This window comes from Nitrospinaceae bacterium (assembly GCA_018669005.1).
Lineage (GTDB): Bacteria > UBA8248 > UBA8248 > UBA8248 > UBA8248 > UBA8248.
In genome coordinates this window covers 55,794-108,414 of sequence record JABJAL010000097.1, presented here as the reverse complement: position 1 = coordinate 108,414, position 52,621 = coordinate 55,794, and the positions used below count along the sequence as shown (strand labels likewise).

36 protein-coding genes and 2 tRNA genes are annotated in these 52,621 nt (G+C 51.7%); 23 read left to right on the top strand and 15 right to left on the bottom strand.

The window, feature by feature from the left end; genetic code table 11:
- Positions 1-55 precede the first annotated feature (55 nt).
- From HOJ95_15860 to HOJ95_15840, 5 genes are all read left to right on the top strand, one after another.
- Positions 56-132: transfer RNA gene (locus HOJ95_15860), tRNA-Lys, on the top strand.
- 465 nt (positions 133-597) lie between these two features.
- On the top strand, positions 598-1,209 hold the full coding sequence (locus tag HOJ95_15855) for a hypothetical protein (protein ID MBT6396173.1): 612 nt from the start codon (positions 598-600) through the stop codon (positions 1,207-1,209).
- Between the two features lie 8 nt (positions 1,210-1,217).
- Positions 1,218-1,580 (top strand): PAS domain S-box protein, encoded by a 363-nt coding sequence (locus HOJ95_15850; protein ID MBT6396172.1) that lies wholly within the window; start codon positions 1,218-1,220, stop codon positions 1,578-1,580.
- Positions 1,581-1,765: 185 nt separating this feature from the next.
- Positions 1,766-1,848, top strand: a tRNA-Lys gene (locus tag HOJ95_15845).
- 177 nt (positions 1,849-2,025) lie between these two features.
- Positions 2,026-3,636 (top strand): PAS domain-containing protein, encoded by a 1,611-nt coding sequence (locus HOJ95_15840; protein ID MBT6396171.1) that lies wholly within the window; start codon positions 2,026-2,028, stop codon positions 3,634-3,636.
- A gap of 77 nt (positions 3,637-3,713) precedes the next feature.
- Here the strand turns inward: HOJ95_15840 and HOJ95_15835 are convergent, their stop codons facing one another.
- The 3 genes from HOJ95_15835 to HOJ95_15825 form a co-directional block, all read right to left on the bottom strand.
- Positions 3,714-4,913 (bottom strand): aminopeptidase P family protein, encoded by a 1,200-nt coding sequence (locus tag HOJ95_15835; protein MBT6396170.1) that lies wholly within the window; start codon positions 4,911-4,913, stop codon positions 3,714-3,716.
- A 59-nt stretch (positions 4,914-4,972) separates the two neighbouring features.
- The gene (locus tag HOJ95_15830) at positions 4,973-5,938 is read right to left on the bottom strand and encodes an NADPH:quinone reductase (protein ID MBT6396169.1); all 966 of its coding nucleotides are present in this window, start codon (positions 5,936-5,938) and stop codon (positions 4,973-4,975) included.
- A 258-nt stretch (positions 5,939-6,196) separates the two neighbouring features.
- Entirely contained in the window at positions 6,197-12,316 is a 6,120-nt protein-coding gene (locus HOJ95_15825) for a PAS domain S-box protein (GenBank protein MBT6396168.1), read from the bottom strand.
- Positions 12,317-12,821: 505 nt separating this feature from the next.
- Between HOJ95_15825 and HOJ95_15820 the strand changes: the two genes are divergently transcribed.
- From HOJ95_15820 to HOJ95_15780, 9 genes are all read left to right on the top strand, one after another.
- Positions 12,822-14,741 (top strand): hypothetical protein, encoded by a 1,920-nt coding sequence (locus tag HOJ95_15820; GenBank protein ID MBT6396167.1) that lies wholly within the window; start codon positions 12,822-12,824, stop codon positions 14,739-14,741.
- 75 nt (positions 14,742-14,816) lie between these two features.
- Positions 14,817-16,253: a hypothetical protein gene (locus HOJ95_15815; GenBank protein ID MBT6396166.1), complete on the top strand. Its 1,437-nt coding sequence runs from the start codon at positions 14,817-14,819 to the stop codon at positions 16,251-16,253.
- A gap of 110 nt (positions 16,254-16,363) precedes the next feature.
- Entirely contained in the window at positions 16,364-17,647 is a 1,284-nt protein-coding gene (locus HOJ95_15810; protein MBT6396165.1) for a 2Fe-2S iron-sulfur cluster binding domain-containing protein, read from the top strand.
- Positions 17,648-17,775: 128 nt separating this feature from the next.
- Positions 17,776-18,801, top strand: coding sequence for a hypothetical protein (locus tag HOJ95_15805; GenBank protein ID MBT6396164.1), 1,026 nt, complete (start codon positions 17,776-17,778; stop codon positions 18,799-18,801).
- Between the two features lie 34 nt (positions 18,802-18,835).
- Positions 18,836-20,554 carry a cyclic nucleotide-binding domain-containing protein gene (locus HOJ95_15800; GenBank protein ID MBT6396163.1) on the top strand — a complete coding sequence of 573 codons (1,719 nt, stop codon included), beginning with the start codon at positions 18,836-18,838 and terminating at the stop codon, positions 20,552-20,554.
- Complete coding sequence (locus HOJ95_15795; protein ID MBT6396162.1) at positions 20,551-21,420, top strand: hypothetical protein; 870 nt, start codon at positions 20,551-20,553, stop codon at positions 21,418-21,420. The genes HOJ95_15800 and HOJ95_15795 overlap by 4 nt, the downstream gene beginning before the upstream one ends.
- Positions 21,417-23,537, top strand: a complete 2,121-nt coding sequence (locus HOJ95_15790) for a hypothetical protein (GenBank protein ID MBT6396161.1) — start codon at positions 21,417-21,419, stop codon at positions 23,535-23,537. Before HOJ95_15795 ends, HOJ95_15790 begins: the two co-directional genes overlap by 4 nt.
- A 74-nt stretch (positions 23,538-23,611) precedes the next feature.
- On the top strand, positions 23,612-24,976 hold the full coding sequence (gdhA, locus tag HOJ95_15785) for an NADP-specific glutamate dehydrogenase (protein ID MBT6396160.1): 1,365 nt from the start codon (positions 23,612-23,614) through the stop codon (positions 24,974-24,976).
- A 92-nt stretch (positions 24,977-25,068) separates the two neighbouring features.
- On the top strand, positions 25,069-26,274 hold the full coding sequence (locus HOJ95_15780) for an MFS transporter (GenBank protein ID MBT6396159.1): 1,206 nt from the start codon (positions 25,069-25,071) through the stop codon (positions 26,272-26,274).
- Between the two features lie 85 nt (positions 26,275-26,359).
- On the opposite strand, the gene HOJ95_15775 is transcribed toward HOJ95_15780, so the two are convergent.
- The 4 genes from HOJ95_15775 to HOJ95_15760 form a co-directional block, all read right to left on the bottom strand.
- The gene (locus HOJ95_15775; GenBank protein ID MBT6396158.1) at positions 26,360-27,391 is read right to left on the bottom strand and encodes an OmpA family protein; all 1,032 of its coding nucleotides are present in this window, start codon (positions 27,389-27,391) and stop codon (positions 26,360-26,362) included.
- A 136-nt stretch (positions 27,392-27,527) separates the two neighbouring features.
- Complete coding sequence (locus tag HOJ95_15770; GenBank protein ID MBT6396157.1) at positions 27,528-28,715, bottom strand: aminopeptidase P family protein; 1,188 nt, start codon at positions 28,713-28,715, stop codon at positions 27,528-27,530.
- A gap of 115 nt (positions 28,716-28,830) precedes the next feature.
- Positions 28,831-29,583 (bottom strand): sulfite exporter TauE/SafE family protein, encoded by a 753-nt coding sequence (locus HOJ95_15765; GenBank protein ID MBT6396156.1) that lies wholly within the window; start codon positions 29,581-29,583, stop codon positions 28,831-28,833.
- A gap of 23 nt (positions 29,584-29,606) precedes the next feature.
- A complete protein-coding gene (locus HOJ95_15760; protein MBT6396155.1) occupies positions 29,607-30,080 on the bottom strand; it encodes an MOSC domain-containing protein in 474 nt (157 codons plus the stop codon).
- 493 nt (positions 30,081-30,573) lie between these two features.
- On the opposite strand from HOJ95_15760, the gene HOJ95_15755 reads away from it, so the two are divergent.
- The 3 genes from HOJ95_15755 (at position 30,574) to HOJ95_15745 (ending at position 33,301) form a co-directional block, all read left to right on the top strand.
- Entirely contained in the window at positions 30,574-31,605 is a 1,032-nt protein-coding gene (locus tag HOJ95_15755; GenBank protein ID MBT6396154.1) for a radical SAM protein, read from the top strand.
- 24 nt (positions 31,606-31,629) lie between these two features.
- Positions 31,630-32,211 (top strand): hypothetical protein, encoded by a 582-nt coding sequence (locus HOJ95_15750; GenBank protein MBT6396153.1) that lies wholly within the window; start codon positions 31,630-31,632, stop codon positions 32,209-32,211.
- Positions 32,212-32,776: 565 nt separating this feature from the next.
- Entirely contained in the window at positions 32,777-33,301 is a 525-nt protein-coding gene (locus HOJ95_15745) for a carboxymuconolactone decarboxylase family protein (GenBank protein MBT6396152.1), read from the top strand.
- Positions 33,302-33,352: 51 nt separating this feature from the next.
- On the opposite strand, the gene HOJ95_15740 is transcribed toward HOJ95_15745, so the two are convergent.
- Positions 33,353-36,229 (bottom strand): FAD-binding protein, encoded by a 2,877-nt coding sequence (locus HOJ95_15740; GenBank protein ID MBT6396151.1) that lies wholly within the window; start codon positions 36,227-36,229, stop codon positions 33,353-33,355.
- A 249-nt stretch (positions 36,230-36,478) separates the two neighbouring features.
- Here HOJ95_15740 and bioB point away from each other — a divergent pair, with 249 nt between their 5' ends.
- Both bioB and HOJ95_15730 read left to right on the top strand, forming a co-directional pair.
- Positions 36,479-37,534 carry a biotin synthase BioB gene (bioB, locus tag HOJ95_15735; protein ID MBT6396150.1) on the top strand — a complete coding sequence of 352 codons (1,056 nt, stop codon included), beginning with the start codon at positions 36,479-36,481 and terminating at the stop codon, positions 37,532-37,534.
- Positions 37,535-37,548: 14 nt separating this feature from the next.
- Positions 37,549-38,244: a WbqC family protein gene (locus HOJ95_15730; GenBank protein MBT6396149.1), complete on the top strand. Its 696-nt coding sequence runs from the start codon at positions 37,549-37,551 to the stop codon at positions 38,242-38,244.
- 7 nt (positions 38,245-38,251) lie between these two features.
- On the opposite strand, the gene HOJ95_15725 is transcribed toward HOJ95_15730, so the two are convergent.
- Positions 38,252-39,433: an acyl-CoA/acyl-ACP dehydrogenase gene (locus HOJ95_15725; protein MBT6396148.1), complete on the bottom strand. Its 1,182-nt coding sequence runs from the start codon at positions 39,431-39,433 to the stop codon at positions 38,252-38,254.
- 92 nt (positions 39,434-39,525) lie between these two features.
- The gene (locus tag HOJ95_15720; GenBank protein MBT6396147.1) at positions 39,526-40,635 is read right to left on the bottom strand and encodes an LLM class flavin-dependent oxidoreductase; all 1,110 of its coding nucleotides are present in this window, start codon (positions 40,633-40,635) and stop codon (positions 39,526-39,528) included.
- A gap of 271 nt (positions 40,636-40,906) precedes the next feature.
- Between HOJ95_15720 and HOJ95_15715 the strand changes: the two genes are divergently transcribed.
- Positions 40,907-41,659, top strand: coding sequence for a GntR family transcriptional regulator (locus tag HOJ95_15715; protein MBT6396146.1), 753 nt, complete (start codon positions 40,907-40,909; stop codon positions 41,657-41,659).
- Positions 41,660-41,727: 68 nt separating this feature from the next.
- The gene (locus HOJ95_15710) at positions 41,728-42,516 is read left to right on the top strand and encodes an SDR family oxidoreductase (GenBank protein MBT6396145.1); all 789 of its coding nucleotides are present in this window, start codon (positions 41,728-41,730) and stop codon (positions 42,514-42,516) included.
- On the opposite strand, the gene HOJ95_15705 is transcribed toward HOJ95_15710, so the two are convergent.
- The 3 genes from HOJ95_15705 to HOJ95_15695 all read right to left on the bottom strand — a co-directional run bounded on the left by HOJ95_15705 (position 42,508) and on the right by HOJ95_15695 (position 45,893).
- On the bottom strand, positions 42,508-43,632 hold the full coding sequence (locus HOJ95_15705) for an FAD-binding oxidoreductase (protein ID MBT6396144.1): 1,125 nt from the start codon (positions 43,630-43,632) through the stop codon (positions 42,508-42,510). The two genes, HOJ95_15710 and HOJ95_15705, sit on opposite strands and share 9 nt — an antisense overlap.
- Positions 43,633-43,997: 365 nt before the next feature.
- On the bottom strand, positions 43,998-45,026 hold the full coding sequence (locus HOJ95_15700) for an NAD-dependent epimerase/dehydratase family protein (GenBank protein MBT6396143.1): 1,029 nt from the start codon (positions 45,024-45,026) through the stop codon (positions 43,998-44,000).
- Between the two features lie 30 nt (positions 45,027-45,056).
- Positions 45,057-45,893: a glycosyltransferase gene (locus HOJ95_15695; protein MBT6396142.1), complete on the bottom strand. Its 837-nt coding sequence runs from the start codon at positions 45,891-45,893 to the stop codon at positions 45,057-45,059.
- Positions 45,894-46,112: 219 nt separating this feature from the next.
- Here HOJ95_15695 and HOJ95_15690 point away from each other — a divergent pair, with 219 nt between their 5' ends.
- Together HOJ95_15690 and HOJ95_15685 are read left to right on the top strand one after the other, a co-directional pair.
- Entirely contained in the window at positions 46,113-47,891 is a 1,779-nt protein-coding gene (locus HOJ95_15690; GenBank protein ID MBT6396141.1) for a hypothetical protein, read from the top strand.
- 113 nt (positions 47,892-48,004) lie between these two features.
- On the top strand, positions 48,005-48,766 hold the full coding sequence (locus HOJ95_15685; protein ID MBT6396140.1) for a glycosyltransferase: 762 nt from the start codon (positions 48,005-48,007) through the stop codon (positions 48,764-48,766).
- On the opposite strand, the gene HOJ95_15680 is transcribed toward HOJ95_15685, so the two are convergent.
- Positions 48,744-50,543, bottom strand: coding sequence for a hypothetical protein (locus HOJ95_15680; GenBank protein MBT6396139.1), 1,800 nt, complete (start codon positions 50,541-50,543; stop codon positions 48,744-48,746). The genes HOJ95_15685 and HOJ95_15680 overlap by 23 nt on opposite strands.
- A 432-nt stretch (positions 50,544-50,975) precedes the next feature.
- Entirely contained in the window at positions 50,976-52,514 is a 1,539-nt protein-coding gene (locus HOJ95_15675; GenBank protein ID MBT6396138.1) for a YifB family Mg chelatase-like AAA ATPase, read from the bottom strand.
- Positions 52,515-52,621 lie beyond the last annotated feature (107 nt).

The following is a 52,621-nucleotide window of genomic DNA, read 5'->3' as shown; positions in this document are numbered from 1 at the left end:
TCGGAAAGAGAAGCTGAGTTTTAATTGGAAAGGGATTTCCTTTCCGAACGGTTTCGGATCGCTAGCTCAACCAGGTAGAGCAACGGACTCTTAATCCGTAGGTTCGGGGTTCGATTCCCCGGCGGTCCACCAGATTATGTTTAGGAAACCCGGGACTTTCCCGGGTTTCCTTTTTTGGGGAAGGAGAGGGATTTTCCTCGACTGCGACATCCTCCAGCAAAATTAGCCCCACCCCAGCCAACTAGGGCCAAGGTGGGGTTTATGCTAACTGAATGATATCTCTCCTAATCCATCCAATTATCGGGTTGTGAACACCTAACTGCTAAGGTTTCCGAGCCCAGGGTGATATTGGTAGCGGGTTTGAAAGTGGGCGGTTCCGCTCCTATTTTTCACTTTCAAGAATTTGCCTGACACACCCGTAAAATATCCAATTCAAGTCAATATGACCAAAAAATGACTTTTCCTTGACAAGTCTAAGACAACAAGAAAAATCCAACGGATTAGATTTAAGTTAGGAATTTTGAACTTGTTTGAATTGTACCCCGTAGAAACTTAAGGGGGTGCCAATGAAGTTTGGGTTTTTCGGAGATAGGTTCGATGTCTGCAGATTTAATCGATTTTTGGGCTTCAGGATCCATACCATGGGTCGAATTTATTTTGCTACTCGTTGTGGTCAACGCTCTCTTGCTTTCAGGAGGCGGAAGCAAAAAGGGATTGCTCCGCTGGGTGTCGAAAATCACGACAGGCATGTCCAAGAAGAGTAGGTCTGCCAATGCTAAAGCCGCCACCGTGAGCGCGAAAAGGAAGCGTTCATCCGAGAACAAGGGCTGGGATGTTAACCTGCCGGTGGCTACTCCAACTTTCAAAGTGAATTCGAAAAGGAAGCGCTCGCCCAATCGCGAGAGTTGGTCATCAAGTGAAATCCCGATGGCGCAATCATCGTTCAGCGTGAGCGAACTCAGAATTCAATCGTCAAAAAGGTTGAACAAGGAATGGGCGTTTGATGAGGTTGTGTCGAGCGGCGTGAAACAGACCGTTAAGCCAAGCCGGTCAGCCGCGACGATAAAGGACGCTCCCCGTGTCAGGAACGCCGTCTCTAAATTTGCTCCAGCTGAATCGAAAGTGCTTAATTTCCCTCTTCAGAAAATGCTATCTCCCATCCGCATCGGGCGGCGCAGTTGTACTCGTGAAATTCCTGAAATGGAATAGGAGTTAATATGCTTGAAAAAGAATCCTTTAATGAATTACTGTTTCGGGATGTTTTGGATTTTGTTAATGAAGTTGTGATTGTTGTTGAAAAAGATACCGGTAATGTCCTGCTCTGGAATTTGGCTGCGGAAGATATGTACGGCTATACCAAGGATGAAATCTTGGGGAAAAGTATTAACACGATAATTCCAGACGGTTATACAGCAGCCCCACGCCGAGAAGATGTTTTTGAATCTGATATTTCTGAATCTTTCAAATCTGTACGGCAAGGGAAGAATGGTGATTTGCAAGTAGTGGAAATTGAACTTCATCCTCTACGAAATAAAATTGGTAAACTCGCAGCCGTTTTGGGAATTCATTGTTTCGCCTGATTGTTATGTATCAAGTAGGAATGGGTAGACTGTAGTCCGGGATGATAAAGCACGTATAAGACACTGTTACTCGACTGAATCTGAATTTCGACATGCTTGGTTAAATTCAGTCCCACCCCAGCCAACCCGAGTTTAGGTGGGGCGTTCGATAACTATTTGATATGTTTTCTAAACTCTTCAAATAGAGAGAGTTGCTCATTCTTCCCATTTTCCTCTTCGTCGACTCTTAATCCGTAGGTTCGGGGTTCGATTCCCCGGCGGTCCACCATAATTTCACTAGGAAACCCGGGGCTTTCCCGGATTTTCTCTTTTTTTGCGATTTTTTTACACATTCATAACAATTTTTCGGCCCATGTATATATATTGTTAGTGGATGTTTTTGTCTTATTTGGCAATATGCTCGATTCTATTGCGCCAAAGTGAACAGTCAACGGAGATACAAAAGATGCTAACAATTACTGAGAAGATAGGCGGCAAGGAGTATGTTCAGGCGATTTTGGACATCACTTATGAAAAAATTCTCCTCGACTCAAGAGTTTCTCGCTTCATCGACAGCATGGGCGTTAACGGACAGGCGGGAAAACGAATTCCGTTTCTGGCGTATGCCCTTGAGGGAGCGGATGAAATGTCGGGCAATGACATGCGTCGGGCTCATGCGACTCTGGTCGAGGAGGGTTTGGATGACGTCCATTTCGATGCAATTGCGGAACATCTGAAATCCACGTTGACCGGGTCGGAGGTGTCTCCTGAACTCATCGAAGAAATCATGGCCATGATTGAATCAACCCGCAAGAAGGTGCTTGGGAAAGATTCCGATGAAAAATCCGAGGAAGGTGGAATTCAAGATTTCAACGACGAGGCCCTGAGAAACGAGCTTATTGGGCTTGCTGGAAACGAGTTGGAATTCATCGCCAAGAATACCGGCGAGTCCGTAGGAAAACAATTAACCACCATAAGGCACAGCATAGATGATTTCGGCAACATTCAAAAGAAAATCGAGGAAGTTAACAAAGAGGCCACGGAAATTCATTCGCATATGGATACGGTCGCTCGTGAGTCCATAGACAGTGCGACTCAGTTGGAAGAAGTTTCCAACAAAATGTTAAATCTCGAGCAACGTTTTGGCTCCATCAACAATTTATTGAAGACCATTAATACAATCGCAGATCAAACCAACCTCTTGGCTTTAAATGCCACGATAGAGGCGGCCAGGGCTGGGGAAAGCGGCAGGGGCTTTGTTGTGGTTGCCAATGAGGTCAAGGAACTTTCAAAAACGACCAAAACGGCAAATGAGGAGATTCAAACCAATCTTTCTCAAATAGGCCAAGCCATACAAGGTCTGTCTAAAGATATCGAATCTGCCAAGGGGAAAATGAATTCTTCTCTTGAGAAAGTGGATTTAACTCAAAAAAAGATCGTTAACATTGACACTCAAACCTCAGAATTTCATAACATAGTCCTTGAATCAATGAGTAATTTTCAAGCACTGAATGAAAATTCAGGTACGATGGAAAATGATATTTCCGAGCTCAATACCATCGGCAAGACATTTTCATATCTTTTGGAGATGATGAAAAATCAAGGTGTTTTCCAGGAATCCCTTGATCCGCTGGAAAGGTTGGGTCCCATTGTGGCGGCAAGTAATTTCAATGCCCCAGAGCGATTTACTAAAAAGGAAGAAGAATACGTACTGAAAGAAGATGACATTCTCATTTCGGCGACCGACACACGGGGAATCATTACTTTCGCCAATGGGTGTTTTTACGACTTAGCCCAGTACGAGCAGGGGTCTTTGATGGGGAAACCCCATAATATTATCCGCCATCCGGATATGCCCAAAACCGCATTTGCAGATTTATGGAACGTCATAAAAGCGGGAAAACTTTGGCAAGGTTATGTGAAAAATCGTGGGAAACTAGGAAGAATTTACTGGGTAAAAGCTACAGTATTTCCTTGCTTTGATAACGGAAAATGCACTGGATATCTGTCTGTTAGAAGTAAACCCTCGCCAGAGGCGATCAAAACGGCCATTGGAGCCTATAGGCTAGTGCCGTAACGATGTTGCGATCCACCCAAGAAACCCGGGGTTATTCCCGGGTTTCTTTTTTTTGTTCAGCGCACGTGAATATGTTCCTACCGTGTTCGGCCCGTTGATGTGTCCAGTGGATGAACGTCTGTGACAAGTCTCTCATCGAAGGGGAAGGGTGTGTAGATATCCGGGTCGCTTTCGGTGACGACGAGATTGTTCTCCAGTCGGAAACCACCGATTCCCTTCTTGCCGGCATAAGGCTCAAGGTTGAAAGTCATCCCCGCCTCAAGGGGTTTTGGAGAGTCGTAGACGGTGCGGCTGAAGTAGGGAGGCTCCCAAGGGTTAGTGCCTGAGCCGTGGCCCAAGCTGTTAAGCACATAAGGCTCGGCCGCCTTGTACACATCCAGCGTTGTGTTGCCGGGCCTGGCGGCGGCGCACGCGTTCCATACCGAGTTGTAACTCTTCATGTGCCATTCGATTTGCTCGCTTGTCGGTTTAATGTCGCCGCAGATAACAGTGCGTGTGAAGTCGCCCCAATAGCCATTGTAGCAGGCCCCGATGTCGATAATCACCGGGTCGCCCTTTCTGATGTAGCGATCCGAGGTAAAGCGGCGGTAGGGGGCTGTGTACGGGCCCGAGCAAACGATATTGGCGCATTGGGTCCATTCGCTCCCCATGGCGGTCATTGTCTGCCAGGCGACCGAAAGCACTTCGCATTCCTTTACGCCGGGGCGAAGAAAATCTTGCGCTGCGTCCATCGCGGCCTCGGTCATGACTGTAGCGGCTTTTAGGCAGGCGATCTCGTCTGGGGTCTTGGTAATCTTTGCTTTACTCAGCACCGGATAGCCGTTGACGAAGCGGGTTTTCGGGAACGCTTCTTTTAGGCATTCCTCCATAAGCGGATCCCATACATCGATGCCTACGGTTTTATTATCAAGGCTGCCGATGAGGCCAGCTAAAAGGTCTGCCCATTTCTTCACTCCTTCAGGCTCGTTTAGAATGGCACGCTCCTGGATCTGCTCGGGGGCCATCCAGGTCATCGATTCACGGCAATATTCATCGTCCATGGTGAACAGGATCGGCTCTTTTCCCTCGGCCAGGACGGTGGTGAGCTTGTTTGAATATGTTGGGCCAAGATGGGATCTTGCGCTGGTCAGATAGCGTGAATCCTCGGTGGCAAACACGAAGAGCGCATCGACATTGGACTCGGCGAGGGCGTCCTTTGCTTTTTGAAGGCGCTCGCGTTTCATGCGAGGAAAATCGATTCTCTCTTCCCAGTCTACGCTCATGAAACCTTTGGACATGTCGAATCTCCCTCTTTTTCAGTTTTAGGTCTGCCCCTCCGCAAGATAGGAGGCGGCATTTAAATAGACAAAATCACTTTTCCAAGGACTTTTCCGCTCTGAACTCTCTCGTGCGCCTGGTTTGCCTCTTCCAATGAAAACTTTTGGTCGATGTTGATCTTGAACATGCCCTCGCGGAGTAGCGGTGTGAAATGGCGTATCAGCTCCGGCACTCTGGAAAATAAATTCGCAAATACCATGCCGTGGACGCAGGCGTCCTTCCCCATGAGCGCCGGAATTCGGAAGCTCGCTCGGGGCTCTTTTCCAATGCCAATGCCGACTACGACGATGCGGCCCCTCACACGGATGGCATCCATATCTTTGTCAAAATTATCCACACCGGCAACGTCTATGATGGCGTCGACACCTCGCCCGCCGGTAAGCGTCTTGCAACGCTCGGCAAAATCTTCTTCCCGGTAGTTGATCGTTTCATCTGCGCCCATTGAGCGGCAAAACGCCTCTTTCTCGTCTGAGCTTACCGTTGTCAGCACGCGGCATCCGAAGCGTTTAGCTAGCTGTATCGCCGCCATGCCGACACCACCGGCGCCGCCGTGAACAAGGATGGTCTCGCCTGGCCCGACTTCAGCCTTGAAAACCAGGGCATTCCAGGCTGTGAAAAACGGCGATGTGATTCCAGCTCCCTCATCGAAACTATAGGCATCGGGTAGCTCGGCGGCCATCTCTGCGTCAATCCGGACGAGCTCGGCATAACTTTTAAACGCCAGGCCGTAAATGCGCTGGCCAATCTTGAACCCGGTGACGCCCTTGCCGATGGCGGCTACTTCGCCCGAAGTGTTGTGCCCTGGAATGTAGGGAAGTTGCGTCTCATCGCCTCTGCCGCCGAGTCGGATGATAACATCGACTGGATTCACGCCAGCCGCCTCCGCTCTGACAAGAAGTTCGCCTGGTGCGGGCGTTGGGTCTTCAACTTCATCCACCCGCATGGGATTGTTAAGGCCATACTTGTGAACTTGTATCGCTTTCATTCTCGCCTCCGCAGTGTCAGGGCTCACGATAGGAATTTTAGAGGTGTACTAACTATAGGGCATTTTCTCTGATTTTTCCTGCTAAAAACCTTTGTCCCACAAAGATCAGACGTGAAGGACCATTTTGGAGTTAGTAGGCATTCGGGGAATTGTTTTAACTTCTCTGAAAATATCTTTTTTTGAAAACGGGGTCGGATCTGACCTGAATAGAGTTGGGGAGGCATTAATTGAGCAAGGGGTCGACCTGGAAGGTGGGGTTTATTTGGCTGTGGAAAATATCCAGTTGATTTCTTTTTTCAGGGAGTCGATGTCGATGGGTTTTGATATAAAACCGTTTGCCCCTACCTGGATGGCCCTATCTTTATCCTCGTCCGTCACTTGGGCGGATACGGCGATAATGGGAATGTTCTGTGTGGCCGGGTTGGATTTAATTTTTTTGATGGCCTCGAAGCCGTTCATGAACGGCATTCTCAAGTCCATTAGAATGAGATCGGGGTGCGAGCGTTTCACGGCTGCTATCGCTTCCTTGCCGTTGTTGGCCGAGATAATTTCACTCGCACCCGACATGAGTAGCTTGATATAGACATGGTAGTGCTCGACATCGTCCACGATAAGAATAGATTTGTGCTCCCAGGGATCAGAGTTGGCGGGAAGGTGTTTCTCCGACAATGCTGATTTATTAGTGCCTGGAGAACTCTCCTTCGGTTTTGGCAATGCGAAGGTGAATATGCTCCCCTTGTCTATTTCGCTTTCTACCCAGATACGCCCGTTGTGGAGCTGGACCAGCTGGCGGATGAGGCTCAAACCTATACCGAGCCCCCCAGATCTTCTCTGGTAGCCACTTTCGAGTTGGTGAAAGCGCTCGAAGATGGAATCTATTTCATGTGGCGCGATGCCCAGCCCATTGTCATCCACGCTCACCCAGATTTCTCCCCCCTTGTAAAGAGTACGTACGTGAATTGTTCCTCCGTTGGGAGAATATTTTACTGCGTTGTCGAGTAGGTTGATGATTACCTGGTTGATTCTTGTCGGATCGCAAAGAACGGTTCCGCACGAAGGGTCGAGGTGGAGTTCCATGGAATGGCCTTCGGTGAGTTGAGGCGTCTGGGTTTCCACCAACTTTGTCACAAGTTCATTGATCGGGGTGGTTTCCATTTCGAGCTTCACGTTGCCAGATTCTATTCGGTCGAAGTCGAGGATATCCTCGATCAGACTAGTCAAATAATGCCCCGAATCTTTTATCTTGGGTGCTAGCATTTGTGTCATCTCATCGCCGCTATCTCGGATCAAAAGATCGCTAAATCCAACGATTGAGTTGAGGGGGGAGCGTAGCTCGTGGCTCATGTTGGAGAGAAAATCGCTTTTAGCTTGGCTTGCTGCTTCGGCCTCGGCCATGGCTAGCAGTAGTTTCGATTCGGCCTCCTTGCGCTCACGGATGTCACGGGCAATTGCCATGACATAATCTCGATCTTCAATCTGGAACAAGGAAAAAGAGACTTCGACCGGTATTTTTTTGTTATCCCTTGTTGTGCAAAAAAGCTCGCTAGAAAGAGACTCGTTCTCAGTTTCAAGAGTTCTGAAAATCTCCCTCATATTCGACATTTCGTTGGGATGGATTTTGCTGATCGGGAGTCCGTACATCTCTTTCTCGCTATAACCCAGAAGCACAGCAGCCTTTGGATTGGTCTCGACGATGCATTCATTGTGAATGTCCAGAACAAAGATGGCGTCGCTCGCAGCCCCGTAAATTCTTCTGATGCGGTCCTCGCTCTGGCGCAACGCTTCCTCGACCCTTTTGCGCTCGGTAATGTCTTGTGTGGTCCCAACTAATTTCAAGGGTTTGCCTGTTTCATCCTTTATGATTTCAGCTTCCTCGTGAATGTTGCGTACGCTGCCATCCGGGCGGACGATTCGGGCATCAAGCCGATACGGCTCTTTGTTGCGGATAGTTTCCTCCTCCGCATTATGAATGAATTCCTTATCGTCGGGATGGACGTGCCGATAATAAAGTTTATGGGGTGGAGTTTTATCCTCCGGGGAAATGCCGAAGATACGGTATAACTCATCGGACCAACTCGACTCCCCCATCTGGATGTTCCATTCCCAACTACCAATGCGGGCAATCCGCTGGGCGTTGGCAAGGCCTGCCTCGCTCTGGCGCAATGCCTCCTCGGCCTCCTGTCGCTCGGTGATGTCGCGGACGAGGGAGATTACTAGCTGCTGTCCGTTCAATTCTACTTTCCCCGTATGTAACTCGATAGGGAAAATAGTCCCGTCTTTTCTTTTGTGTGTGCTTTCAAGGGTGAGATGCCCTCCCTCTTTCAAATTTTTCCATTGGCGATTAAAACGCTCCCGGTTGAATGTGGGGGATATATCCCTCACAGACAAATTCAGAAGCTCGCTCCTTGTGTAGCCCAGGCATTCGCATGCGTGATGGTTCATGTCGATGAATCTGCCGTCAGTGTCGTGAACATAAATGGCATCCGCAGCGAAATCGATAAGGCTGCGGTAGCGCTCCTCACTTTCACGAAGGGCCTCGCCAGCCCTTTTTGTCTCCGTCAGGTCTTTTTGAATGGTGGAGGTGGCAATGAGTTCACCTTCCTCGTTGATGACCGGAGAGATGGAAATGCTCACCGGGACAAAGGAGCCATCTTTTCTCAGCCTTTCGGCCTCGAAGTGGATAGATTTTCGATCACGGGTAATTTTCGGAGTCAGGTTCAGGCCTTTTTGCGATTCAGGAAGAATCGTGTCGATTGGTTTCCCGATGATTTCCGACTCTGTGTAGCCGTAAAGTTTCTCGGCGCCTGCGTTCCAGTGGATGAACTTGCGATCGAGGTCTAATACCATGATGGCGTCGGCATTGTCGTCCACAACGCTTCGGAAAAAATTGAGGCTTCGCTGGCCTTCCTCGTGGAGGCGGGCGTTTTCTATCGCGATGGCCGCCTGTGCGGCAAAAGTTTCTACCAAGTTGAGCTCATCAGAGGTGAATTCGCGAACACCGTGTACCATGCACTCGAGTATTCCAAAGACGGCGGGGCCTGATTTTAGGGGAACGGCTAGATAGGAGCCGATGTCTGCCTCTCGCTGTTTTTCGGGATTTTTCCATAGCTCGGAGTCTCTAACATCTTCGATATAACATGGCTTTCCTGTTTTAAGTGCCGTGCCTGCGGCTCCCTGGCTGGCTAGAAAGCTCACTCGGTCTTTTGGGACCAGCATGTCGCCCCGCTCGGCGCGCAACTCGAGCATTTCACCCGCGAGGATGAACACCCTTGTGAAGGGGATGTCCAGCAACTCTGCGGCCGAGTTGGCGATGAATGAGAGAACCTCGTCGGTGTCCATGCTGGCGCTGATTCTTTGGGTCAAAGATGTCAGGGTGTCGAGACGCTGTACGTGAGTTTCTCGGAGCCTTTCGGCTTCTTTTTTCTCGGTTAGGTCTTTGTGTATGGTCGCGTTTGCAATGAATTCATCATCTTCGTTTTTAACCGGAGATAGTGTGATGTTCACCGGAACTTGCGAGCCGTCTTTTCTCTGCCGAAGGGTCTCAAAATCGATTGCTTTTCCTTCTTGAATATCGGTGTTTCTGTATTTCATGAAGTCGTTTTCAACGAAGATAGTATCGATGTTCTGTCCCAATACTTCCTCTTCGGTGTATCCGTAGAGTTTTTCCGCACCCGAGTTCCAGTGAATTATTTTCTGTTCGAGGTCAACGACCATGATTGCGTCGGTGTTGTCATCTACGACGCTTTGAAAGAATTCGCGACTGCGGTTCGCCTCCTCGTGCAGCCTGGCATTTTCTATGGCGTTTACTGCGTGGGCGGCCAGTGCGCCGAGGAGATCTAAGTCATCTTGTGAATAGGCATCGGATTTTCTGGATAAGCAGGTGATACCGCCGATGACGATATTTCCTTTTCGAAGCGGGTAGCCGGCAGCAGAATTGAGCCCTGCCTTTCTTGCCCATTCAGTGTTAATCCAGGTTGGATTACTCTGGATATTATCAACAATTATCGTTTCATTCGAAAGTACCATTTTTCCGATAAATCCTTCTCCGGGCCGAAAGACGTTTTTCATACTGACAATGCCCGATTCATAGCCATGGAAGGCTCGAAGATGAATGGTATTCGTTTCCTCATCGAGAAGGAAAATTCGGGTGGCATCTCCTTTGAGAAGATCTGCGGTGGCCTTTGCGATGCTGTCAAGAACTTCTTGCAAGTCCAGGTTTTCGGAAATCTTCTGGCCGAGAACGTTCAATGCGGATAGACGCTGGGCTCGCTCTTCAAGTGCCTGATAAAGATCGGCGTTCCGGATGGCGTAGCTCAGGTACCCAGCGATGGCGGTGAGGAGGGATTCGTGCTCAGCTGTGTAAACGCCTACCCCCTCGTCTGATACGCCGATATGGGCTATGGAACGACCTTCGAGCAGGATGGGAACGAACATGATGCTTCTAAATCCTTCTTTCGCTCGTTTCGAGGCCCACTCGGCACCGAATTCCAAAAGGTCGGGTATAATCCTTGCCTGTTTCTTCTGGTACACTTCGCTGAGTATCCATTCGTCAAAACCCTCCCGCCCTTTTAAGGCGGAAGTCCTCATGTTGGTGTCATCATTCCATTCTGCCCGAAAAGAGTTGTGCCATCCTATCAATGACGGGAAGACACATCTTTTGAAGGGAATGTAAGGTTTTATTTCTTGGATGATGGTCTCAAAGAGTTCTTCAAGTTCGAGTTTGGAGCCCACAACTCGGGCGATATTTCCGACAATTTCAAGGTGCTTGGTGCGATCACCTGCCGCTTTGAAAAGCTCGGCATTTTGGATCGCTGTGTTGAGGTGGCCGGAGAGGGAGGTGAGTAGCTCTTCTGTGTCGCGGCCGAATGCCGCCGCTTTCCGGCTGGCTAGGCGGATGAAGGCGATGCAGTCATCTCCCCGGAATATGGGAACAACAAGCGCGCTCCGGTAACCCCTCTTGAATAGGATCGCTTGGCCCCACCCATCAGAAGTGTCGGGTACATTGATTAACTTTTTTGTACGGAAAACCTCCTTAGCGAGTAATCCTTTTGGTGAGTTGGTATCTACCGAGAAGGATGAGGGAGAGTTGCCCTCTTCGTGATAATTATAAAATCCCATACCTTCATCGTTGAACCTTGCGATTCTGAGACTGTCACAATCAACCACCCGTCGGATTTCCCGTGCAATTGTCCGGAATAACTCTTCTGGCTCAAGGTTGGAACTTATCGCCTTGGTTAGTTGATCCAAGATCTCAAAGCGAAGCGCTCTCTCTTGGTTCTCCTGTGAGTGGCGTGCCTTGTCGATAGCGATAGCCACATGATCGGCAAAGGCTTGGCCCATAGAAATGCGTTGCTCATCAATTTTTTGTGGTGTTGCCCAATAGTAAAAGAGCAGACCTGTGGTTTTTCCATCGCTTATAAGCGGAAACGCGGCCAGGGCTCTATGTCCATGGTCCAGCTGAAATTTTTTCGTATTCTCGCTTAGATCGGCGGAGGTGACTACGTCGGGCGTAATTGTAGGTGTGGTCATTTCCGGATTCTGAATGTAGCGGTAGACCAGTAAATTAGGAGAAAGAGATCTACCGAATTTAACTTCACTTAAGATTTTTCTGAATTCGTCTGAAACGCCTCGGCTCACGAAGAGTTTGGGATTCTCTTCCCTGGGTTCAAACAATATGACTGTACAGCGCTCGGTTGCCATGATCCGCTCGCTCTCGGCCAGGACCATCTGTGCAATTTCGTCCACGCTTTGACCGGAAGTCATGTGCCGCACGGCATGTTCGAGACTTTCTTGGCCAGAGACGCGGGTTTGGAGCGAGTCAACCAACTGCGCCTTCTCGATGGCTATCGAGGCGAGGTCTCCGAATGCCTCGGCCAAGTTGGTTTCCTGCTCTGTGTAATCTCGGGGGGAGGTGTGATAAAGGACGAGCGTGCCGAAAGCCTCGTTCCTTATTATGAGCGGAATGGCGCAGAAGGTATGAAGGCCCATTCTGCGAATGTCCTCGGGACGGAACGCTCTGGTAACCTTAGAAAGATCGGAAAATATTTTGATCTTCTTTTCAAGAAGTGCCGTTTCGTAAAGCGGATTTGTTTCTGAAGCTTGAAGCCTTTCGAGGTGTTCGGGAAGCATGTTGTAGTCGGATAGTATTTCTCTTTTTTTGTTGCCTTCCACACGATTCTTGGCGATCATCGCGTGGTTCGCGCCAAGAACACTGCAAGCTTCTTGGCATATAGATTGGAGGACCAAAGATATATCCTCTTCAACCAGGATTTTTTGTGCGGTGGCAGCGAGGGAAGCAAAATTTGTGCTCGGCTCCAGGGTATCGTCCCCCGGCTCAGGTTTTGATTCGGTATTGATGGTTTGGTTGGGCGGGTTCATCGATAAAATCCACTTTATAGTTAATCACGTCAAAGATAAATAATACTGTATTGTCATTTTTAATTACATTGCAAATTCAAATAATTATTTGGTTATTTATTAAGAAAGCAAAGTAAATGTAGGCTAAAAAAAATATTTTTTTTGCTATGTTAGTATTTGCATAAAAGAGATATTTGTGTCTTTTAAGTTTTTTTTAAGTCTCTTGATTTTGAGCCGTATAGTCCTTTTAAGTTTCTATTTCAAGGATTGTACAAATCATATGAATAAGAAGTATATTTACAAAATTAAACCTAATCATAACTTTTCTTGCTCTTCGTTTTGCTAAAATTTGCTAGAGAATTCTATTGTTGATGATAAAAAGTTAATTTCGAAATCAAAAACACGTTTTGTAATAACAATTGTTCAATTCCTGATTGTTGGTATGTATAATAATGGTATGTTTATTTATTGATTCAGAATAATTTGAAGATTTTCTGTTGAGTTCGCAGAATAGGGAGTCTATGTAATGGTCGCCGGAACCATCCAAAAATTGATTTTGATTGCCGGAATAATTGCTGTTGCCGTTTCGGTTACATCTTTAGCTAGTTCAGAAAAAAGCATCACGACTGCGCCACCCACTGCCCGAGCCGTGAAACTGCACGAGTTTCAGCAAGTGGTCCAACAAATAACCAAAGGCAAGAGCGGTGATGATGACCTTCTCTCCGGCGAGCCTGAGAAAGATAAAGCGAAGCCGAAGAAAAAAAATGAAAAGATTGAAGATACGGCCAAGGCGGCGCACGAAGCACTTTTTGCCGAGAGTCGCTATCCATCGGCCTCGACATGCGGAACGTGCCATCCCAAGCACTATCGTGAGTGGTCGGTTTCGCAGCATTCCTACGCCCAGCTTAGCCCCCTTTACATGGCGATCAATAATTTCCTGAACGCCCGGACGAGCGGGAGCATGGGAGATTTTTGTCTGCGCTGCCACAGCCAGGTTGGTGCAAACCTCAACGAATCGCCTTCGATATCGAATCTTAAACGCCATCCCACTTCTCGCGAGGGGATAACGTGTGTGGTTTGCCATCGAATTAATTTGCCCTTTGGCAAGGTGAGTGGTCGACTCGCGCTGGTGGAAGGCGATTTGCTTCAGCCCGTATACGGTCCCTCGGGTGACAAGGAACTCAAGCGTGTCTTGAAAAATACGGACAAGTACCGAGTCGTCACCGAAGCGGACAAACCTGGCCGTAAAATTCATGTCGAGGCTAAGCAGTTTAAGACAATTTCGTCACCTGCGTTTTGTGGGACATGCCACGACGTTACGCTGTTCAACGGCTTCCGGCTTGAGGAGGCCTACAGCGAGTACCGTACCTCGCCAGCCGCCGCCCGGGGTGTCACCTGTCAGGACTGCCACATGGGAAAGGTGCAGGGTATCCCCTCAGGCTATGAGCAGGGCCCGGCCGCAGTTGTAGGTGGCGTGCCGACTGTAAAGAGAAAAATTACCAATCATTTTTTCGCTGGCCCCGACTATTCGGCCATTCACCCGGGGATTTTTCCGCACAACATCGAAGCTCAGAAAATGGCTACCCTGGCGGAATGGCTGAAGTACGATTACAAGGCCGGATGGGGTAGCGATAAATTCGAGGACAATATTCCCAAGGGATACAAATTTCCCAAGCGCTGGGAATCGGTTGACGACAGGTTTGACGCACGCGAAATCTTGGACGAGCAATTTAAAAAACTTAAATGGGCGCGCTCAAAGCGTCTTGAGGTTTATCGAAATGGCTACGGTCTCGAGGACATCAAGGTCACTCAGTCGGACAAAAGCGGCATCAGCTTTAAGGTGAAGGTGAAGAACAAAACGGACGGGCATAACACGCCCACCGGCTTCTCTGGCGAGCGCCTGGTCTGGCTGCACGTCACGGTCAAGGATCAGAGCGGCAAGGTCATCTTCCGCTCAGGCGATCCGGACCCCAACGGTGATCTTCGCGATCAAGAGTCTGCCTATGTGCACAACGGCGACCTGCCGTTGGATAAGCAGCTTTTCAACCTGCAGTCGAAATTTGTTCACATAAACGTGCGAGGCGGTGAGCGTCTTCAGGTGATTCCAATCCCGTACACGGTCACGTCACTCCCGATTGTGCGCCCAACGGTCCAGTCCCTGATTCTGACCGGAGAGCCCACGACGGAGCGCAATCATCGTAAAGGCATCGAAGCCCTCGGGCACCGATGGGCCGAATACGAAATAGATTCGGATATGCTCACCGGCAAAGGCCCGTATCAGGTCAATATTCAGCTTAAAGTTGCCCCGGCGCCAGTGAACCTGATTGCTGCGGTGCAGAGCGTTGGGTTTGACTACAACATGAGCGCGCGTGAAATCGCCGATGCGGTAGCCTCGGGGCATGAAGTTCTCTACGAGAAAAATGTGACTATCAACGTTGGTAAATAGGTTTACTCTTTTGCAAGAAAACATGGCCTGGGTATTAATTTTCAGATGAAGATGGACCGGAGGGGATTTTTTATAATGTGGAATTATCATCGTGGCTTGTCTCGCCTGCTCGCTATAGCGGCAGGTGCTGCGTTTTTTCTGGCGGTAGTATTTTCCGGTGCTGCCCAAGCGGCCAAGGCCAAGAAACTGCATCTGGGTGATTCGACTGGAAATAGTCGTCTTTCAGATAAGCCTACGAAATTTTTCGATGTATTCAACGGAGGGGTGCCCGAGCGGCCGCCTCTGCTTCTTGAGCTTGGCGACCCTTTTCTACATCAAGGGAATCTCGATCCGGGATTCGAACTAGGTACTGGCTGGGTTGTTCAGCCGCGATTGTGGGTTTTCGGAACGCTTCGATCTGCTGTCCAGTCATACGACAACGGGGTTGCTCCGGGAACGACAGAGTGGGCAAATCGCTTTGATCTCTACGCCAACCTTCAGTTGTCGGGAACCGAGAAACTTATTGTCGGTCTTCGGCCACTGGACAGGAATAAATTTACAGAATTCTCCCGATACGGGTGGAGCCCTGAGAACGAATTCAGCGACGAGACCAACGCTCGTATCCGTACCTTGTTTTTTGAAGGCGACCTGGGAAGTATTTTTTCTAATCTTGACCCTGAGGGTATGACCCCGCTCGATTACGGTTTTTCGGTCGGGCGACAGCAGCTTAACTTCCAAGACGGCATCATGATAAACGACATCGTTGATTCGGTTGGTATCGTCCGGAATAATCTCCACATGCCGGGTGTGTCGAATCTTCGTGTCACAGCTATTTACGGCTGGGGCGAGCTCGACACAAACCGGCCCGACCCCAGGGCCCAGATGGTGGGTCTGTTCCTCGCTGCAGATACGCCCAAGGTCCGGTGGGATGTGGACGGCGCCTGGGTTAAGGACAGCGGCCAGGGTAGCAGCGGCTCATTCCACTATGGTGTGTCGGCGGAGCGTCCCGTCGGTCTTTTGCACACGACCTTACGGGTGAACGGCTCCATTGCCCAGGATAAGGAAACCTCGGGCGTTGGGACGGGTGTTCTGATTTCGGGTGAGTTCAATATCACCCCGCACGGATCTGACGACAACATTTACTTCAACCCTTTCTGGGCAATTGACAATTACACGCAAGTTAGCCGCGAGCCGGTTGTGGGTGGTCCCCTGGCGACTTTCGGCATTCTCTTTGCCTCGGCGAGCCTGGGGAACTATCTCTCTGAGCTCAGTGGCGCGGCTGAGGAAGTTGTGGGTGCTGCCCTCGGGTATCAGGCGTTCTGGGATCACCACAGCAAGAACCTCACCCTTGAAGTGGCGGGCCGCCGGGATACCAGCAACGAGAGGACCAAGAACAGCGACTATGCCGCTGGCTTTCAGTATCAGCAGCGTTTTGGACGCAGGATCCAGTGGCAGGTGGATGGTTTTTATTCCATCCAGGAAAAGCGTGATAATGGCGTGGGCTTGAGAACAGAAATTCTGTACCAGTTTTAAAAAAAAACTACCGACCCTTTCATGAAAGCACACTATCAAAGGAAATTGCAGTGGCAGGCTGCTCAGATGTTTAGGGAGTGGCGAAAAGTGAATCCGGAGGGGATGAGCGAATGATTTCGGGAATCTATCAGACTGCTGGAGCGGTTATCGTGGCTGCTATTGCGGTGCAGGCTGTGCTTCTTGCGATATCATCGATACGCCGCTACGCCCAAACGAGCGCACAGCAAAATCTTGCTCTTGAGCTTTTGATGAGTAAGGTGGACCTTGCCAAGGGAATTTACAGGGAAGTCGAATCTACGGAGCACTCTTGGCCCGGTTACCGCAAATTCAGCGTTCACCGCAAGGTGGCCGAGGGTGGCGGTGTTTGCTCGTTCTACCTGACTCCACACGACGGTAAACCACTCCCCTCATTCAAGCCTGGACAGTTCGTAACTTTTAATCTTCATTTCAAGGGGAAGGCCCGCGACTCCGAAAAAGAAGTTGTCCGCTGTTATTCACTCTCCGACAGCCCTGGTCACACAGATTATTATAGGGTTTCCATCAAGAAGGTCCCGCCGCCTAGAGATAAACCGGAGGTGCCGCCGGGAATCGCTTCCAGCTTTTTCCACGAGGAACTCATTGAAGGCGATATTCTTGATGTCAAAGCACCTGCGGGTGGTTTTTTCTTGAATACTACCGGCGCCAATCCGGTGGTTCTCGTTGGGGGTGGTATAGGTATCACCCCCATGCTCAGCATGGTGAACGCCATAGCAGAATCGGGCTTGAAGCGGGAAGTATGGTTCTTCCTCGGGGTGCGCAATCAAGATGATCATGTTTTTAAGGAGCATCTCGAAGCACTTGCCATTGAGCATGAAAATATCCGACTCCATGTTTGCTACTCGGATCCGACCGAAAAGGATGTTGAGAGCAAGGATTATCAGCATGGCGAGCGGGTTGGCGTCGAGTTGTTTAAGCGCGTTTTGCCATCGAATAATTTTGATTTCTACATTTGCGGGCCGCCACCGATGATGCAATCGCTTACTGAGGGGCTCAAGGCCTGGGGTGTACCTGATTCGAGTGTCCATTTCGAGGCATTTGGGCCCGCAAGCGTGAAAAAGCCGCTGGTCGTATCCAAGGAAGAAGCAAAAAAACCCGCACCCCAGCTATCGGTGATATTTGCGAAAAGCGGCAAAACCATGCTGTGGGATCCCGATGTCGGGTCGCTTCTCGATTTCGCGCTGAACAATGGCGTCCACATTGATTCGGGCTGCCGGGCGGGAAATTGTGGAACATGTGTTACGGCGGTCAAATCGGGAGAGGTGGCATACATTCAGGAACCCGGCTCCCCGCCCGAGGCGGGCTCCTGTCTGGCCTGTATTGCGGCGCCCAAGAGTAATTTGACGCTTGATGCTTGAGTGAAGCGGCGGCGATTCTACGAATTACGTGCTGCCTTGAGTTTTTTTTGACTGACTAGTGAATTGCTCGAAACTTTCTTTTAACGTTGATAGTTAACGCTGGATTTTAAAGCTGGAAGGGTCGTCTAATGAATTCGAAAATTAAGGTTTTTGCGAGGAGTGGATGGATTTTACTCTCTGTCGTTTTTGTCATGGGGATGGTTTTTGTTTCGGCTGGTGGAGCCGAGGCCGCACCTGATCCCAAACTGGTCGCAGGCCCTGAGAATTGTGGTGAGTGCCACAAGGCGGCGGTTGAGTCATGGCGAAAGACAAAACATTTCGCGGGCTACCGAAAGTTGACCCGTCGCAAGGAAGCCAGAGCAATCGCAAAGAAAATGGGTATTAAGCGGATTAAGCGCGAGAGCCTGTGCATGGACTGTCACTTCACATCAATTATGAAAGGAAAGAGGGCCAAGCCCATTGCCGGTGTTTCGTGTGAATCGTGCCACGCGCCTGCTAAGAATTGGATTGATGTCCATCAGGACTTCGGCGGCAAGGATGCGACGAGCAAAACTGAAAAGGCTGAGCACCGCAAGGCGCGTATTGCCAAACTGGATGCGGCGGGGATGATTCGGCCCATGAATATCTACAACCTGGCTGCGAATTGCTTCCAGTGCCATACGGTGCCTTTTGAGAAACTCGTCAATGTTGGCGGCCACACCCCTGGCAGCAAGTTCGAACTCGTCTCCTGGTCGCAGGGCGAGGTTCGCCACAACTTTGTCGCCTCGCAGGAAAAAAGCAATGTCGAGGCCTCCCCTAAACGCAAGCGCGTACTTTTCATGGTCGGCAAGGCGGTGGAACTTGAATACAACCTCCGGGGCGTGGCCAAGGCGACCAAGAAGAATACCTATGCGGTGAAGATGGCTCGTCGCGCTAAGGCGGCCATGGACACCTTTAAAAAGGTGGCCGGGGCGGTTTCCACACCCGAGGTGAAAGAAATTCTCGCGGTGGCGGCGAGCGTTAAACTCAAACTCAACAACGAGGCGGCGCTTCTGGCGGCGGCCGACAAGATTTCTAAGTCGGCGCAAAAGTTGGCAGCCAGCTATGACGGTGGCAATTGGGCTGCCCTGGATTCGATGATTCCCAAGAAATATCAAGGAACGGCATCGAAATAACCATGGGCATGACTGAATTGGAAAGCGCTGACTGATGCCAGATACACCCTTAGCCATCGAGAGGCCGCAACGTTGGGACGAGCCATTCGGTCTCGACATGTCGGCTACGGATGTGGATTGGGTGTTGACTAAAGCACCTTTCGATGAGATCGATCCATCCAAGTTTCCGCCGAAGACTTCTCTCCACGATATTATCCTGAACGATACCCGCGTGATGCACTACACGGACGGGGAAATTGTGGTGCGCGAGGGGGACTATGGAAATTCTGCCTTCTTGATCATGGAAGGCTCGGTTAGTGTTTTTCTCGACGAACTGGGGACCGAAACCCTTGGCCGTCAGAAATCCGATCAAAAAGGATTTCTCCGCTCCTTGAGGCAGCTTTGGTCTAATTCTCCTCTGGCGGAATTTCGCGACATATCAAAGTACGGAAAATCCCTGGGCGCCAATATTGAGGGTGAGGGGACGAAGGCCCGGGTCTTTCTTCAGGACGTGCCCTCCCTCCTTGATAGGCATCAAACGGTTGTTCTTGAGGAGGGGACCATGTTCGGCGAAATTGCCGCACTGGGTAGAACACCCCGGACGGCCACAGTTATCGCCCAAGGCGATTGCATTCTGCTTGAAATTCGCTGGCAGGGGCTTCGCGATATTCGCCGAAGGGCGGAGGATATCCGAAATTATGTTGACCGACTCTACCGCGAAAGGAGCCTCATGGTTCATCTCATGGCGACGCCTGCGTTCAGTAATCTGAGCGAGGAGGAAATCGATATCGTCGCCGAGCATACCTTGTTTGAGACCTACGGAGAGTTTGACTGGCACGCGAGCTATAAGAAAATAGCGAACCAGTCGGCGACTGATCGTTATGCTATGGAGCCCCTCATCGCTGAGGAGGGAAATTATGCCGACGGTCTGATCATGATCCGCGCCGGGTTTGCCCATGTCACCGAAAGGGTGGATTTTGGCCAGCGGACAATTGGCTATCTTGGGCGGGGTGGGGTGTTTGGGTTTGGCGAGATTTCCCATAACTACCGGTTCGAGGAGAAGGTCAACCTGCAGAGCAGCCTTCGCGCCCTAGGCTATATTGATATCCTCCGGGTGCCGACCTCAATAATCGAAAAGTATGTCCTTCCTCATTATCCTGAGCATATGGTTCCATCGAGAATAGTCCCCCGTGGATTTGCACAATCTGCCTGGAAGGAGGAGCGCTCGGGCCAGGAGATAGCCACCGGTATCATGGAATTTTTGGTGGACAATCGCTACATAAACGGCACGGCGGCGATGATTATAGACACTGATCGTTGCACGCGCTGTGATGATTGTGTACGTGCCTGCTCGAGTGCCCACGACAACAATGCTCGCTTTGTTCGCCATGGAAAACGATTTCAAAACTACATCGTCGCGAACGCCTGCATGCACTGCGTCGATCCGGTCTGCATGATCGGTTGCCCAACTGGCGCCATTCATCGCGAATCCCATAAGGGACAAGTGGTTATCAACGACGTGACGTGTATTGGCTGTGCTACATGTGCGAACAGTTGTCCTTACGACAATATTCGTATGGTTTCCATTCGAGATGGACGAGGGGATCTGATCTTGGCCCAGAGCACGAACGTTCCCGTCGAGAAGGCTACGAAGTGTGATCTATGTGTTGATCAGCTTGGCGGCCCTGCCTGTGAGCGAGCCTGCCCGCACGATGCTCTCAAGAGAGTGGACATGCGCGAAACAGACTCGCTCATAGAGTGGATCAACAGATGATCTCTTTCTCGACTCGGCGCCTTTTCGGTCTTTCTGTGCTTCTGTTTGCCTCGGTCATCATGTTGTTTGTTTATCAGGCCTACTCCGTTACCTTGTCTCGTTCCCAGTATCTGAGCGGGTGGATGCTTTTGGCCGCGATTATGTTCCTAGCGGCTTATAACGTTCGTAAGAAGTTGCCCTTCATTCCGCTTGGCTCTTCTGCCGCCTGGCTCCAATTTCATGTGTATGTTGGGTGGTTCACGGTTTTTCTGTTTTTGATTCATGTTGAATTCCGCGTTCCGAATGGTGTTGTCGAATCTCTGCTGGCGATGTTGTACCTAGCGGTGATGCTGAGCGGTGTTTTGGGGTTCTGGATTTCGAGGGGCTATCCGCCGCGTATCACCCGGCATGATCGGGAAGACGTGGTAGAGGGTGAGAGGTCACACAGGAAATTCGGGGAAGAGTTGATCTACGAGCGCCTCCCAATTTTCTATCTCCAGGTTCGTGAGGAGGTTGAAGCGCTCGTGGTTCGCTCTGGGGAAGAATCAAAGTCCACGAGCATCGCGGATTTCTATGCCAACAGACTTCATGTCTACTTTGCAGGACCGAGAAATTTTTGGTTGCATAATATGGAGTCGAGCCGACCCCTCAATGCACTCTTGAATGATGTGCTTGTCCTTCGCAGATATCTGAGTGAGGGAGAGCAGGAGATCCTCGTCGAACTGACCGAGCTCATTCGAATTAAACATCAGTTGGATTACCAATATGCCCTTCAGGGAATGTTGAAGCGCTGGCTTTTCTGTCATATCCCCCTGACTTGGTGCCTTTTAATTTTGATGGTCGTGCACGTGGCCGTTGTTTATGCATTTTCGGTTGGTGCCTCATGATTTTTAGGTTTCAGGATTTTAAATTTGATCGGTCAAAATATGACCGGCCCAATCAGAAATGGGTTTGTGGCTGGGCTGCCGAAGGAAAGGCCTGTCCTGTCGGCCCGGACGGTGGGGGGCTGTGTATTGCTCGGTACGAATGCACACCCATTAAAAAAGGGGACCGCTGGTCCTGTGCGCGGGCAAAAGAGTTCGGTGGCAGGTGCGCCATGGGTCCAATGCCCGACGGTAGTTGCTGTAATCCGGTGCCACCCTGCCAGCCTGTAAAAAGCATTCGGGCGCGGCGCGGCGCGGTTTCCCGGTGGGCGGCGCTCCTGGTGCTGGGGCTCATGCTGCTATTCATCGCCGGGCCTGTCGGCCCCGAATTTATTTCGCCCGGCACCCTGACCTCTCAGCATCAGACAGCGGTTTCATCCTGCGGGAATTGCCATTCCACTTTCGAGGGCGGCCCGGCGGGGTGGCTTGCCGCCGCGTTCAAATCGCATTCAGGCGCTAAGGATAGTCGGCTGTGCATTTCATGCCATATTCTTGGTGAAAATAGTGGCTCCCCGCACGGCCTTTCTCCTCAATCGCTTGCCGTGATCAACAAGCGCATTGTTCAAAAAGGCAAAGCTGAGCCGGATTTGATCAATATGTTCCTGGCCGATTCGCTCGGTCTAAGAGGAGAACAAGGGCCGAACAGCACCGTCGCCTGTGCTACCTGCCACCAGGAACATCAAGGTAGGAGCGCGGATTTGACCGACATGAATGCCCGGCGCTGCCAGTCTTGCCACGCTACTCGTTTTACGAGCCTGGGTGCCGATCATCCCGAGTTTAAGAGCTTTCCCTATAATCGACGAACAAGGCTGGTGTTCGACCATGCCTCTCATCTTAATAAACATTTTCGTGGCGATGCCAAGGACAGCGCACCCAAGAGTTGTAAGAGCTGCCATCTTCCCGATCCGTCTGGCACGTATATGAAAACCAGACAGTTCGAGAGGACCTGCGCTGCATGTCATGAGGGCCAGCTTCTCGGCCAAGGCAGCGCTGGCGCCAAGGGAATTCCATTCATCACCCTGCCAGGGCTCGATGCCGAAGGGCTAAAGAAGGCCGGGGTCGATGTGGGGTATTGGCCTCGGGACGCCGAAGGAGAAGGGTTGACGCCATTTCTCAAGCTTTTGCTCTTGGCGGATCCTGAATTCAAAAAAGCCGAGGCGGCGCTTGATGATGCGGACCTTCTCGACCTTGAAAAAGCTGACAAAAGTTTGAGGGTGGCGGCAGGTCAACTCGCCTGGGCAGTTAAGAGGCTTGTTTACGAAGTTGCCGCCGAGGGCCAGAAGGCGCTCAAAGCAAGGCTTGAAAAATCGTTGGCTCGCCCGCTTGGCGCTGCCGAGCTATCTCGCCTGAGCGCGCAGCTTCCCGTTGGGGTGATGCGGGGAGTGATGGCCACTTGGTTCCCGAATCTCGTTGGCGAAATTGAGCGGCACAAGGATGGAGAACCGCCTAAAAAAGAAAAGGAAGGTGAAGAAAAAGAGCCCGAGGAAAAGGAAGAGGTGGAGCTTCCCTCGCCTGAGGAAGTAAGTGTTGTGGGTGGGTGGTACGAGCAGGATTTTACCCTTCACTACCGACCCTCGGGCCATGAGGATCGCTTTATGCGCGGGTGGATGGATTTGACCGCCAGTGGTGCGGCTGGAGGCGGCGCGCGCGAGGATATTTTCAAGACGCTTACCGGGAAAAAATCACCCGGCTATTGCGTCAAGTGCCATAGCATCGACAAAGCGGGGGAAAAGGCCTTGAGAATTAACTGGCGGGCGAAGGGTCCGGCATCGAATGTCAGGAGTTTTACCCGCTACCGCCATTCCCCGCATTTTAGTCTTCTCGATGAGAAAGGTTGTCTCTCTTGTCACAGGCTCGACCCTGAGGCGAAGTACCTCGAAGGTTTCAAGGACTTTAATCCCAGTGCTTTTGCGAGTAACTTCCAGCCCGTCGAGAAGGCCGTGTGCGCCTCGTGTCACACGAAGAACGGGGCTTCGGATAAATGCCTCACTTGCCACAACTATCACATCGGCGAGGTACGGTACGCACTCGCCAGCGCACCCATGCACATGCCGAAGGCGCCGGGCACTGCCCGAAAATAAAGAGCAGGGCGCTTGATTTTCTTGAGTTCTGAAATTTTTTGAGTGGTTTACTAAAATAAAATAAGGAGCGCCTGATGACCGCTGCCGCAGAGACTCAAAGCAATCAAGAAATTGACAAATTCATGAATGGGCTAATCAAGCGGAATCCGGGGGAGCCTGAATTCCACCAGGCAGTTCAGGAAGTGGCCAACACGATTATCCCTTTTACGCTTGAGCATCCCGAATATAGAAAGGCTCAGATTCTAGAGCGAATGACCGAACCGGACCGAATCGTTATTTTTCGCGTTACTTGGGAGGATGATGAGGGGAATTTTCGGGTGAACCGCGCCTGGCGGGTGCAGTTCAACAACTCGATAGGCCCCTATAAGGGGGGGATGCGCTTTCATCCCTCGGTGACGCTCAGCGTTCTTAAATTCCTGGGGTTTGAGCAGGTCCTAAAAAACAGCCTGACGACGCTGCCCATGGGCGGCGGCAAGGGCGGCTCGAATTTTAACCCCAAGGGCAAGAGCGACGCCGAGGTAATGCGCTTTTGTCAGTCGTTAATGATCGAACTCTTTCGCCATATTGGTGAGGATACCGATGTTCCAGCAGGCGATATAGGCGTTGGCGCCCGCGAAATAAGTTTTCTGTTTGGCCAGTACAAGCGGCTCGCCAATCGCTTCACGGGCATCCTCACCGGCAAGGGCCTTGCCTTTGGCGGCAGCCTCGTGCGCACCGAGGCGACGGGTTTTGGCTGCGTGTATTTTATGGAGAATATGCTCGGTGCCAGGGGAGACTCGTTAGAGGGAAAATCTGCTGTCGTCTCTGGCTCGGGCAATGTTGCCCTCTATACCATCGACAAGCTTAACCAGCTTGGTGCCCGGGTGCTTACGGCCTCGGATTCGGGTGGGTTTATCCACGACCCAGCGGGAATTGACGGCGAAAAGCTCGAATGGCTCAAAGATCTCAAGGAGGTTCGCCGCGGGCGTATTTCGGAGTATGCCGAAAAATTTGGTTGCACCTACCACGAAGGCGAGCGCCCCTGGAATGTGCCATGTAACCTGGCCTTCCCCTGCGCCACACAGAATGAAATTAACGCAGAGCAGGCCAAGGCGCTTGTTGCCAACGGTGTCATGGGCGTTGCCGAGGGCGCCAACATGCCGACTGAACTAGACGGTGTGCATGCCTTCATGAACGCAAAGATAATCTATGGGCCAAGCAAGGCATCGAACGCTGGTGGGGTCGCCGTCTCGGGTCTTGAGCAGAGTCAGAACTCGCTTCGTATCTCCTGGTCGCGAGAGGAGGTTGATAACCGTCTCAAGGACATCATGAAGAGCATTCACGAGAAATGTGTGACCTATGGCGAGGAGGGCGGCGGCTACATCAACTACGTTAAAGGCGCTAACATCGCGGGCTTCGTCAAGGTGGCAGATGCCATGGTGGCCTACGGCGCGGTCTAGCGGTGGCGGGGTGCATCTGAGATAATGGTTCTTTAGGGCCCGGAATAATTGTCTATCCCTGCGCGCGGAATCGCCGCCGGGTGGAGGCGTTTTTGTCTAACGATAATCCAGAGGCCGGGGAGGCTTCCGCTTCCCCGGATTTCAAGAAAACCGCGTTTGCCACCCTGATATTCTCTCATGCCATCAACGACATGTCGGGTGCTTTCTTTGCACCCCTGGCTCCGCTCATCGCAAAAGAATTTGGTCTTACCCTGACCGCCATTGGGCTCATCATGACGATTCGCTCGTTCGCGGGCTCGCTTCCCCAGACTTTGTTTGGCTGGCTGACCGACCGCCACCCGAGTCGGTGGTGGCTCCTTTCCACCCCGCTCATTGTCGGAATCTCGAGAACCATTATTGGGTTTGCCTCGGGATTTTGGAGCTTGACTGCCATGCTCTCGGTAGGCGCCCTGGGCGCCGCTTGCTACCACCCTGCGGCTGCCTCGATGGCTCGCGACATATCGGCTGGCAGGCGCGGGCTCGTGATGTCTATCTATGTTGCCGCCGGACGTATCGGGCATGCCATGGGCCCTATTATCGCGCTCACGCTCGTCTCGTTGCTGGGGCTTCGTGGCCTGGTCTTCGCTGTGAGCTTTTATGCGCTTTCGGCGGCGGCGCTCGCCCGGTTCGCACCCAGGCCCACCAGGCAGGAGGCCCCTCCGAGCGAAAAAGCCCCCTCGAAATTCCACCGAGAAAATTGGCGGCCCCTGGTGATTCTTTACGTCACGACAATTTGCAGGAACATGGTGATGGTCAATCTCTACGGTTTTTTGCCCCTTTATTTTGCGGCCAAGGGAGGGGCGCTCTGGGAGGGAGGCGGGGCGCTCACCTTGTTGCTTGTCTCAGGCGCATCGGGCGGCATCGTTGGCGGCTGGCTCTCGGATCGCTTCGGAAGAAAGACGGTCATCGTTCTTTCGGCGGCGGCTGTCGCTCCGTTGGTCCTACTTTTCTTGCGCGCCGAGGGTATTTTTCAGTTTGCCCTCATCCCTCCGCTCGGTGTATTCACCCACGCTGCCATGGGGGTGCGCATGGCCTATGCCCAGGAACTCATGCCGGGCAGTCCGGCTCTTGCTGCGGGAATCATGCAGGGAGGCAACTGGTTCATCTCGGGCGGGACTCTTGCTGCCACTGGTGCCATTGGCGACATATGGGGTCTTGAGTTTGCACTGGGGCTACTGGCGGCCGTCGCGGCGCTTGAGTTTGTCATTTCACTTGCTTTGCCCAAGGAGGTGCGCGGAGCCGCCAAAGTGGGGGCCTGATAGGCCCGTGTGACTACCTACCTCAGAATACATCTGGCGCAGTCTTGATGATTTTTCCCTACGCTCAAAACGGCGGGGCCCCTCTTTAGTTTTTCCCTTGCTTGCGGTTCATGAGGATTTCTATTCGGCGATTACGGGCGCGGCCCTCCGCTGTCGCGTTGTCGGCGACGGGGTGGTGGAAGGCATATCCGGTGGCCGAGAGACGAGCGGGCGCTATGCCCTGGGCCTCAAGGCGCCGCACGACTGCAATGGCGCGGGCGGCGGATAGCTCCCAGTTCGATGGGTAGCGGCGGGCGAGGCCGCCCCGGATGGGCAGGTTATCGGTATGGCCCTCAACGCGGATATTCCGATTTCGCTGGTTCTTGAGAGCAGAGGCAATGCGGTCGAGGGCCTCAAGCCCCGCATCCCTTAGCTCGGCGCTCCCCATGTCGAACAGAAGTTTATCGACAATTTGGATTTGGAGCGTTTCCTTTGTCTTGTGAAGGGAGATGATCTGGTTATTGTACTTGCGCGTTAGTTCGGCGAGCGAGGCCTCAAGCATTTGCGCCCTCTTGGCTTCCTCTTGCGCTTTTTGAGAGACGCTCTTGGCTCGCGCCAGCGTAGCACGGCGCTTTTCCTCTGCCGTGGCGAGAAGTTGACGCGTTCGGGTAAGTGTCCGGCGGTTTTCGGCCGCCGAGGAGGATGTCCCGGCGAGGGCGTCTCTGAGCTCAGCCAGCACCTTTTCGCTCTTTTTTGATTTTTCCTTGAGCGCGTCGTGCTCTTTTCTCGTTTCGAGAAGTGTCGAGTTTATCTCGGCCAGCGCAGCTTTTTTTTCCTGCTCAAGATCAGCGACTTTTTTCCCCAGTGCTTCTGTGGCCTGTTTTCCTGCCTCGCGTTCATTGGCGAGGGCCGCGTTGTGTGTTTTTTCGACCTCGGCGAGACGTGTAGTGGTGCTCGATAGTTTTGCCTTTAGTTGTACGGTGGACCCGCGCTCGCGGTTAAGAGCGGCCTTGCTTGAGGCGAGCGTGCTATTGGCGGCCTCAAGGGCAAGACTTCTTTCATGGGACTGGTAGGCGAGGAATCCTCCGCCAGCGAGAAGGACGGCGATGATAAGCAGGGACAGCGTGCGGTTTCCCATGGCAAGACACCTCATCGTAGGGGAAGAGGAATTCGAAAAAGAGCTGGGTGCGCTCCTTTTTGTCTGTTTAGCCGAGATGAATAACCTATTTTACCTCAATATAGGCCGGTGGGGTCAAGGCACAATTATCAACTCCTCAACCGCACCGGGGGAATGCCATCGGGTAGGTGTGCAGCGTCTCGAAGCCGGTTTTGGTGACAATTCCCAGATCCCCAATCTGGAGGCCGTGGCCCTCATCGTCCATCGGGTTGGGCTGAATCACCATCACCATATTTTCCTCGTAGCAAAAATCTGCCGGCGGCGGGGCGTAGCCTGAGCCTCGAATTCCGATCGAGGGTTGCACCAGGTCCACCCCGAAGCCGTGGGCGATCGAATCATAGATTTTAAAGCCCCGCTCGGGGATGACTTCCACCGCGTCGAGTATGTCGCCGACAGGCGCACCCGCCTTCATCGCCTTGGCCGCGCCCTCGAAACATGCCATCGCCGCATCAAAGAGCGCCTGGTAGGGTGGTGTCGGATCCGCTCCAACGGTGAAGGGCCTAAGGACCTGGGCGGCGTAGCCGTTATAGGCCGCGCTGATTTCGGTCAAAACGATATCGCCCTTTTCAAGCTTTCGTTGTCGGGGATTCTGCCAGGGAAGCGGGGTTTCGGGCGCCGCCATCGGCGTCGCGGTGACGAAGTGAACCATCTGCTCGCCCCCCTCGATGCGGAAGGCAGCCGAGAGGCGGCCCGCCAGCTCGATCTCGGAGATGCCTGGCCGGGCATATTCCTCACATGCCGTCATCGACAGGTCGGTCAGCCGGGCGGCCTCGCGCAGCCATTCGATTTCCTCGGTGCTCTTGACGACGCGAAGGTCACGGAATTTTGCCGAGACGTTCACCCATTCCACCTCGGGAAAACGATCCTTTAGATAGTCCATGTGCTCAAAAGGAATCAGGCTGTTGAAGCGCGGGTTGATGCCCGCGAGCCCGATGCGGCCCGCGCCCAACCCAAGGGCGTCGAGCTGATTGGACATGAGTTCGGGGTTGCCGTAGCCCCCGTGGCGCACATCCTCTATCGAGGCGATGCCTTTGGCGTTATGCAGATGGTTGTAGAGGCCGACAAACAGAGAAGGTTCGCCCTCTTTTGGGAAAATCAGGTAGGCGTGGTTGAAATCGCGATAGCCCGTGAGCCAGAAAATGTTGGCCTGGGCATTTCGGTTCGATCCGCTAAATCCGTAAAGGAGAATCGCGTCAAGACCTTCATCTTCCATTAATTTTATTGCCAAATCCCGCCGGCGGCTCATCTCATTATCTGAAAATTTGGGATAATCATTCTCGCTCATAACGCTCTGTTCCCCCCTACATGGATGGATTATTCAAAATAAAACGAATGGTTCAGGGTACCTTCTGCGGCCCGGAGATGAAAGCCAGGAAGAAAGAGGGGGAGGGGAAGGATTATTAGAAAAAACGCCACACGCTCCTGACGATGAGGGTGGTCGCGACGCCGAACAGGCCCCAGTTGACGAGGCGGAAGAAGTGCTCCTGGGGGATTTTCTCGCGAATCCGGACCCCCACCCAAAAGCCCATGTAGACCGGGACGAGGGCGAGCATGGCGCGGATGATGGCGGGCCGGGTGTATGCGCCCCCCATGTAGTAGGAGCCGATGGCGAAGCCGATGGTCAGGGTGTTGAAGGCGTTGACGAGGAAGATGAAGGTGTTTTTCGGGAACTTGAACATCGAGTAATAGACGATACTCACCGGGCCGGGGAGGTTGGCCATCCCCGAGAGGAAGCCTGCCAACAGGCCGCAGGCGACGCCGATGCCACGGCGGGCGGTGGCGCCGATCTCGCCCATGTCGGGTAGAAAGCGCCGCACGGCGAGATAGCCGTAGACGGCGAGGCCGATGATGAGGCGGACGAGCTCGGGGTTGCCGCGCTGGAGGAAGAGGGCCCCGAGCGGCACACAGACGATGCCGACGGCGAAGTAGGGCAGGACACGGGAGATGCTCCGCCACTCGCTGAAATCCCGCCGCACGTTGTCGATGTTGGTCAGGCAGGCAGAGAGCGAGAGCATCACCACGGCGTCCCTCGGCCCGAGGAGGAGCGAGAGAAAAGGTATCGAGAAAGCGGGCAGGCCGAAGCCGATGCCGCCCTTGATGATTCCGCCGAGGAGGAGAATCAGGGAGGCAAGGCTCCAATCGAGTGTGCTCACCGGTGCGGGGCCTTTCTCCGTGGTCAGTCGGTGGCGATTTCCTTTAGCGTATCGCCGGGACGGATGATGCCGCCTTCTAACACCTCGGCGAAGAGGCCGCAACGGTGGATGAGCGAGGAGAGAACCGGCTTGCCGATGACTTCTATAAGATGCTTGCAGGGCTCGTTGAGCACCAGCCCGCGGAGGGTGGCTCCGCCGGCGCGGAAGGTTTTTCCTACGAGGTGGGTGAGCGGCGCCCCGCGCGTGATGAGGTTCATCCGGCACTCATTGGGGGCGAGTTTTTTATTGTGGTCGCGGAGGATGGTCTCCAAAACCTCGCTCTCAAAAAGCGTGACCTGGCGCCTGGGGCCTACATTTTTCGAGAAAAAACCAATGCCTTTGGCGTAGCGGTCGCCCTCGATGCCTTTGCCCGCGACGGCGAGAAGCTCGGGCCGCGTTTCCATGGGGGCTGCGGCCTCGGGCGCGAGGTGGAGCGAGGTGATCTCTCCAGTCCACATCTTGAATCTCCTATCGGTGTCGTTCAACTCTAGAGCGCTCAGATGTTTCGTGCGCCACCCTTTTAGTATATTGAACGCCTAAAGGCTTAGAGTCCATTCATGAATCTGTTCAATGATTCGATCCGCGCCGGGGCGCGCCGCCTGGCGGGGGCGGTGGAATCGTAGGGAGGGAAATCAAATGACAGCGTTTTTAAGCCCCAGGCAGCCATCCCAATAAAATCGCCCCCCGACGAGGTGTACGTAGCGCTAGTTGAGCGCCAGTCCGTGAAGGGTAGCTCGGAATAATTCAATTTGACGATGGTGCTTTTTGTGAGTACATATATATATTAATATAGTACATGAAATTTACTCACTCACCCGCCAGTAGAGCTATTGGAGGCAAGGGGGAAAGGTGTTTATTCAAGAATCGTCGATATCGAATCTTTTGAAGAGCAAACAAGATAGATTTTTTTCCTCGCGAAACAGAAAAAAAGCCATCGGGTGCTTGCAGGCGATGGAAAAATTGTTGTTGGGGCGAATTTTCCCCTTGTGGGCGTACATCCTTATCACAAGGAGATGCAACCTTTCCTGTTCTTATTGTTATGTCACGGAAGACCATCTCAAAAAGATGGGGCTTAAATACCCTCAGAAGGAATTAAACCTTTCTCAACTCAAGCAATCAGTGGATAAGTTGCACGAATTCGGGACACGGTGGGTTTCTTTTTTCGGGGGGGAACCTACTGTCAGAAGAAAAGAGTTGGTTGGTATTGTTGAATATGCGAGCAAGGAAAAGAATATTTTCACGCAATTGCCTACCAATGGATTTCTCTTGGGTGATAAATCTTATGTTGACGAACTCGGGTGCGCGGGCATTGATTTGATCGATGTCTCCCTCGATAGCCTCTTCAGGTTCGATCTGAGTAAAAAAGATTTGTTCCATAGGCCGGATTTATTTGAAAATATTTTCGAGGGCAGGGAAAAGTATGGTTATACGATTAAAACCAATTTGGTTTTGACGAAAACGAATGTCGATCAACTCGAGCCAATTATGGAATTCGCCAACGATAATAATGTCTTGCTTTCTGTCAGATTGGCGTTGAATCCTCCCATTCCGCCTCAGGGATGGACGGGGGATTGCGGTTTTTATTTCACGGACAGGGAAGAGGACCATCAGATTGTTGATAGGGCTGTAGATTATGTCTTGAGAAAAAAAGATGAAGGCTATGTAACCACGGAGCCCGCCGAATATTATCAGACGATGAAGAATTATATTCGGGCGGTTCCTGGGGTATGGAAGTGCGATGCCGGAAAATATCATTTGACCGTCGATAGCGACGGCACGTTGATGCAATGCGCTCTGTTGCTGGACGGGCTGGGATTGAACATCCTGGATTTGGATAAAAATTATTTCAGCGATATTGAATCAAAAGTAAAATCCAACCTGACCCAATGCAATGACAGATGTCTGGCGGCGGCCTATTTTTGCGCACAACATTACAGAAAAAATCCTTTGTCAATTTTCAAGCAAGGTTTCCTTCAAAAATAAATATCCGGAAGGGGGGGGCGTGTTGTGATTGATGACGCATGGCGCAATGTACTAATTTCTCAATTATCTGGTTCGTTTGTAGCTTTCTTCGGTTACATTTTCCATGCAGGAGAAGCAAGGACTGCTAAAAGAATACTATCTGGCCTTGTGCTTGTAATTTCTTTTTTTTCGGCTTTTATTTTGCTTGTTGTACATTTATATTCCCGTAGTGTCTTTAGCGACTCAAGAGAAATACTTACTGTATGGTTCCTCTATGGGGATGTTTTTTTGTTGTCCATTCTGGTGATTTCTTCTGGAGGAGTTACGCAAAGTATGTTTACTCCGTTATTTCTCCTTATACCGACGGCAGCTATTACTTTTGTCCCATTGACAAGTTTTTACCAAAATAAACACATTTGGGGCATCGCTGGTTTAGTTGTGATTATATATGCTGTGTTATATTCCTGTTCGGATTTTTTCCAGGATTTTTTCTTCAAGAAGGATGACCAGAATTCGAAACCCACTGAAATTGAGGCTAAAGGTGTGCACAGTTGGGGAGTTGTGGGTGTTCTGGCTGGTTCTGTGGGTTTGACAGTTTTTATGGGAACTATGTGGGGGAAGCCGTAAAATTTTGATTTCTCTTTGTTGATAAAAAATACAAAAAAAATCTATCTACATGAAGTTTTTTCGTGTAGGTAAAACCCGATGCCGCCTTTGATGACCCCGTCGAGCAGTAGAATCAGGGGGCGAGGGTCTATCCGGCGCATCCCTATTATCTCAAGCCGCCCCCGAGGGCGGAGCTTATCGTGGGATTTGCCGCCTTGGGTGAGCGGGATATTCGTGCCGGGGTGCGCCGCCTGGCGCGGGTGATGGAGTGATTTTCGGCGGAAAATTTAAGGACAGCGCATTTAAGCCCCAGGCAAGTGTCCGAAATAAAACTGCCCCCCCGGCACCTCCCCGCGTCCGCTCCCCCCAACTACAGCAAATGCCGCCAAAGCGCAGGGAGGATCACAGTTGGTGCGGTTTATAGGAGCGGCATGTGGCGGTGAAGATGGGGGGAGGTGAAGGGATGATCGAGATATCCTCCCCCTGGGCGGCCCCGGTTGCGAATATATGAGATAATAAGAGAATCAAAAAAAGCATGTGTCTTTAAGTCCTTAAAATTTCGCAACCTTGGAATAGGAGAGATTTAATGAGCCGTCTTCCGGATTTGTCCACAGATACGATGAACGAGGAGCAAAAGCGCACCTATGACATTATCAGGCCCGGCCAAACGGGCTCTGTTAAAGGGCCAAGCAGTGCCTGGATGAGAAGTCCCGGGGTATGTGAGCGTTTTGGATGGTTTATTGCCTACATGAGGCATGAGAGCCCGGTTTCCGCTCGGTTGGTTGAACTGGGTATCCTCATCACGGTGGGCCACTGGGATTCGGAATATCCCTGGGATAGGCATGCAGCTCTGGCGCGTGAAGTTGGGTTGGGCGATGACGTAATAGCGGCTCTGGCTGAGAAGAGGCGGCCTGAATTTTCGAACGCTGATGAGGAGGCAGTCTATAACTTCAGCATCGAGCTTAGGGAGAATCATAAAGTTGGTGATGACACGTATAATGCGGCACTGGAGCATCTGGGGGAGCAAGGGCTGGTTGAGATGGTCGCTCTTTTAGGTTTCTACGCTACGGTGGCGATGACGGTTAACGCTTTTGAGATTCCCAATGTTTGAGTGCAACATGTTGCAACATGACTGAGTGACAAGAGAAGACTCGAAAGTCTTTTAATCGTCGATCGCCTCGGCGAGAAATTCGACGAGGTGGCGGGCCTGGCGTCCGGTGCCGTGGCCGATTTGCTGTCGACATGAGACCCCATTAGCGATGACATGCGTTTGGGCATCCTCATCCCGAATTGCTGGGAAAAGTTTCATCTCGCCGATAGCCAGAGATATGTCGTAGTGCTCTTTCTGGTAGCCGAATGAGCCCGCCATTCCGCAACAGCCCGAGGGAATTTCTTCGACCTCAAGGCCGGGAATGAGTTTCAGCGTTTCAAGCGAGGGACCCGAGCCCACGAGGGATTTCTGGTGGCAGTGGCCGTGAAAGAGGGCCCGGCCCGGACGCTCGCGAAGGGGAAGTTCGAGTTCTCCTTTTTCCTTTAAATGAACGAGAAACTCCTCAAGAAGAAAAACCGAGTCGGCTAGCCGACGGGTATCATCGCCCAAGATGAGACTCGGATATTCATCTCGCAGCGTGAGCAGACAACTAGGCTCCACCCCAACGATATAGGCCCCCTCACGAAGTGCACCAGAGAGGCGAATCAAATTCTCTCCGGCCATGTCTCTTGCCTCACGAAGCAGGCCATTCGATATCAGGGGTCGCCCGCAACAGCCCATCTCTGCGAGTTGTACTTCAAAACCAGCGGCTTCAAGCACGCGGATGGTCGCCTTTCCCACCTCGGGGTGGTGGAAATTCGTGAAAGTATCGTTCATGAAGAGGACCTTGCCTCGTGTCGATTTTACGCCACTTGGTCGTGAGCGGAACCATTCCTCGAAAGTTTCGCTCACCAGCGGAGACAACTCGCGCCTTTTATCCACGCCCATAAAACGCTCCATGAGCGAGCGTAAGAATGTGTTCTTGTAGCCCATGTTCACCAATGCGGCGAAGGGTTTGCTTAGACGATTGATCTGCGCAATCCGTCCGAACAAGCGAGTTCCTAGTGGGGTGCCGTGGCGGTCCCAGTGCGCCTGCATGACTTCGGCTTTTATCTTGGCCATGTCCACGCTCGATGGGCACTCGGCCTTGCAACCTTTGCATCCAAGACACAGTTCCATCACCTCGTAGAGGCGCTTAGATGATAAATCCTCGCCCTCGATGCCGCCCGAAATAACCTCTCTTAACGCATTGGCCCGGCCTCGGGTGGAATGTTCCTCCTCATTTGTGGCCTGGAAGGAAGGGCACATGGTCCCGTCTCGTTTCCGGCAGGCCCCCACCCCGTTACACATCTCAATCGCTCGAGCGAAGCCGCCATCGGCAGAGAAATCCATGATGGTGGAAATAGGCACCGTCTTGTATGTGGGGCTGATCCTGAAATTGTCCGTGAAAGCGTCGGCGTTAACAATTTTTCCCGGGTTCATCAGCCCTTCGGGGTCGAAGGTTCGCTTCACTTCGCAGAAGCTATTGTAGAGTTTATTTCCAAAAAACTTAGGCACCAGATGGCTTCGAGCAAGCCCGTCGCCATGCTCCCCGCTCATGGCCCCGCCGAATTCGAGAACGAGGTCAGACGTCTGCTCCTGTATGGAAACCATTTTTTTAACTTCTGATTCCATCTTGAGGTTAATGCTGGGCCGTATGTGCATGAGCCCAACGCTCGAGTGTCCGTAGAAGGAACCTTGGGTGTCGTGGTCGCGTATGATTTTTTCAAGCTTGCGATAGTAGTCGAGAAGTTTTTCGGGCGCCACGGCACAATCTTCTATGAAAGCATAAGGTTTTTTGTCGCCCTTTACGCCAAGCAAAAAGCCGAGCCCGGCCTTCCGTACATTCGATATGGCGGCCTGCCCGGCGGCGTCGAGCAGGGGAACGCGCGAATATCCGATGCCATCTCTTTCAAGCTCGCTTATTAATCCCTCGACCTTGGCGCGTACTTCATCGGCGCCGTCGCCAAAGAAAATTACCTGAAGAGTGGCTTCGGGATCGCCTTCCATAAATGAAGTCATCCAGCGGCGCGCCTCGATGTTCTGTTGGGCGAGGCCGAGGAGAAGGCGGTCCATGATTTCAAGAGCGGCGGGCTTGTGGGTCAATATCTGGGCGCTGGCGGCCAGGGCGCGCTCAACCGAGTCGAAGTGGATGGCCAGAGAGCCTCGGGCCCTCGGGCGGCGGCAGATGCGAACCTTGGCCTCGGTGATGGTGGCGAGAGTGCCTTCTGAGCCGACGAGAAATTTAGCGAGATTAAAGGGCTCGTCCTTGATCAATTCATCGAGGTTATATCCGGCCACCCGGCGCATGATCTTCGGATAACGGTCATCTATTTCCTGGCGATTCTCGTCCGAGAGGCGGTGGAGGGTGCGGTATATGTCTCCGATTCGAGATTTTTCCTCAAGTTTGGACTGTAGTGCCGCCCCTTCGAGAGGGCCAAAAGTGAAAGGCTCGCCGCCCGCCAGGAAGCCTGATATTTCGTGGACATGATCGACGGTTTTTCCATAAACAAGCGATTCTGAGCCCGAGGAATTGTTTCCCATCATTCCGCCGAGGGTGGCCCGACTGCTGGTGGAGGTGTTCGGACCGAAAACAAAACCGTGTGGTTTTAGATAATCGTTGAAGTGATCTTGGACGAGTCCGGGCTGAACACGGGCCCATTCGCCGTCGAGGTCATGCTCGATGACACTATTCATATACTTGGAGAAATCGAGGACAACTGCCTTGCCGACAGTCTGCCCGGCGAGGCTGGTGCCTCCGCCGCGTGAAAGAACGGCCGCCCTGTGGCCCGCCGATATTTCGAGAGTTTTCTTCACATCTTCAGCCGAACGGGGAATGACGACGCCGACCGGTTCAATACGATACATGCTGGCATCGGTGCTGTAGAGTTTTTTGGAGTAGGGGTCGAAGCGAACCTCGCCCTCGATGGCCTCTTTTAATTCGCTTTCGAGTTTTTCCCAGCCCGCCATGTCGCTGCTCCGTGTCGAAGTGTTTTTGTAATTCGCGAAATCCCCATGTGTTAAAAGGGTGCCCTTGGCATCAATTTGCTGGATTCAGGGGAGGATCCTGAACCTAGGGAAAACGCATCATAAGGAGGTAAGGGCAGGTAGGCAAGACAGGGAGCCCCTCCTGCCGTTGCTAAAACATGATTCGGGCAATAAGGTGGGAGGCGACGTGATACATGGTGGGCAGCCACTTCCAGCCCTAGTAAACTAGCCATGTATTTCCTGCTTATCTTGGGAAGTGAGGGCTTTATGGACTATCGGGAGCTGGCCGGGCGCGTTATCGCCGGGGAACGAGTGTCAAGGCAAGACGGTGAGGCTATTCTCGATTCGCCCGATGGAGATCTTCTCTCTCTCCTCGACGCTGCCTTCAAGATTCGTCGTCGGTATTTTGGCCTTTCGGTTCAGATTCACCGTTTGATGAATTCGAAAAGTGGTATGTGTCCTGAGGATTGTTCCTACTGTTCACAATCTGCTGTCTCGGAAGCAGATATCGAAAAATACTCGTTGCTCGATGAAGAACATCTGATCGAGGGCGCCCGACTTGCTGTGGCCACGGGCGCCCGACGTTACTGTATGGCCATCAGCGGTCGCGGTCCATCGGATGCCGAAATCGATCACTTGAGTTCGGCGGTTCGTCGGATAAAATCCGATTTGGGGATTAGTGTTTGTCTCTCGCTTGGCCTGATGGACGAGTCAAAAGCGCGCCGATTGAAAGAAGCGGGTGTGGATCGCCTTAACCACAATCTCAACACGAGTGAGCGTTACTATCCCGAGATTTGTACCACCCATACCTATGCCGACCGGATGGACACCCTGTCTGCCGCACGGGAGACGGGTATGGAACTTTGCTCGGGAGTGATCTTTGGCCAAGGTGAGCATCGAGAGGATGTTCTCGATGTGTGCGAGGCCCTCCGAGAGCTTACGCCCGAATCAATTCCCGTGAATTTTCTCAATGCCATTTCCAAGACCCCGCTTGAGGGCATCCCACCACTGGGAGCAGTCCAGTGTCTAAGGCTTCTTTGTTTGATGCGTTTTTATAATCCCCGCTCAGAGATTCGCGTGGCGGGTGGGCGCGAGGTCCAGCTTCGAGAACATCAGGCACTGGCCCTTTATCCGGCCAACTCGTTATTTGTCTCAGGCTATCTCACCACTTCTGGGCAGTCGCCTGAGGAGGCTCTCCGGATGATCCGCGAACTTGGGTTCGAGGTGGACGCTACTGGGCACACCGATCCGCAATTAGAAATTTCGGTGAAACCAAGCATGGCATGAGGGAGGCCCCCTCCTTGATCGTCTCTATTCACCAGCCCGCATATCTTCCATGGCTGGGCTATTTTCACAAAATTCTTCATTCCGATATTTTCGTTTTTCTCGATACCGTGCAGCTCGAAAAAAACGGTTTTGCTAATCGGAACCGCGTTCGTGCCGCATCAGGTGTGGAGTGGTTGACGGTCCCTCTTCTGATGAAGGGGCATGTGGATAAATCCATTGGAGAGATGAAAATCAATCCGGCGGTGAATTGGAAGCGGAAACATCCTGGAACCCTGGCGCAGGCATATAGGGGGTGTCCGTACTATGAAAAATATGCAGGCGATATAGAGGCGCTCATTAACGGCGCGGGAGATTCGCTAGGAGATTTTCTTTTTGAAATGCTCGGTTATTTTCTTGATGCCCTAGGCATACAGGGGAAAAAGATCATGCGCACCTCGGAGATGAAAGCCTCTGGTAGCCGTTCGGATTTGCTCGCCGCCATTGCGAGCGAATGTGGCGCTGACGTTTATTTGTCAGGCGTTGCCGGAAGAGATTATCTGGATTTTGAGCCGTTTAATGAGGGGGGAATTGAGGTTTCATTTCAGGAGTTTAGACATCCCACCTACGATCAAGGCTATTCGACTTTCGAGCCCAACATGGGTGTGCAGGATGCACTCTTTAACCTCGGCGGGCAGGGCGTTTTGGAAATGTTGGAGAAGGCTGGCACTTAAAACCTACTCACTCGAAATCGAGTGTTTTGGCCTCCATGCCTAGGGCAATCTTTCCCACCGTTTCTAGGCATCGATCATTCGCCGGGGGCATGACAAGTCCTGCCATGGCGTCTCTCAGGTGGCGCTCAAGAGGAAAAGAGCGCAAAAGCCCCTGTCCCCCGCAAAGCCGTATTCCGCGTTCAGCAAGCTCTTTAGCAGCCTCCGTTGCAAGATACTTCGCCTGGTTGAGGATAAAGGTCAATTCCATCTTGCTCAAGTTTCCGCGCAGCATCCCGAGTTTTTCTGTGGCCCGGCGGGCGTTTTCAATTAGCATCGACATTTCGCCAATTTGGCGCTGAATGCGCTCGGAGTGGGCGATTGAATTTTCCATCCCACGAAACTTTGTTTTTTTCGCGTAGTTGACGCAGAATTCATACGCCGCCTCGGCGATGCCGATGTACACAGCGGTGTAGCCGAGTGACCAGATGCTCATATCCTTGCCGAGAATACCACCCGGCTCCCCGATAACTTCATCGGCATTTACGGCCACGTCGTGAAAATGCATCGAATGGGAAACCGTCCCGCGCATCCCGATAGTATCCCAGTCCTCGATGATTTCGATGCCATCGCGGTTGGAGGGCACCATGACATTGAGAAGGCCTTCTTGAATGTTTTTCGCGCCATCAAGATAGCTCCAGGTGAAGTAGTAGGTCGCCCCGGTCGATAGAGAGCAAAAGTGCTTTCTGCCTTCGAGCTTGTAGCCCTCTCCGTCTTTTTTAATTGCAGTGCGGACGGCGAGCTTGTCTCGGAAAGAGGAGCCCGGCTCGCTCGTGATGGACGAGAAAATGGCACCGTCCTCGACTACAGCACGAAAGTAGTGCTCTTGCTGCTCCGGGCTGGCGATTTGGAGCATAAAATCGACCACGGCGCTGTGCATGTTGAAGGTAAGCCCTGTGGCGGCGCAACCTTTCGATATTTTCGAGAGGATCGTGACATAGGTGAGCGAATCCGCGCCGATGCCGCCAAACTTCTTAGGAACGGAAAGAGCGAGAAGGCCGGATTCGGCGAGGTCTGCATAATTTTCCGTTGGAAATCGGGCTTCCTCATCAATAGTTTTAGCGAGAGGAGCAAATTTTTCGCGGCTCAGCTTCTCGGCTAGATCGACCCATTTTTGATTTTCGGGAGACAGTTGGGTATCTAGGCTGCTCATTTATGTAACCTCACCGGGTGATAGATTTAGTGGCGTCCACATGTGGTTTGGTGTCTTTTCATGAATTCACGCATTCGAATGTGGGCAAATGCTCACGATGCTACAGCAGGCGACGATTCTTCGAGAGTTACGGGATCTGTGTCCTTGAGCAGCGGCATGATTTCCTGACCGAATCGCGTGGCTTCCTCGACATGGGGCCACCCCGATAGAATGAACGCCTCTACCCCAGCATCGACGTATTCTTTTAAGGCGGTCGCGATCATATCCGGTGTGCCTACAAGTGAGGCGCCCGCTCCGGCGCGAACCCGATTAACGCCCATCCAGAGCGTATCCGTTATCCAAAGCGAATCGCCCGCCGCGAGATCGTTCACGCGCTGCTGACCGACACTTTCGGTGTTGTTCTTCATGTCGGCCCATGTCCCAGTGTTCGAAATGTCACTTCCCTTGATCAGAGCCTCGGCGGCTTGGCGGGCTTTCTCTTTCGTGTCTCGGCAAATTATGTGGATCCGGATGCCCATCTTGATTTCGTTCTCGCGCCCATACTCGGCGGCACGCCACTTCATGTCCACGACATCCTTGGCGATTGTTTCGAGATCGACGGCGTACATCATGTGGATGTCAGAGTGTTTCGCGCCGACCTTGCGGCCGGCCTCGGAGCTGCCGCCCATATAAACTTTCGGGAAAGGTTTGGACGTAAAACCGGGGAAGAAAGCGGCGTCTCGGATGTCGTAGAACTTTCCGTTGTAGTTTACCGGCTCCTCACTGGTCCATATCGCTTTGATAATGTCGAGGTACTCCATTGTTCGCTCGTATCGCTCGTCGTGTTTGAGGTGATCGCCGTAGCGCATCTGATCCACCGGTGAGGAGCCCGTAACGACATTAACCGTTACCCGACCGTTGGTGGTCCAGTCTAGTGTGTTGCACGATTGCGCGGCGTAGACCGGGCTCGTGAGGCCGGGCCTGAAGGCGACGCAAAATTTGATGCGATTCGAATTTTGGGCAATTCCGGCGGCGGTTACCCATGCGTCGAGGCAGTGTGTTCCGGTGGGAACGAGAAGATTCACGAATCCAGCCTCCTCGGCAGACCGCGCGACCTGGGATAGATATTCGATGGTGGGTTCCCGCTCGGGTACCGGAATGTTGATTTTATGTCCGTCTCCAGCTCTTGCGCTGGGAATAAACCATGCATATTCCGTAGGCATTTAAGTCTCCTCTATTGAATCTACTGGACCGGCTAGGCAAAAAAGAGAGCGATAGCAAAAGGTCACATGATTAATTAAAGAATTCGGGTGAAATGTCCAATATTGTCTCGCGATTGTCGTTGTTTAAATATAACATATTATTGGCCTACATAAGCATACCTTTTCAGGTAGTATGTCTCATTCATAATAATTATGAATCGACAACGCATTGTAGTGTATTGCAGCCTTTTTTGATGATGCATCACCGTTTTTATTTTAGGATATTTTCGATATGAAAGAAGATCTTAAAAGGGTTTCTTTATCAGATCGCTTCGTTCCTTACTATTACCAAATTGCCAATTTGCTTCGTGAGAAAATTGAAGGCAGAGAGTATTCTCCTGGGGACAGGCTTCCGGGTGAAATAGAGTTGGCTCGCAGTTTTGGAGTTAGCCGTGTCCCGGTTCGTCACGCTCTGTCTTTGCTGGAAAATGAAGGCATCCTTAGTCGCCAGCGCGGGCGTGGCACTTTTGTCTCGAAAAAAGAATTTGCGCCGAAAGCCCCGATTCTTAGCGGAGTTATCGAAGACTATGTGACTACAGGTATTCAGGGAACGCTTGGTCTCTTGTCTATGGAACGTGTGCCAGCCCCCGCAAAAGCTGCAGATTTTTTTGATATTGACGACGGAGAAATCTTGATGATGCTTCGGCGTCTGAGGCAGGTGGACGGTATGCCTTATTCCTATGTCATAAACTTTCTTCCCGTTGCCACAGCTGCAGAAATTCCCATTGAGGATCTTAATAAACGAACAATGGTTTCTATTTTGGAAGAACGGATGGACACTCCTCTTCAAATCATTCAACAGACAATAGAAGCCAAAAGTGCGGACAGTGAAATTGCGGGTGTTCTAGAAGTCGACACGACCTCTCCTGTGATGTATGTCGAAACTTTTATACGCAGTCAGGCAGATGAGCCTATACAGTTTTCTCGGACCTTCTACCGAGGAGACCGTTATAAATACATGGTGGAATTGAAACGAAGGTTGTAATCCTCGGGTTGAAGTTTTCTTATGTGTGAAAATATTTTCCTTGAAAAATGTATTTGGAGATGAGTTTTATGGACCTTGGGTTAAGGGGTAAAACGGCGATTGTGACCGGCTCTAGCATGGGACTCGGTCTGGCAGTGGCCAAAGAGTTAGCGCGTGAAGGATGTAATGTAACAATATGCTCCCGGGGCGAGGAGGCGCTTTTTGCCGCCCAAAAGGAAATCCAAGCCCAGGCCGACGGTGCTCAGGTTCATGCCGTAATGACGGATATGGAACGATCTGAGGATATTAACCGCCTCGTTAGTGAGACGGTGGATCGCTTCGGTACTGTTCATATACTCGTCAATAACGCTGGTACGAGCATCACCAAAGATTTTCTCGATGTGGAGCGTGAGGATTGGACAAAAATATTCCAGATGATAATTGTCGGGGCCTCTGAGGCCAGTAAACTGGTGATCCCCTACATGCAAAAACAAAAGTGGGGCCGAATAATTAATGTTGGCTCTGCAAGCTCCAAGCAGCCCCGCCCCCGGCGCGTTCTCTCGAACACTGCCAAGACAGCTTTGCTGAGTTTCACGAAAACCCTGGCCAGGGAGTTCGTGAAGGACGGGATACTCGTCAACTGTGCCATACCGGGGCGCTTCGACACGCATTGGCGCGAGCGCATCGAAAAAATGGCAAAGGATCAGGGGCGAGGTGAGGAAGATGTTTATGCCGAAGTCGTCAAGGACATCACCATGTCGCGCCTCGGCCAGCCCGAGGAATTCGCTGCGATGGTGTTATTCCTTGCGAGCGAGCGCGCCAGTTTTATCAGCGGCGTTGCCTATGCGGTGGATGGCGGAGAGATTTCCTCAATCTGAGTTTAAGAAGCGCCCCGGAGATAATTCTGCCGCCAGACCGAGTGGTTCTTCTTTTTCCAGTATCAGCCTTGCTCCCATCTCGCCCACGGCTGCCGAGCAGGTTGCGCCGTGTCCGCCGAGCCCCGCTACCCAAAAAAATCCTTTAACCCCCGGATCCCAGCCAATGATAAAGCGATCATCTGGCGTTGAAGTACGCAGGCAAGCCCAGTACGCTTGGAACCGTAGCCATTGGAGGGGAGGCACATTCTTTCGTAGCTTATCCTTGAGCAACCCCATCGCGGCGATATTCGCCTCAGGAAGTGATGGTGGAAACACATCCTCATCGCAGGCGCTTAAAAGTAGTCCCCCGGCTGCGGGTCTGAAGTAATAGGCGGCTCCCATGTCCCAGACGAGCGGCCAGCTGGGATCGGTCCAAGGGAGAGTTCCCGTTCGAAAAAGGTGGCGGCGACGAGGCTGGAGGGGAAGCTCTGCCGCCCCTGACATACTGGCCACAGCTCCGGACCATGCGCCTGCAGCGTCAATGAGCACATCTGCCTCAATGCGTCCTCTGTCAGTTTTCGCGGCAGAGAAGCGCCCTCCTTGCACCTCCACATTTTTAAGCTCGCAGCCCAGCCAGATTTCGGCCCCGCCAGCTCTTGCACCCTCAAGGTAGCCATCGAGCAGGCCCTGGATGTCCACCACGCCGTCACAAGGAGACCACAAGGCGGCTTCGAATTCCGTGCCCTCAAGGATTGGGATTTGTTTCACTACCCAATCACGTTCTCTTATTTCCACATCCAGCCCTGCGGCCTGGAGACGTGTGGCGATGACTTTTTGTCCGGCGAGTTGATCCCCCGAGGCGAGGAATAGGGAACCTGTCGGTGAGAATTCAAGCTGTCCTGGCCAATCATCGGGGGGCTTTCGGATAAATTCGGCCCCCCGGCGGGCGAGGCTCTCTTCTGCCTCGCCAGAGCCCCGGTGCGTTACCATGGCGGCATTTAGCCCCGAGGAGTTGAGACCTGCCACCGCTTCGCGGTCGATGACGAGCACATCCTTGGCACCCATACGAACCAGATTATAGGCGGTAGCCGCACCTGCGAAGCCCGCTCCAACGATGAGATAACGCACTTTTTTCATTTGAGGCTCCGCAGCATGGTTGGAGTCTGGGGAATGAGGCAGTCCAATCATTGTCTCGAAAATGAGAGGGGCTGGTCCAATTGTCGTATCATACTTGGGAGCGGGTCTGAAAGCGTTTAGCACTTTGTTCTGAGATTTGAAAAAAAGGGGGGCTTGTCTGACTTTATCTATCCGTATTTGGTGGTGTCGCTCTATGAAGTGGGTAGTGGAGATTTTTTCAGATTTAGAAGTAAAGGATACTCGCGCCCAGCCACAAAGGCTGAAAAATTAATTTGCTTTTTTCGTTGTCCGGTTAGGTTGAGTTTTTGAGTATTCTGAACATGGTTGGTAGGAGTAGAGAGGCTCTCCCGAGGCTGCTATTCAGTTTATTTGATGTTTTTCTTCAACATTTCACCGTTTTCCCTTATCCAATCGAGTAAAAGGCCTATGCCGTCGGATAGAGGCATTCTGGGTGACCAGGAAAGTTTTTCTTTCAGCGCCCTGATGTCTGAGATGTAAACTTTCTGATCGCCGGGTCGCCAGTCGGCGAAATTTAGTTCGATGGGGCGATCCGTTTTCTCCTCGATCAGATTAATTATCTCAAGTAGCGAGGCTGCGCATCCTGGCCCTCCGCCTACGTTGAAAGCAAACATATCGAGTTGGGGTTCCATCTCGATGGCACGGTAGTGAAGATCCACCAGGTCATCGATGTGGAGAAGGTCCCGGACCTGCTTCCCGTCGCCGAATATCGAAATTGATCGACCGAATGATGCACAGATAGCGAACCAGGCCACCCACCCCTGATCTTCAACACCCATCTGCCGGGGGCCATAGATGCAAGACTGGCGGAAGACGATGGACCGCAAGCCATATATGCGCCGGTAGTCGAGGACATATTGCTCGGCGGCCCCTTTCGAGCAACCGTAGGGGGAATGGAAATCAAGGGGCATGGTTTCTGGAACCCCGTCAGGTTGATCTCGGAACGAATAACGACCATTTTTCTCCCCGATGTTCAGGGATGGAAGTGCTCCGTATACCTTGTTGGTGGAGGCGTAAATGAGAACGGGGTCACTCTCGCTCAGCCGTATGGCTTCAAGGAGATTGAAGGTGCCGAGTGCGTTTATCTCAAAGTCTGTCCGGGGGTCTTCCACCGAGGTGGTTACCGCCACCTGGGCGGAGTCATGAAATATGGCGTCATACTTTTGGGCGTTTAGTAGGTCCGAAAGGGTGTCGAAATCGCGGATGTCAGCCTCGACGAAATCGAATTTGCCCAAAGAGCGTAGCCATTCTAAATTCAGGAAGGAGCCCGCACGGGATAAATTATCTAGAACGGTAATGGCATGTCCCTCTCGGATGCCCTTTGCTGCTAAGTTGCAACCGATGAAACCTGCTCCTCCTGTGATCAATATTTGCATTCACTCGTCCTTTGATCGAACCGCACCGATTCAATTCGATATTTTTTTCTTTCTCCGCCGTGTTAGGAAAATGCGGAAAAGCCGAGCGTATGCAAGAAGATTCCCGGAAATTTGTATCGAACTGGCGCCTTTTTTCAGTCCGTAATCGTACACGAAAGGCACCTCTCTCACTATTCCGATAAAACCTTCAAGCCGAAGAAGCATTTCGGCATTGCAGGCGAACCCTTCTGTGCTCGTGAAGTCGTCGCCGTATTCGGCGAGGGCCTGGCGGAGGGGACCGGCGCGGTATGTTCGGTAGAAGATGGTGTAATCTCGGACGCCAGCAACAGGGCACAATCTACACAGCAAGGTGTTTGCCCCGCCACTCAACACGAGTCTTTTAATAGGGAATTTCACATAGCGCCCTCCAGGCGCATAGCGCGATGCAATGACGATATCGCACGGCGGTGACAGCTGCTCCAGCATTTGCGGCACTACGGCGGGATCGCTTGTTCCGTCCCCCTCCATGACTATCAGGGGGTCCTCGTCATCGGCGTCCTCAAGAGCCGCCCGGAAGCCGGTGAGGAAGGCCGACGCTACCCCCCGGTTCACCTCGTGTCGCAATTCTCTGATGGGAAGTCTTGTTTTGAGTGAGTCTACAACTTCGCTGGTATTGTCGCTGCTCCCGTCGTTAACGATGAAAATTTCATATTTTCGCTCGAGGTTTTCCATGACGCCTTGAATGCGGTTGCACAACAGTTCGAGATTCGGGCCTTCGTTGTAGGCTAGGACAATAAATCGAACTGGGCTTGGGGCATCCTGGTTCGCAGGTTCAACATTGGATTCCGATGTGTGAAGTTTGCCCGCGAGGTCTTGGTGCTTTTTCATTTTACCTTTGATTTTAATGTTAAGGAATTTAGCCCCCTTGGATATAGAGCTTTTATTCCTTGGATTTGGAATTGAACTGCCCAGAAGTTGTATCATTTCCTATGAGAGTTTTGAAAGTAGTGCTATTTTCGGAGGCGGCTCACATGAAAATTGTTGAGCTGAATAGAAAAAGTAGGCGATAGGGCTTTTTAAAAGGCCATCCATAAAATGGAGGATAAAGTGTCTCGGTTTTTCTCTCTTAGAGTGCGCTCCCATCTTTGGGTGTTTCTCATCTGTGTCGTTGCCGCTCTGGGAATGACATGGCCAACCGTTTTGCACCTCGCGGAAAACACGGTGCCGACGAAGTATATGGATGTTTCACTGTATTACTGGAACCTTTGGTGGTTCAAAATGGCGCTTTTAGATCTCGGAACGAATCCTGTCTATACAAGCTACCTTTTTGCGCCAATAGGAACCACGCTTGCCTCGCATACGCTCACTCCTTACTACGGCCTCATCGGGATTCCACTTCAGCTTCTATTCGGTCTATCGGCGACGTTTGGGTTGATTTATCTCTCAACATTTATTCTCTCGGTGCTCGGAATGTATTTGTTGATATATCACCTGACAGAGGACCGCCAGTCGTCGCTAGTGGGAGCGATAATTTTTACCTTCGCTCCCTGGCACATGTTGCACGCTAAATTTCATCTAAATTTATTGAGCATTCAGTTCATCCCTTTGTTTATTCTTTATCTCCTGAAGTTACTTGAGCGGCCTGGCGCTAAGTACGCAATTTTGGCCGGGGTGTATATGGCGCTTACGGCTCTGTCCGACTGGAATTATTTATTATTCATTCTGCTTTTCGTTCTCGTGTTCTTGATATGGGCGTATCTCAATGAGAAGGGGGCGATGACTCAACCTAAATTTTTGTATGCCCTCTGTGGAATGATGGGAGTATGTCTTTTCCTCGTATCGCCGTTCCTGATTCCCCTCCTACGAGTGATTTTGTCGGGAGAGATAAACATTGCGGGCGAGGGCGGGGCTAGAGAGTATTCAGCTGATTTGGCAGCGTTTTTTGTTCCCTCTAACTTACATCCCCTGTGGGGAGATTCTGTTTTTATCCGGGGGCTTTACTCAAAATTGTCGGGTGGCGTTTCAGAAGGAACGGTGTTTTTAGGATACACGGCGCTTTTTTTAGGCGTGGTGGGTGTTTTGAGAGTGGAGCAGCGTTTAACGCGATTGTGGGTTGCCGTTTTTGCTCTTTTCTTGGTGCTCTCACTTGGGCCTGACTTGCAAGTATTTGGTAAAGAATACCTCGGCTTCACCCGCCTTCCTTATAATTGGCTCATTCAGCACACTCCGATTCTCAAGGGGGCACGGGTGCCAGCCCGCTTTACGGTGATGACCGTCCTGGCGCTTTCTGTTTTGGCTGGATTAGGTCTGAAGAAGATTCTCTTAGGCTTTGCGCCGCGTCAAAGAGCTTTGTTCTCTACTATGGTGGCTGGTCTCATTCTTTTCGAATTTATGGCCAAGCCCGTTTTTACCGAGATGAAAGTGCCCGAGCCATACAAGAAATTTGCTCAAGATAAAGGAGCCTACTCGATTCTAGACGTTCCTGTTGCTATGCCGCAAAACGTTAATCTATACATGGCCTACCAGACGGTTCACCAAAAGCCGATAATCTCGGGATACATTTCCCGAGTGATTCCCAAAAATTGGAAGTTTATCAACGAGGATCCATTTGTGCGGCTCCTCCATTATCCCGAGCTGATTACCCCGGCAACCCTAGACACTATGCCTGTCGGACTTATCAGGAATAAAATAAAATATGTCTTGGTCCACAGGAATAATAAATTTTATAATGTCGTTGACGCCCCGTATTTTGATCATACGAAAGTGCGGATTGTGAGAGGAGAAAAAAAAGAGGCGTTTCTTGCGAACATTCATAAGCTGTTGTCACGGCATCTGAAGCGCTCGCCACTTTCGGGAGAAAATATCACTGTGTATAAGGTGTATTAGATGTAGTTTGCTTGGCTGGGCATGGTGGCGTGTCCAGGAGTTTTATTCAGATTTTTCACATGGCCTTGAGGCATTATCTGAAATCAGGTTCCCCCGGTTTGGAAGATTTTCTTATGTCAGAAATTCCTGAATTGAGCATTGTCATTCCGGCGCTTGGAGAAGCCGAAAATTTAAAGCTCCTCCTACCGGAGTTACACAAAGAGTTGAAGGAAATCGGCATCGCATTCGAGATACTGGTAGTCGACAATGGGGCTCCCGATGAGACGGAAAATGTCTGTCGCCAATTTGGTGCGACTCTCCATACCCAGGAGGAAAAGGGATACGGAGGCGCGCTTCGGACAGGTTTTAGGAATGGACGCGGTAAGCTCATCCTAACTCTGGATGCAGACCTCTCGCATCCGCCTAAATTTATTGGTCAAATGACTCAGGCGGCGGCCCACTCAGATTTAGTGATCGCCTCTCGTTATGTGGCTGGCGGTAGTGCTGAAATGCCAGCTACAAGATGGCTACTCAGCCGGATACTAAACTTTACCTTCGGATGGATTTTTGCTGTACCGGTTTTGGATTTAAGCAGTGGTTACCGAATTTATCGAAAAGAGTTGGTGGAGCAAATCAATCCAGTGGCAACAAATTTCGATATTCTTCAGGAAATTCTCCTTCGGGCAGTTGCCATAGGCCTCAAAGTTCAGGAGGTCCCATTTCAATACAGTGCTCGGCATTCGGGAAGATCCAATGCCAAGCTCATTGCCTTCGGATGGTCTTACTTAAAAACACTTGTGATGATGTACTCCTTGAAAAAGAAATTTTTATTTTCCCCATACCTCATGCTGTACCCTCTTTGCGACACCTACCCTAATACACCTGATACACGATGATGTTATCGCTAGACAGGGGTGAGCGTTTCGTATGTTTTAAAAGTAGCTCGTGTATATTTTTGAGAAATATTTTCTTCCTTTTTCCCCTGGCGTAACGAACTTTCGTGTGGTCGAAGTAGGGGTTGTCAAGAAATTCGTAAAATTCTTTGGTTTTGTGGACTAAGACATATTTTATTTTGTGTTTGATAAGCCCGGCAGGCTTGGTGTTGATCGTTTCTGAGGTAATTCGTTCTGGGAAATGGAGAAGCCTCACGAACGGGTCATTTTCGATAAATTTCCAGGATTTTGACACCACCCTGGAAATGTATCCCGAGATTATCGGTTTTCTGTGAGCTGTTTGATAGGCCATGTACCAACTGGCGTTTTGTGGTAATCCGACGGGTACCTCTAGCACGGCATAGGCTTCTGAGTCTTGGGCAAAATATGTATATGGCTTGGGAATGGAGACAGGGATAGAGGGGTGAACTGCCTGAAATTCGAAAAGGATAAGGGCTGTTGCTCCCGCGATTAGCATGGTCTTCTTGTTCGGTTTGAGATTGTCGAGAAGGGACTTCATCCCCCAGCCAGCCAGGACGGATATAGCTAGTGAGGCCATCACAGCGAAGCGTGCCGGGATACGTGCGCCTTTCAAGAACGGTGTGTTTTGGATGAACCAGTTGTAGGGAAGTCGGGTAAAGCCGAGGTATTCTTCACCGAATATCTGAAGATCTGGTCCGAGCGAGAGTGCCATGAAAGTGGCGAGTGTAATTACCCAAATATAAATATTTCGCCAGCCGGAGCGGAGGAGAGCAACTCCAGCGAGAGCCAGCGCCGCATAACCGAAGGCGACGGTTCCCTCGCTCAGACCGCCCGCAAAGGAGGTGTACATTTTCTGAAAGACGCTGTTGCCGCCCCATAGAGGATGTAGGTTTGAGGGAACAAAATAGGCGGCAAGATCGGCCGAGGCCGCTCTTGCGAAGCGCTCTCCTGCGATATCGACCGTGCCTGTGAGGATGTCTCTCGCTAGTGGAATTAAAAATGGCGAGATAATCACGAAACACACTCCACCTAGCCAGCAAAGCCCGCGAATAAAAGACAGGTTGATGACTTTCGTCCGCTCATTCGCAAAAACGGAAATCATGAATACGAGAATAAAAATTAGAAAGAATAAAAAATAATTCCATGAGCAAAGTGCAGTGAGTGCCATGAAAATTCCTGCTGCGATTCCGTTTTTCGTACAAGGATTCTCCGATAGCCGAACAAGATATAGAGCGAAAAGCGGGATGTATTGGATGGTCATCAAATGAAGATGATTTTGGGCGTGCATCATGTGGTAAGGCGAGAAGGCGAAGATTAAGGCGCCCACGAACGCAGCCGCGTGATTTTTCGTAAGGTGGTGAATCAACAGATGCATGCCGTAGCCGGAAAGCACGAAGGTTGAGAGGTAGAGAATGTTGAAGGCGGCCATGAGACCAAAGAGGGCTTGGAGTGGTATCCCAATCAGTCCGTTGTAAGGGGCAAGGGTGTGGGCAGTCAAAGTTGTGCCGACGGGATGAAAAAGTTGATTTGTAAAAAGAGGGTTTGTCCCAAGGTCCATAAGGGCGGTTTTGAACCACCATAGATTCCAGTAGTTTTGCAGGCCGTCATGGGACCAGACTGGCAGCCGGGTGAAAAGGTTGTTGGCGACCGGATAGGTCATTCCCAAGGTTAGGGCCAGGTAGAGGCCGATGAGCAGAAGATGGATGGAGATTCCAAAAGGGCTCTCCGGGCGGGATAGGTGATAATCTTTGCCGCGCATGGCGCCGGTTCTCATCGGGGGAATTGTATTCCATCTCGGGGCGGGACTATCAGTTCAAACCCAGTCTAAACGGTCCATTTGAATATATACGAAAATTTGCTTCGATGTGCATACGGGGAAGGGCTCGACGTTCACCGTTCGCCTGCCTAGAGTTGATAAGAAAATTTAGGGCAGTTATCCAACCGGTTTATATCCCTCGCAAATAAACAATCCTTCACAATGTAGAATCATCAAAGCAGAATGGAAAGTTTCCGGGCTGGTTTTCGGGCGACATCTACTCTCTAAGGGTGCGTAGCCCAAATACCATGAACATTATAGATGTTACTAAATTGATACCAAAGAGTATCGAGAATTCTAAATATTTCAGCCCAGAGTGCTTCAATGCCCCAGTTAGTCAGGGAAAGAAGTGACACATTTAGGTAATTGTACGCCCTAAGAATTGATCGGCCTATCGAGCTGTCGGTACTGAATCGCCTCGGCGAGGTGGGCGGGGGCGATGGCGTCCTCTCCCGCCAGATCGGCGATTGTTCGCGCCACTTTTAACACCCGGTGATAGGCCCTGGCCGAAAGACCCAGCCGCTCGACGGCCATTTCGAGCAGTTTTTCCCCCTGGGTGTCGATTTTGCAATAGCGGCTGATGAGTGCCGGGCCCATGTGGGCGTTCGAGTGAAGGGCGGGATGATCATTGAAGCGGCTTTGCTGCCTCGTGCGGGAGGCTTCGATACGCCCCCTGATTACAGCCGAACTCTCGCCGGTTTCCTCTCCTGAAAGTTCTTTCCACTCGACCCTGGGCACCCCGATGTGAATGTCGATGCGGTCAAGGAGCGGCCCTGAGATGCGCGAGCGGTAGCGAGCAATTTGCTTGGGGGTGCAGGTGCAGGGCCTTGCCGAATCGCCCCAATGCCCGCAGGGGCAAGGGTTCATTGCGGCGGCAAGCATGAAGCGGGCGGGAAATGAGAGGCTCGCAAGTGCCCGGCTGATGGTGATGTGGCCCTCCTCTAGCGGGCCGCGTAGGGTTTCGAGCACATTTTTTTTGTATTCGGGAAGCTCATCCAGAAAGAGCACGCCGTTGTGGGCAAGCGATGCCTCACCGGGGAGCGGGATGGTACCTCCCCCGACCATGCCGGCGTCGGAAATGGTGTGGTGCGGGGCACGGAAGGGTCGTTTGGTGACGAGTGACCGACCCGGCCCAAGTTTTCCGAGTACGCTCCAAACCTGGCTTGTCTCGATGGACTCCTCTAAAGATAGGCGGGGGAGGATGGTTGGCAGCCGTCTGGCGAGCATGCTCTTTCCGCTTCCCGGGGGGCCCAGCATCAACAGGTTGTGCCCGCCCGCCGCCGCCACCTCTATAGCCCGCTTGGCGTGGCGCTGTCCCCGGATGTCGCTGAAATCCTCCACCCCGTCAGGGGGGGAATTTAAATGCGGTTGCCCACCGCTCTCAGGCTCAATTGTGAGCTCTCCTTTTAAGTATCCCACCACCTGGGGAAGAGTGTGAGCCGGAATTATCGCCAGATTGTCTACAACCGCTGCCTCGCGAGCATTTTCGACCGGGAGGATAAGCCCGCCCAGGCCGCGCTGCTTGGCGAGGACGGCCACACTCAACGCCCCTCGTACGGGCCTCAGAGTACCGTCCAGCGCCAACTCGCCAAGGAACATGAGACGGGTGTTTTCATTTTTCTCCTCGCGGATGGCGCCTGTCGCTCGAAGCAGGGCGAGTGCAATCGGGAGATCAAAGGCACTTCCCTCTTTGCGAACGTCGGCGGGAGAGAGGCTCACGGTGATGCGCCCGAGCGGGTAGCGAAAGCCTGTGTTAGAGATAGCGGCACGTATGCGCTCCTTGCTTTCTTTGACCGCCGTATCCGGCAGCCCGACGGTGGCATAGGCGGGCAACCCGGTGGCGAGGTCCACTTCTACATCGACCGGATAGGCATCTACGCCCAAAACGGCCGCCGACGTTGTTTTTGCGAGCATGGCGTTGCCTCCTCGAAGATTAATAGCCCAAGTCCCATGGCGAATGTAAGACGAACAATATAGCAAAATTAAAGCGAAGATCAAGTCCGCCTATATATCGATAATTA

What these genes read in the sequence shown, in the direction of transcription:
- HOJ95_15840 (MBT6396171.1), top strand. Translation starts at nt 2,026, where the DNA reads ATGCTAACAATTACTGAGAAGATAGGCGGCAAGGAGTATGTTCAGGCG.
- HOJ95_15725 (MBT6396148.1), bottom strand. Translation starts at nt 39,433, where the DNA reads ATGAGCAGCCTAGATACCCAACTGTCTCCCGAAAATCAAAAATGGGTC.
- HOJ95_15830 (MBT6396169.1), bottom strand. Translation starts at nt 5,938, where the DNA reads ATGAAAGCGATACAAGTTCACAAGTATGGCCTTAACAATCCCATGCGG.
- HOJ95_15710 (MBT6396145.1), top strand. Translation starts at nt 41,728, where the DNA reads ATGGACCTTGGGTTAAGGGGTAAAACGGCGATTGTGACCGGCTCTAGC.
- HOJ95_15855 (MBT6396173.1), top strand. Translation starts at nt 598, where the DNA reads ATGTCTGCAGATTTAATCGATTTTTGGGCTTCAGGATCCATACCATGG.
- HOJ95_15790 (MBT6396161.1), top strand. Translation starts at nt 21,417, where the DNA reads ATGATTTTTAGGTTTCAGGATTTTAAATTTGATCGGTCAAAATATGAC.
- gdhA (MBT6396160.1), top strand. Translation starts at nt 23,612, where the DNA reads ATGACCGCTGCCGCAGAGACTCAAAGCAATCAAGAAATTGACAAATTC.
- bioB (MBT6396150.1), top strand. Translation starts at nt 36,479, where the DNA reads ATGTATTTCCTGCTTATCTTGGGAAGTGAGGGCTTTATGGACTATCGG.
- HOJ95_15760 (MBT6396155.1), bottom strand. Translation starts at nt 30,080, where the DNA reads ATGTGGACTGGAGAGATCACCTCGCTCCACCTCGCGCCCGAGGCCGCA.
- HOJ95_15720 (MBT6396147.1), bottom strand. Translation starts at nt 40,635, where the DNA reads ATGCCTACGGAATATGCATGGTTTATTCCCAGCGCAAGAGCTGGAGAC.
- HOJ95_15715 (MBT6396146.1), top strand. Translation starts at nt 40,907, where the DNA reads ATGAAAGAAGATCTTAAAAGGGTTTCTTTATCAGATCGCTTCGTTCCT.
- HOJ95_15770 (MBT6396157.1), bottom strand. Translation starts at nt 28,715, where the DNA reads ATGAGCGAGAATGATTATCCCAAATTTTCAGATAATGAGATGAGCCGC.
- HOJ95_15850 (MBT6396172.1), top strand. Translation starts at nt 1,218, where the DNA reads ATGCTTGAAAAAGAATCCTTTAATGAATTACTGTTTCGGGATGTTTTG.
- HOJ95_15745 (MBT6396152.1), top strand. Translation starts at nt 32,777, where the DNA reads ATGAGCCGTCTTCCGGATTTGTCCACAGATACGATGAACGAGGAGCAA.
- HOJ95_15755 (MBT6396154.1), top strand. Translation starts at nt 30,574, where the DNA reads ATGGAAAAATTGTTGTTGGGGCGAATTTTCCCCTTGTGGGCGTACATC.
- HOJ95_15820 (MBT6396167.1), top strand. Translation starts at nt 12,822, where the DNA reads ATGGTCGCCGGAACCATCCAAAAATTGATTTTGATTGCCGGAATAATT.
- HOJ95_15825 (MBT6396168.1), bottom strand. Translation starts at nt 12,316, where the DNA reads ATGAACCCGCCCAACCAAACCATCAATACCGAATCAAAACCTGAGCCG.
- HOJ95_15805 (MBT6396164.1), top strand. Translation starts at nt 17,776, where the DNA reads ATGAATTCGAAAATTAAGGTTTTTGCGAGGAGTGGATGGATTTTACTC.
- HOJ95_15675 (MBT6396138.1), bottom strand. Translation starts at nt 52,514, where the DNA reads ATGCTCGCAAAAACAACGTCGGCGGCCGTTTTGGGCGTAGATGCCTAT.
- HOJ95_15835 (MBT6396170.1), bottom strand. Translation starts at nt 4,913, where the DNA reads ATGTCCAAAGGTTTCATGAGCGTAGACTGGGAAGAGAGAATCGATTTT.
- HOJ95_15695 (MBT6396142.1), bottom strand. Translation starts at nt 45,893, where the DNA reads ATGAAAAAGCACCAAGACCTCGCGGGCAAACTTCACACATCGGAATCC.
- HOJ95_15740 (MBT6396151.1), bottom strand. Translation starts at nt 36,229, where the DNA reads ATGGCGGGCTGGGAAAAACTCGAAAGCGAATTAAAAGAGGCCATCGAG.
- HOJ95_15700 (MBT6396143.1), bottom strand. Translation starts at nt 45,026, where the DNA reads ATGCAAATATTGATCACAGGAGGAGCAGGTTTCATCGGTTGCAACTTA.
- HOJ95_15815 (MBT6396166.1), top strand. Translation starts at nt 14,817, where the DNA reads ATGTGGAATTATCATCGTGGCTTGTCTCGCCTGCTCGCTATAGCGGCA.
- HOJ95_15680 (MBT6396139.1), bottom strand. Translation starts at nt 50,543, where the DNA reads ATGCGCGGCAAAGATTATCACCTATCCCGCCCGGAGAGCCCTTTTGGA.
- HOJ95_15800 (MBT6396163.1), top strand. Translation starts at nt 18,836, where the DNA reads ATGCCAGATACACCCTTAGCCATCGAGAGGCCGCAACGTTGGGACGAG.
- HOJ95_15685 (MBT6396140.1), top strand. Translation starts at nt 48,005, where the DNA reads ATGTCAGAAATTCCTGAATTGAGCATTGTCATTCCGGCGCTTGGAGAA.
- HOJ95_15775 (MBT6396158.1), bottom strand. Translation starts at nt 27,391, where the DNA reads ATGGGAAACCGCACGCTGTCCCTGCTTATCATCGCCGTCCTTCTCGCT.
- HOJ95_15810 (MBT6396165.1), top strand. Translation starts at nt 16,364, where the DNA reads ATGATTTCGGGAATCTATCAGACTGCTGGAGCGGTTATCGTGGCTGCT.
- HOJ95_15795 (MBT6396162.1), top strand. Translation starts at nt 20,551, where the DNA reads ATGATCTCTTTCTCGACTCGGCGCCTTTTCGGTCTTTCTGTGCTTCTG.
- HOJ95_15705 (MBT6396144.1), bottom strand. Translation starts at nt 43,632, where the DNA reads ATGAAAAAAGTGCGTTATCTCATCGTTGGAGCGGGCTTCGCAGGTGCG.